Source organism: Priestia sp. SRI_019, assembly GCF_057586255.1.
On record NZ_JBYCZN010000002.1, the window covers coordinates 459,029 to 516,699 of the forward strand.

The 57,671-nt window shown below is 37.3% G+C and carries 59 protein-coding genes and 1 pseudogene; 14 read left to right on the plus strand and 46 right to left on the minus strand.

What is annotated here, in order from left to right; genetic code table 11:
* The first annotated feature begins 3 nt into the window (after nt 1-3).
* Nucleotides 4-675, plus strand: a complete 672-nt coding sequence (locus AC2YJL_RS12645) for an NAD(P)H-dependent oxidoreductase (protein ID WP_013057029.1) — start codon at nt 4-6, stop codon at nt 673-675.
* Between the two features lie 29 nt (nt 676-704).
* Here AC2YJL_RS12645 and AC2YJL_RS12650 read toward each other — a convergent pair whose 3' ends face one another.
* The 14 genes and pseudogenes from AC2YJL_RS12650 to AC2YJL_RS12715 all read right to left on the minus strand — a co-directional run bounded on the left by AC2YJL_RS12650 (nt 705) and on the right by AC2YJL_RS12715 (nt 14,849).
* Nucleotides 705-992 (minus strand): 3-isopropylmalate dehydratase, encoded by a 288-nt coding sequence (locus tag AC2YJL_RS12650; protein WP_195693969.1) that lies wholly within the window; start codon nt 990-992, stop codon nt 705-707.
* Between the two features lie 119 nt (nt 993-1,111).
* Nucleotides 1,112-1,330, minus strand: coding sequence for a spore germination protein (locus AC2YJL_RS12655; RefSeq protein ID WP_230932610.1), 219 nt, complete (start codon nt 1,328-1,330; stop codon nt 1,112-1,114).
* A 163-nt stretch (nt 1,331-1,493) separates the two neighbouring features.
* Entirely contained in the window at nt 1,494-2,162 is a 669-nt protein-coding gene (gene fsa, locus AC2YJL_RS12660; protein ID WP_013057026.1) for a fructose-6-phosphate aldolase, read from the minus strand.
* A 276-nt stretch (nt 2,163-2,438) separates the two neighbouring features.
* Complete coding sequence (locus AC2YJL_RS12665) at nt 2,439-3,179, minus strand: metallophosphoesterase family protein (protein WP_230932609.1); 741 nt, start codon at nt 3,177-3,179, stop codon at nt 2,439-2,441.
* A 307-nt stretch (nt 3,180-3,486) separates the two neighbouring features.
* Nucleotides 3,487-5,085, minus strand: a pseudogene (locus AC2YJL_RS12670) (M4 family metallopeptidase); the annotation flags it as partial.
* Between the two features lie 605 nt (nt 5,086-5,690).
* On the minus strand, nt 5,691-5,822 hold the full coding sequence (locus tag AC2YJL_RS12675; protein WP_016764087.1) for a YjcZ family sporulation protein: 132 nt from the start codon (nt 5,820-5,822) through the stop codon (nt 5,691-5,693).
* Between the two features lie 260 nt (nt 5,823-6,082).
* Nucleotides 6,083-6,295 carry a hypothetical protein gene (locus AC2YJL_RS12680; RefSeq protein WP_013083131.1) on the minus strand — a complete coding sequence of 71 codons (213 nt, stop codon included), beginning with the start codon at nt 6,293-6,295 and terminating at the stop codon, nt 6,083-6,085.
* Nucleotides 6,296-6,384: 89 nt separating this feature from the next.
* Entirely contained in the window at nt 6,385-8,472 is a 2,088-nt protein-coding gene (locus AC2YJL_RS12685) for a PAS domain S-box protein (RefSeq protein WP_230932607.1), read from the minus strand.
* A 135-nt stretch (nt 8,473-8,607) separates the two neighbouring features.
* A complete protein-coding gene (locus tag AC2YJL_RS12690) occupies nt 8,608-8,874 on the minus strand; it encodes a hypothetical protein (protein WP_013083129.1) in 267 nt (88 codons plus the stop codon).
* A 61-nt stretch (nt 8,875-8,935) separates the two neighbouring features.
* The gene (locus AC2YJL_RS12695) at nt 8,936-9,832 is read right to left on the minus strand and encodes a GH25 family lysozyme (RefSeq protein ID WP_230932606.1); all 897 of its coding nucleotides are present in this window, start codon (nt 9,830-9,832) and stop codon (nt 8,936-8,938) included.
* Nucleotides 9,833-9,878: 46 nt separating this feature from the next.
* Complete coding sequence (locus tag AC2YJL_RS12700) at nt 9,879-10,097, minus strand: hypothetical protein (RefSeq protein ID WP_102194846.1); 219 nt, start codon at nt 10,095-10,097, stop codon at nt 9,879-9,881.
* 121 nt (nt 10,098-10,218) lie between these two features.
* Nucleotides 10,219-11,598 carry a class II fumarate hydratase gene (gene fumC / locus AC2YJL_RS12705; RefSeq protein ID WP_251568102.1) on the minus strand — a complete coding sequence of 460 codons (1,380 nt, stop codon included), beginning with the start codon at nt 11,596-11,598 and terminating at the stop codon, nt 10,219-10,221.
* Nucleotides 11,599-11,819: 221 nt separating this feature from the next.
* Nucleotides 11,820-14,171, minus strand: coding sequence for an immune inhibitor A domain-containing protein (locus AC2YJL_RS12710; protein ID WP_230932605.1), 2,352 nt, complete (start codon nt 14,169-14,171; stop codon nt 11,820-11,822).
* Between the two features lie 381 nt (nt 14,172-14,552).
* On the minus strand, nt 14,553-14,849 hold the full coding sequence (locus AC2YJL_RS12715) for a hypothetical protein (RefSeq protein ID WP_013057017.1): 297 nt from the start codon (nt 14,847-14,849) through the stop codon (nt 14,553-14,555).
* A gap of 233 nt (nt 14,850-15,082) precedes the next feature.
* Between AC2YJL_RS12715 and AC2YJL_RS12720 the strand changes: the two genes are divergently transcribed.
* A complete protein-coding gene (locus AC2YJL_RS12720) occupies nt 15,083-15,676 on the plus strand; it encodes an exonuclease domain-containing protein (RefSeq protein WP_251568100.1) in 594 nt (197 codons plus the stop codon).
* Nucleotides 15,677-15,759: 83 nt separating this feature from the next.
* The gene (locus tag AC2YJL_RS12725; RefSeq protein ID WP_285852715.1) at nt 15,760-15,885 is read left to right on the plus strand and encodes a hypothetical protein; all 126 of its coding nucleotides are present in this window, start codon (nt 15,760-15,762) and stop codon (nt 15,883-15,885) included.
* Nucleotides 15,886-15,911: 26 nt separating this feature from the next.
* On the opposite strand, the gene AC2YJL_RS12730 is transcribed toward AC2YJL_RS12725, so the two are convergent.
* The 4 genes from AC2YJL_RS12730 to AC2YJL_RS12745 all read right to left on the minus strand — a co-directional run bounded on the left by AC2YJL_RS12730 (nt 15,912) and on the right by AC2YJL_RS12745 (nt 19,140).
* Nucleotides 15,912-16,079, minus strand: a complete 168-nt coding sequence (locus tag AC2YJL_RS12730; RefSeq protein WP_014460141.1) for a Fur-regulated basic protein FbpA — start codon at nt 16,077-16,079, stop codon at nt 15,912-15,914.
* A gap of 226 nt (nt 16,080-16,305) precedes the next feature.
* Nucleotides 16,306-17,799: a sodium:solute symporter family protein gene (locus AC2YJL_RS12735; RefSeq protein WP_251568098.1), complete on the minus strand. Its 1,494-nt coding sequence runs from the start codon at nt 17,797-17,799 to the stop codon at nt 16,306-16,308.
* Nucleotides 17,799-17,996: a DUF3311 domain-containing protein gene (locus AC2YJL_RS12740; protein ID WP_013083119.1), complete on the minus strand. Its 198-nt coding sequence runs from the start codon at nt 17,994-17,996 to the stop codon at nt 17,799-17,801. Before AC2YJL_RS12740 ends, AC2YJL_RS12735 begins: the two co-directional genes overlap by 1 nt.
* Nucleotides 17,997-18,288: 292 nt before the next feature.
* Entirely contained in the window at nt 18,289-19,140 is an 852-nt protein-coding gene (locus tag AC2YJL_RS12745) for an STAS domain-containing protein (protein ID WP_230932604.1), read from the minus strand.
* A gap of 234 nt (nt 19,141-19,374) precedes the next feature.
* Here AC2YJL_RS12745 and AC2YJL_RS12750 point away from each other — a divergent pair, with 234 nt between their 5' ends.
* Nucleotides 19,375-19,881 carry a PCYCGC motif-containing (lipo)protein gene (locus AC2YJL_RS12750; RefSeq protein ID WP_013083117.1) on the plus strand — a complete coding sequence of 169 codons (507 nt, stop codon included), beginning with the start codon at nt 19,375-19,377 and terminating at the stop codon, nt 19,879-19,881.
* A gap of 150 nt (nt 19,882-20,031) precedes the next feature.
* Here AC2YJL_RS12750 and AC2YJL_RS12755 read toward each other — a convergent pair whose 3' ends face one another.
* Complete coding sequence (locus tag AC2YJL_RS12755) at nt 20,032-21,009, minus strand: ring-cleaving dioxygenase (protein ID WP_195693987.1); 978 nt, start codon at nt 21,007-21,009, stop codon at nt 20,032-20,034.
* A 246-nt stretch (nt 21,010-21,255) separates the two neighbouring features.
* Entirely contained in the window at nt 21,256-21,816 is a 561-nt protein-coding gene (locus AC2YJL_RS12760; protein WP_098249749.1) for a maltose acetyltransferase domain-containing protein, read from the minus strand.
* 235 nt (nt 21,817-22,051) lie between these two features.
* Between AC2YJL_RS12760 and AC2YJL_RS12765 the strand changes: the two genes are divergently transcribed.
* Complete coding sequence (locus AC2YJL_RS12765) at nt 22,052-22,408, plus strand: hypothetical protein (protein ID WP_057243646.1); 357 nt, start codon at nt 22,052-22,054, stop codon at nt 22,406-22,408.
* A 7-nt stretch (nt 22,409-22,415) separates the two neighbouring features.
* Nucleotides 22,416-22,949, plus strand: a complete 534-nt coding sequence (locus tag AC2YJL_RS12770) for a PIN domain-containing protein (RefSeq protein ID WP_251568096.1) — start codon at nt 22,416-22,418, stop codon at nt 22,947-22,949.
* Between the two features lie 369 nt (nt 22,950-23,318).
* Here the strand turns inward: AC2YJL_RS12770 and AC2YJL_RS12775 are convergent, their stop codons facing one another.
* From AC2YJL_RS12775 to AC2YJL_RS12785, 3 genes are all read right to left on the minus strand, one after another.
* The gene (locus tag AC2YJL_RS12775; protein ID WP_195693991.1) at nt 23,319-24,212 is read right to left on the minus strand and encodes a helix-turn-helix domain-containing protein; all 894 of its coding nucleotides are present in this window, start codon (nt 24,210-24,212) and stop codon (nt 23,319-23,321) included.
* A 145-nt stretch (nt 24,213-24,357) separates the two neighbouring features.
* Entirely contained in the window at nt 24,358-25,020 is a 663-nt protein-coding gene (locus AC2YJL_RS12780) for a hypothetical protein (RefSeq protein WP_251568095.1), read from the minus strand.
* Nucleotides 25,021-25,597: 577 nt separating this feature from the next.
* Nucleotides 25,598-26,530, minus strand: coding sequence for an alpha/beta hydrolase (locus AC2YJL_RS12785; RefSeq protein ID WP_251568093.1), 933 nt, complete (start codon nt 26,528-26,530; stop codon nt 25,598-25,600).
* Between the two features lie 200 nt (nt 26,531-26,730).
* On the opposite strand from AC2YJL_RS12785, the gene AC2YJL_RS12790 reads away from it, so the two are divergent.
* Nucleotides 26,731-27,006: a hypothetical protein gene (locus AC2YJL_RS12790; protein WP_251568091.1), complete on the plus strand. Its 276-nt coding sequence runs from the start codon at nt 26,731-26,733 to the stop codon at nt 27,004-27,006.
* Nucleotides 27,007-27,039: 33 nt separating this feature from the next.
* On the opposite strand, the gene AC2YJL_RS12795 is transcribed toward AC2YJL_RS12790, so the two are convergent.
* The 3 genes from AC2YJL_RS12795 to AC2YJL_RS12805 all read right to left on the minus strand — a co-directional run bounded on the left by AC2YJL_RS12795 (nt 27,040) and on the right by AC2YJL_RS12805 (nt 29,267).
* A complete protein-coding gene (locus AC2YJL_RS12795) occupies nt 27,040-27,888 on the minus strand; it encodes a YihY/virulence factor BrkB family protein (RefSeq protein ID WP_230932601.1) in 849 nt (282 codons plus the stop codon).
* A gap of 188 nt (nt 27,889-28,076) precedes the next feature.
* Complete coding sequence (locus AC2YJL_RS12800; RefSeq protein WP_251568090.1) at nt 28,077-28,280, minus strand: alpha/beta-type small acid-soluble spore protein; 204 nt, start codon at nt 28,278-28,280, stop codon at nt 28,077-28,079.
* Between the two features lie 126 nt (nt 28,281-28,406).
* Nucleotides 28,407-29,267: a dimethylarginine dimethylaminohydrolase family protein gene (locus tag AC2YJL_RS12805; RefSeq protein WP_251568089.1), complete on the minus strand. Its 861-nt coding sequence runs from the start codon at nt 29,265-29,267 to the stop codon at nt 28,407-28,409.
* A 207-nt stretch (nt 29,268-29,474) separates the two neighbouring features.
* Here AC2YJL_RS12805 and AC2YJL_RS12810 point away from each other — a divergent pair, with 207 nt between their 5' ends.
* Complete coding sequence (locus AC2YJL_RS12810) at nt 29,475-31,646, plus strand: MMPL family transporter (protein WP_251568088.1); 2,172 nt, start codon at nt 29,475-29,477, stop codon at nt 31,644-31,646.
* 43 nt (nt 31,647-31,689) lie between these two features.
* Here AC2YJL_RS12810 and AC2YJL_RS12815 read toward each other — a convergent pair whose 3' ends face one another.
* Together AC2YJL_RS12815 and AC2YJL_RS12820 are read right to left on the minus strand one after the other, a co-directional pair.
* Nucleotides 31,690-31,989, minus strand: coding sequence for a YxcD family protein (locus tag AC2YJL_RS12815; protein ID WP_013056994.1), 300 nt, complete (start codon nt 31,987-31,989; stop codon nt 31,690-31,692).
* Entirely contained in the window at nt 31,977-32,432 is a 456-nt protein-coding gene (locus tag AC2YJL_RS12820) for a hypothetical protein (protein ID WP_013056993.1), read from the minus strand. The genes AC2YJL_RS12815 and AC2YJL_RS12820 overlap by 13 nt, the downstream gene beginning before the upstream one ends.
* A 564-nt stretch (nt 32,433-32,996) precedes the next feature.
* On the opposite strand from AC2YJL_RS12820, the gene AC2YJL_RS12825 reads away from it, so the two are divergent.
* A complete protein-coding gene (locus AC2YJL_RS12825; protein WP_251568087.1) occupies nt 32,997-33,602 on the plus strand; it encodes an RraA family protein in 606 nt (201 codons plus the stop codon).
* Between the two features lie 22 nt (nt 33,603-33,624).
* Here the strand turns inward: AC2YJL_RS12825 and AC2YJL_RS12830 are convergent, their stop codons facing one another.
* From AC2YJL_RS12830 to proC, 5 genes are all read right to left on the minus strand, one after another.
* Nucleotides 33,625-33,987, minus strand: coding sequence for a VOC family protein (locus AC2YJL_RS12830; RefSeq protein ID WP_028408575.1), 363 nt, complete (start codon nt 33,985-33,987; stop codon nt 33,625-33,627).
* Between the two features lie 38 nt (nt 33,988-34,025).
* Complete coding sequence (locus tag AC2YJL_RS12835; RefSeq protein WP_230932597.1) at nt 34,026-34,223, minus strand: cold-shock protein; 198 nt, start codon at nt 34,221-34,223, stop codon at nt 34,026-34,028.
* A gap of 361 nt (nt 34,224-34,584) precedes the next feature.
* Entirely contained in the window at nt 34,585-35,847 is a 1,263-nt protein-coding gene (locus AC2YJL_RS12840) for a glutamate-5-semialdehyde dehydrogenase (RefSeq protein WP_251568086.1), read from the minus strand.
* Between the two features lie 114 nt (nt 35,848-35,961).
* Complete coding sequence (proB, locus tag AC2YJL_RS12845) at nt 35,962-37,068, minus strand: glutamate 5-kinase (protein ID WP_013056988.1); 1,107 nt, start codon at nt 37,066-37,068, stop codon at nt 35,962-35,964.
* Between the two features lie 87 nt (nt 37,069-37,155).
* On the minus strand, nt 37,156-37,998 hold the full coding sequence (gene proC / locus AC2YJL_RS12850) for a pyrroline-5-carboxylate reductase (RefSeq protein WP_195694012.1): 843 nt from the start codon (nt 37,996-37,998) through the stop codon (nt 37,156-37,158).
* Between the two features lie 451 nt (nt 37,999-38,449).
* Here proC and AC2YJL_RS12855 point away from each other — a divergent pair, with 451 nt between their 5' ends.
* Entirely contained in the window at nt 38,450-42,010 is a 3,561-nt protein-coding gene (locus tag AC2YJL_RS12855; RefSeq protein WP_230932595.1) for a CheR family methyltransferase, read from the plus strand.
* On the opposite strand, the gene AC2YJL_RS12860 is transcribed toward AC2YJL_RS12855, so the two are convergent.
* From AC2YJL_RS12860 to AC2YJL_RS12870, 3 genes are read right to left on the minus strand one after another with little or no spacing between them, the layout of a single operon-like run.
* The gene (locus tag AC2YJL_RS12860) at nt 42,007-42,627 is read right to left on the minus strand and encodes a hypothetical protein (RefSeq protein WP_251568083.1); all 621 of its coding nucleotides are present in this window, start codon (nt 42,625-42,627) and stop codon (nt 42,007-42,009) included. The genes AC2YJL_RS12855 and AC2YJL_RS12860 overlap by 4 nt on opposite strands.
* Nucleotides 42,624-43,331 carry a cobalamin B12-binding domain-containing protein gene (locus AC2YJL_RS12865; RefSeq protein ID WP_338091394.1) on the minus strand — a complete coding sequence of 236 codons (708 nt, stop codon included), beginning with the start codon at nt 43,329-43,331 and terminating at the stop codon, nt 42,624-42,626. The genes AC2YJL_RS12860 and AC2YJL_RS12865 overlap by 4 nt, the downstream gene beginning before the upstream one ends.
* Complete coding sequence (locus tag AC2YJL_RS12870) at nt 43,325-45,859, minus strand: AAA domain-containing protein (protein WP_251568080.1); 2,535 nt, start codon at nt 45,857-45,859, stop codon at nt 43,325-43,327. The genes AC2YJL_RS12865 and AC2YJL_RS12870 overlap by 7 nt, the downstream gene beginning before the upstream one ends.
* 301 nt (nt 45,860-46,160) lie before the next feature.
* Between AC2YJL_RS12870 and AC2YJL_RS12875 the strand changes: the two genes are divergently transcribed.
* On the plus strand, nt 46,161-47,198 hold the full coding sequence (locus AC2YJL_RS12875; protein WP_251568078.1) for a LysM peptidoglycan-binding and 3D domain-containing protein: 1,038 nt from the start codon (nt 46,161-46,163) through the stop codon (nt 47,196-47,198).
* A 20-nt stretch (nt 47,199-47,218) separates the two neighbouring features.
* Here the strand turns inward: AC2YJL_RS12875 and AC2YJL_RS12880 are convergent, their stop codons facing one another.
* The 4 genes from AC2YJL_RS12880 to AC2YJL_RS12895 all read right to left on the minus strand — a co-directional run bounded on the left by AC2YJL_RS12880 (nt 47,219) and on the right by AC2YJL_RS12895 (nt 49,391).
* On the minus strand, nt 47,219-47,695 hold the full coding sequence (locus AC2YJL_RS12880) for a GNAT family N-acetyltransferase (RefSeq protein WP_251568076.1): 477 nt from the start codon (nt 47,693-47,695) through the stop codon (nt 47,219-47,221).
* 2 nt (nt 47,696-47,697) lie between these two features.
* Nucleotides 47,698-47,904: a zinc ribbon domain-containing protein gene (locus AC2YJL_RS12885; protein WP_013056980.1), complete on the minus strand. Its 207-nt coding sequence runs from the start codon at nt 47,902-47,904 to the stop codon at nt 47,698-47,700.
* A 165-nt stretch (nt 47,905-48,069) separates the two neighbouring features.
* The gene (locus AC2YJL_RS12890; protein WP_195694024.1) at nt 48,070-48,891 is read right to left on the minus strand and encodes an MBL fold metallo-hydrolase; all 822 of its coding nucleotides are present in this window, start codon (nt 48,889-48,891) and stop codon (nt 48,070-48,072) included.
* 290 nt (nt 48,892-49,181) lie between these two features.
* Nucleotides 49,182-49,391: a cold-shock protein gene (locus AC2YJL_RS12895; RefSeq protein WP_013056977.1), complete on the minus strand. Its 210-nt coding sequence runs from the start codon at nt 49,389-49,391 to the stop codon at nt 49,182-49,184.
* A gap of 144 nt (nt 49,392-49,535) precedes the next feature.
* On the opposite strand from AC2YJL_RS12895, the gene AC2YJL_RS12900 reads away from it, so the two are divergent.
* A complete protein-coding gene (locus AC2YJL_RS12900; RefSeq protein ID WP_025752335.1) occupies nt 49,536-49,985 on the plus strand; it encodes a MarR family winged helix-turn-helix transcriptional regulator in 450 nt (149 codons plus the stop codon).
* 62 nt (nt 49,986-50,047) lie between these two features.
* On the opposite strand, the gene AC2YJL_RS12905 is transcribed toward AC2YJL_RS12900, so the two are convergent.
* The gene (locus AC2YJL_RS12905; protein ID WP_013056975.1) at nt 50,048-50,467 is read right to left on the minus strand and encodes an organic hydroperoxide resistance protein; all 420 of its coding nucleotides are present in this window, start codon (nt 50,465-50,467) and stop codon (nt 50,048-50,050) included.
* 156 nt (nt 50,468-50,623) lie between these two features.
* Nucleotides 50,624-51,832, minus strand: a complete 1,209-nt coding sequence (locus AC2YJL_RS12910; RefSeq protein ID WP_251568072.1) for a DNA polymerase IV — start codon at nt 51,830-51,832, stop codon at nt 50,624-50,626.
* Between the two features lie 164 nt (nt 51,833-51,996).
* Here AC2YJL_RS12910 and AC2YJL_RS12915 point away from each other — a divergent pair, with 164 nt between their 5' ends.
* Nucleotides 51,997-52,575 (plus strand): DedA family protein, encoded by a 579-nt coding sequence (locus AC2YJL_RS12915; protein WP_195694028.1) that lies wholly within the window; start codon nt 51,997-51,999, stop codon nt 52,573-52,575.
* A gap of 49 nt (nt 52,576-52,624) precedes the next feature.
* On the opposite strand, the gene AC2YJL_RS12920 is transcribed toward AC2YJL_RS12915, so the two are convergent.
* From AC2YJL_RS12920 to AC2YJL_RS12935, 4 genes are read right to left on the minus strand one after another with little or no spacing between them, the layout of a single operon-like run.
* Nucleotides 52,625-53,104, minus strand: a complete 480-nt coding sequence (locus AC2YJL_RS12920; RefSeq protein WP_057243672.1) for an RNA polymerase sigma factor — start codon at nt 53,102-53,104, stop codon at nt 52,625-52,627.
* A 16-nt stretch (nt 53,105-53,120) separates the two neighbouring features.
* Complete coding sequence (locus AC2YJL_RS12925) at nt 53,121-55,130, minus strand: DUF6449 domain-containing protein (RefSeq protein ID WP_251568069.1); 2,010 nt, start codon at nt 55,128-55,130, stop codon at nt 53,121-53,123.
* Complete coding sequence (locus AC2YJL_RS12930) at nt 55,105-56,004, minus strand: ABC transporter ATP-binding protein (RefSeq protein WP_048020984.1); 900 nt, start codon at nt 56,002-56,004, stop codon at nt 55,105-55,107. The genes AC2YJL_RS12925 and AC2YJL_RS12930 overlap by 26 nt, the downstream gene beginning before the upstream one ends.
* Nucleotides 55,997-56,386 carry a GntR family transcriptional regulator gene (locus AC2YJL_RS12935; RefSeq protein WP_013083081.1) on the minus strand — a complete coding sequence of 130 codons (390 nt, stop codon included), beginning with the start codon at nt 56,384-56,386 and terminating at the stop codon, nt 55,997-55,999. Before AC2YJL_RS12935 ends, AC2YJL_RS12930 begins: the two co-directional genes overlap by 8 nt.
* Nucleotides 56,387-56,730: 344 nt before the next feature.
* Here AC2YJL_RS12935 and AC2YJL_RS12940 point away from each other — a divergent pair, with 344 nt between their 5' ends.
* Nucleotides 56,731-57,603: a selenium metabolism-associated LysR family transcriptional regulator gene (locus AC2YJL_RS12940; protein ID WP_028408587.1), complete on the plus strand. Its 873-nt coding sequence runs from the start codon at nt 56,731-56,733 to the stop codon at nt 57,601-57,603.
* Nucleotides 57,604-57,671 lie beyond the last annotated feature (68 nt).

Genomic DNA, 57,671 nt, shown 5'->3' on the forward strand with positions numbered 1-57,671 from the left:
CACATGAACAATACAGATAAAAAGCAAGAAATTTTAGACGCATTTAACTTCCGTCATGCTACAAAAGAGTTTGATCCAACGAAGAAAATTTCCGATGAAGATTTCCAATTCATTTTAGAAACGGGACGCCTATCTCCAAGCTCAGTAGGTTATGAGCCGTGGAAGTTTTTAGTCGTTGAAAATAAAGATTTAAAAGAAAAATTAAAAGCTGTTTCTTGGGGAGCACAAGGCCAAATTCCTACAGCAAGTCATTTTGTTATTATTCTTTCTCGCACAGACGCAAGATATGACTCTGAATATGTATTAGATCTTCAAAAAAACGTCAAAGAAATGCCGGATGATGTATTAGAGACATTAATGCCTCGTTATAAAGATTTCCAAGAAAATGATTTTCACTTGTTCGAAAGCAAGCGAGCACTATTTGATTGGGCTAGCAAACAATCTTATATTGCACTAGCTAATATGATGACATCAGCTGCTCAAATTGGTATTGATTCTTGTCCGATTGAAGGGTTTAACTATGACCAAGTACATGAAATTCTAAAAGAAGAAGGATTACTAGAAGACGGTAAGTTTGATATTTCCGTTATGGTTGCGTTCGGCTACCGAATTCATGAGCCTAAGCGTGGAAAAACAAGAAGAAGTATGGATCAAGTTGTACAGTGGATAAAATAATAACAAAAAAAGAAGGGGTGACATTGCTGTCAGCCCTTCTTTTTTATATCTTTATATGCTGCTATAAAATCAGCAGGATCGGTGTGTATGGTATAAGCGAACATTCCTTGATTTGTATGTAAGTATAAAAAACCACTGTCTTTTGAAACGCATTTGTAAGAGATGTCAAATATGCTGTTAATGTGAAAGCAGTTATTCTCTGTTTGAATATTATCAGGATACAAGCACATGTCTTTTGAATGCTGAATCGTCACCTTTTGTGTTCGTTTTATTTTTCTTTCAACGTATGTATAAGGAATCATAGAAATAATGCTCATAGCACCGCTCAAACCCCTTCCTCATGAATGTTTTTCTTTTAAAAGCCAACACAACTTGTTAACAAAACTCTATCACTTACCAAAAAACAATTCCAGAAATACTCTTTCTGGAATTGTTTTCAAGATTGCTGCTCTTTATTTTCTTCGCCTTTGCAAAAGTCGACATTACTGTTTGTCATAGATGCAATAGCAGGAGAGCCGTTTCCAAACGAAAAACAAGCTCCTACCGATTTTGTATTTGTCGTGTGACTACTTTGTACAACACAGCCTACGCTTACGTTCGAATTGTCTTTTAACCCGTTAGTCACGATATTTTCAATGTTAATAATACAGCCCATTTTAACACCTCTTTCGTTTCTATTAACGTATGTCATCTCTGCATATATGTATAGGATGTTCGCCTATTAATGATAAGTTGTTTGCTACAAAATAGAAAAAAGAATCTCTGTATACCCTTTAAGCAGAGAAGACACTAAAATGATGTCTTCTCCTTAAGTGAATTTAACTTTTTACAGCTTTTTCCCAGTCTGATGCAAATTTTTCAATTCCTTGCTCTGTTAACGGGTGTTTTACCAATTGTTCAATTACGGCATACGGAATGGTAGCAATATGAGCCCCAGCAAGAGCTACTCGTGTGACGTGATCTGGATGTCTGACTGACGCTGCTATAATTTGTGAGTCAATGTGTTGAATTCGAAATAGCTCCGCAATTCGAGATACCAGATAAACACCGTCTTCTGAAATATCGTCTAAGCGTCCTAAAAATGGCGATACGTACGTGGCACCGGCACGAGCTGCTAGAAGCGCTTGATTCACTGTAAAAATTAACGTTACGTTTGTTTTTACGCCTTTTTTAGCTAGATAACGGGTTGCTTCCAATCCAGCAATGGTCATAGGAAGTTTAATCGTTATATTTTTGTCTCCTCCATTAATTTTTATCAGTTCTTCTGCTTGAGCAATCATGTCATCTGCTGTTACTGTGTCGGGCGTGACTTCTGCTGAAACGGATTCTACTTCCGGGACGGTTTTTAAAATTTCTTCGATGCGATCTTCAAACTTTACGCCTTCTTTCGCTACTAGCGAAGGGTTTGTGGTAACACCTGATAATACCCCAATTTTATATGCTTTTTTAATATCTTCCAGGTTAGCTGTATCAATAAAAAATTTCATCATGTATTCCTCCACTCGTTATGGTAAAAACAGCTTTTCAGGGACGTTTTTGCATGACTTTATGTTCAAATAGAATTGCCCTCTTCATATTGTCTTCATAAAATAAAATTTATTTCCTTTTAAATGCTGTATGTTTTTCTCCAAGTTTTCCCTTCCTTAAATTCACCGGAATAACTTTTATTTGCATGTATCATACTAATGGTGTTAAAAAACCCCTCATCTACTCCACTAAAAAACCTTCAGCATTTATGCTGAAGGTTGAGATACATTCTATTCTTAATTTTTTAGTCCTCTATAGCGAGCTGTTTTTAATTCTTGAACGTAGGGTTCAAAGTCCGGCATCTCTAAACCTCTCGCCAATTCGATAGCCTTTTCAATATCGTATGGAATACGTACAAATTGAATAGAAAATGCTGAAGGACTTTCGTCTTGATCCTTTCCTTCTAAAATAAGATAGGAAGCTTGTGGTAAATCAAGCGGGTTTCCTACACTTCCTACATTACATAGCGTTTTCCCTTTAATATGTTGAATAAATGCATTATGTACATCTCCGTAACAGATAACATCCGGCTCTCTTGATCCTTTTATATTTTCCGTATATTCCGTATTAGCAAATAGACTAAGGCGCTTTTCAAGTGAATCCCAGGGTTGAATTCTGTCATAAGGACTTCTAGGTGAAGCGTGAAACATTCTAATTAATTTTCCGCTCATCATAAACTCAACAGAAAAAGGAAGTTCCTTTAAGTATGCTTCTTGGGCTGAACTTAACTGCTTCTGATGCCATTTCAACGCTTCAAATTCCGCAGGCTTTGTAATGAAGTCATCCCAGTTTCCCATTACCGTTACTTCGCACTTTTCTTTTATGATATCAATCGCTTTACTTGAATCCGGTCCTTTTCCTACTAAATCACCTAGACAAATGATGCGATGGATATCTCGCTGTTGTATGTCAGCTAAAACTGCTTCTAATGCAGGAAGATTTCCGTGGATATCTGAAATAACAGCAATTTTATCCATTGATTCCTCCACTCCTTTTTCATATGTATGTATTTAATTCTTTTCTTTATTATAACATTTTATAATAAGACCGTTTACTAAAACGGGTCAGCTTCATTTAACAAATAACGGTATAATTCGAATGGGTATAAAAGGGAGGAATAAGACGTGGATTTTTATAGATCAAGAAGAAATCTGTTTTCCTTATTTATTAACATAAAATAAAGGAGTACTGTAATATATTTATACGAGTACTCCTTTATTGGTAGTAAGGTAGTATAGAGAGTCGTAAGATACCTCATTTATCTTGCGACTTTTGGTTTATAACTTACTGAACACCAACTGCGTCAAATGACTTGCCTACTGAAATTACTTCTTGAGAGCCTGAACCGTATAGATCAGCAGCAGCTTGTACTAAACCTGCACGCGCTTGGCTAAATGTTGTAGACTGAGTGAAGTATAGCGTATTAGCACGGTAATAAATTTTCCCTAGCTTATCGCCGCCGATGCCTGTTACAGTAACCCCGTAATGCGTTCCTCCGTTAGCTAGTAAGTAGGCAGCTTTGTTGATAATACCGCTGTTTGTATGAACTCCGCCGTTGTCACTAGAACCTGTATAGCGCTTTGAATAATGATCCGGATCTCCATATTTTGCTGGGTTGCTCATTGAACGAAGGGCATCACCGCTTGTTCCAGGCGTGTAAATATCTTCTCCAATTTCCCAATCTGGATTTCGGTTGTCATAGTATTCTACCAATGTTCCGAAAATATCGGAAATCGCTTCGTTTAATGCACCTGATTCATATTGATAGATTAAATTAGAACTTCTTTCTGTGACCGCATGCGTCAATTCATGTCCGATAACATCTAACCCTCCTGATAGCGGAACAAAAGTAGTTCCATCTCCATCTCCATATACCATTTGAGAGCCATTCCAAAACGCATTGTTGTAGCCGCTGCTATAATGAACAGTCGATTTTAGCGGAGCTCCTGCATTGTCATAGGAGTTGCGGTTAAATTTGTTTTTATAATAATCATACGTCACACCTGCATAATAGTGAGCATCTACTGCAGCTGCATCGCGGGTTGCATTGTACGTATTATCGGTGTCTGCCCATAGCGCACCTGGAAGAGATGTACGATTTTTTGCATCGTACGTATAGATTGTCGCCCCTCTTGTATTATCTTGTAAGTAGTAAGTAGAACTAGATAACGTTGTCTTTAACGATTTAGTATCTCCAAGCACTCCTTTACCTGAGCCAATAGCATTTGTGCCTGTTACAGGTTTCGCTGCCGGCTTCGCCGCTTGCTTCACATCGGCTTTTGGGCCAGCTACGGAGTCAATTGTATTGTACTTATCTAGCACTTTACCGCTAATAGCATCAACAAAGTAATAATAGTTGCCTGGTTCAGGATTTAAGAAATTTAAATTTACTACATAAGCATACGTTGTGTCTGAACCGTTTTGATAAACATACAGTTCAGATGAAGGGGATTTTTCATACGTCGGTTTAAAGCCTAAGTCTTTTTCAGCTGCTTGAATCGCCTTTTTGCTGTCAACTTGCTTCTGGCCTTTTAGCTTTTCCTTTTTATCTAAATCAGGAGCTACTGTACCTGATACAACTTTTAAGGTTCCATCTTTCGCTACGTGTGCTAATTGAGTAGATCCCCAAACAGGAATATTATTATATACCTGCTGCAAGCGTACAACGGTTGCTTGTTCAACGGGATCTTTCACTACTTCTGTCACTTTAAATGAGTTTTGAGCATTTTCGTTTCCTAATTTATATTTGTCTTTATTTGTATTCATATAATGAAATACGACGTCTTGAGCTTTCTGTGATGATGGGGCTGAAAGCTTTCCAGAAATAAACTCAGGAGATTTAATTTCTTTGTTATACTTTTCGGTTGAAAGTACATTATTTGGCGCGGCACTGCTCGTATGTGCAAAAACAAATGATGAAGAAAGGATACCAACTGATAATAATACTTTTAAAGCCTGTTTTTTCTTTTTCATAGTTTTTTCTCCCTATCCTTAGTAAATTTAATTACCGCAATTTTTCTGTTAATTGTGATAATTAGCAACATTATAGCAACTAAAAATTACTACGTCTATATATTATTTTAATATTCCTATTATTATGAAAATTAAGAATATATCTTTTGCAATAAGTCTTTTTTACCTATTTAAACTATATGAAAATCATTTATGTTGATTTTCAGACAAGTAAAATAATTCTTTTAGTCATCGGATAAAAACTAGCGGTCTATGGAGTGTTATTCAGTCTTATTATCAGTGTTGCGAAGCATTTTACAAAAATTACTTATAAGGAAAATTATAAATTTCAGACCTTTTTTGTGGCTTAAATTTACTCTTCCTCTTCAATTTTTTATTTTTTTAATCTATTAATTAAATTTTTTGTATGTTTTTTATGTACATGCACAACATTATTTTATTATAGTACTGTTCTTCTTATGAACATAAAAAAGCACGAATCTACTAAAACCTTTGTAAATCCGTGCTTTTTCTGTTTATTTCAAGCATGTACAACCAACGATAACTAATAAAACAAATAGTACAACGATTAATGCAAAACCGCCACCGTAACTACCGTAGCCGCCGTAGCCATAACCACCGCCGTAACCCCAGTTGTAAAATCCCATTTCACTTCACCTCCGTAGCCTGTTTACTCTATAGCATATGTACAGGCTAGAAAAAATGCTCGCCCATTTATCGCCCTTTTATGACGATAAAAAAGAGATTGAGACATAACAAAATCACTCCAATCAACCGCTAGAAGCAACCGACTAGATTAAATCCATGTTCACCATAACAATAAAAAAATCCGAACGATGAATCGTTCGGATCTTCCTTCAACTAAAATACTTTTGTCACAGCCTCTTTTAAGATAACAAATATTAACTTATTTACTTTTAGAAGCTTGTTCTTTAAAGCGAAGTATGTAATACGGAACAATACAAATAACCGCCAAAACAAGAGCCGTTAAACTGACTATGCGGGGATTATTAAGCCCAAAAGAATAGTCTCCAAAAGATGCTCCAATCGCAATAATAGCAAAAATAATATACAGAATACGAAATATGTTAATCCACTTTTTCTGTTTAATCGTAACCACTCCTTTGCTTATTTTTCTTCAACATAGAATATTATAACTTTACTAAACAACTTGTTGCAAAATTTCTTCTTCCTTTAACTGATGACCTTTTATTCTAACGGTAAACAAATTTCCACACTCGTCCCTTTGTTTACTTCACTTTCAATACTAAGAGTTCCTTTATGCTGTTGGATAATATTAAAGCAGATCATTAACCCTAACCCGATTCCGTCTTCTTTAATACTGTAAAATGGTTCACCTAAATGTTTGATGCGTTCTTTTGAAATTCCTACACCTTCATCAATAATTTGAATATGAATATGATTGTCGTTCTTTTTTCTCAGCTCAACTTTAATTTCCCCTCCGGAAGGCATTGCTTCAATCGCATTCTTAAGAACATTTATAAATACCTGTTTCATTTGATTGCTTTCACAATATACAAAAGGCATTTCTCCATATGAGTTAAGTTCAATAAAAATGTTTTTCATGGTTGCTTGAGGCTGCAGCAATAAAATCACTTGTTGAATTAACAGCTGCAAATCAATCGACTGAAATGTTACGGCCTGTGGTTTTGCCACAGACATGAATTCATCTGTAATCATTTCAATACGCTCAATTTCAGAGGATATAATGTTCAAATAGGTTAACTCTTCCTTACTCGCTTTTTCAGTTAATAGCTGCATAAACCCTTTAATGGCCGTTAAAGGATTTCTAATTTCATGAGCAATAGCTGTAGCAAGCTGCCCGACCGCTGCTAATTTCTCAGATTTCTGCAGCAGCTCTTCTGTTTTTAAGTACTCTGTTCTGTCTCTTGAAACAATAAGAAGTACTTTTTTGTTTTCTATATTGAACAACTTTCCACTATATTCTAGTTTTTTTATTTCGCCAGACTTAAATGTAAATTGTGATTGCAGCGTAAAAGAAAGATTTCCGCTGCGAATTTCTTCGACTGTTTTTTGAACAATGTCAGAATCCCTAGGTATAATATGGTGGCAAGGCATGGATAAAAGCTCTTCTCTCGTATACCCAAAGCGCTTACATCCAGCTTCATTTACTTCAACAAAACGAGAAGGAAAATGATTCGAACCTATTTCAAGTAAATAAATTGCGTCGTTTGCATATTCAAATAACGTGCGGTACTTTAACTCACTTTCCTTAAGCTTACGATGTAACAAGTCAAGCTCTTGTTTAGCTTTTTTAGCTTCAGATATATCCACACACACTCCAGACAAACCTACCAACTCATCTTTGCCATTAAAAATCGGCGAAATAGTGATGCGAAGGTCTACTAAACTTCCATCTTTACGAGCTCTTACTACTTCTACTCGATTGATTGCCTCTTTTTCAGCAACAGTCTTTTTTATATTCTCATGCACATCCTCACTAAAAGCTCCTGCTATATCGTAATATTTTCTCCCAATGACTTCATGGGATTTCCAGCCATACACTTTTTCATAAGCTTCATTAACTCGCAAGATTCGCCCTTCTAAATCAGTTATAATAACCGCATCCATGTGATGATTAATAAAAGATTCCAGCTGTTCTTTCGTATATTCTAGTTCTTTTTTCATTATCCTGACAAAAAAAGAATCTTCTTCTTCCTTACATGAATCTGATCCAGCATAAGCAGCTTCTTCTGCTACAGCGTAAAATTTACGATAAAACTCTATCGTCGCCACGGCTACTCCCAGTCCGATAATTCCGAACACTAAATATTCTATTTCGCTATAAAACGGCGACTGAATAGGTGTATTCCAGAAGTAATTTGTCAGTAAGACATGAACGATAAAATGAATAAAGAAACAAAGAAGAGATTGTTTTAATAAAGAAAACTGCTTTCTATATCGAATAAGAGGAAGGGAAAACAAAAAGGTAAAGATTAAAATTAAGATAGTCAGTAACCAATGACTTTCTAAATAGATACTGCACGCAGCCATAGTGATACCTGCAACTGCACCGGCTCTGTAACCAAAGTATAGAACGGTTAAAATAAGAGGAAGAAAACGTAAATCATATGTAATCTGTTGATACGTAACGCTATATACCATAAGAATAGCAGAAACAATACTTGCATAAATACCACTCATCCATTTGTATTTATGGGCTAGACGCTGTAACAAAAATATTCGTATCGCAATCATAATACTGACAAAAAACGAAAAAATACATAAGTTAACAAATAGTCCGCTACTAACCACTCCTTCTATTCCTCCTTTACTTGTAAATATGCGTGAAATAATTCCCTTATATAGAGAGTGTAACATGAATAAGCGCTGCTATTTATAAAATTAATAAAAAAACTAGTCTTGCCCGAGGCAAGACTAGTTTTTTTATTATCTATGCTGATCTTGATACATAGGTCCTTCTGAAATCATATTGCTTTCAGAAACGTACGTAGGATCTGAATGCACATCTTTATTTAGGCTAGCATTTACCTGCTGTTTTTTAGATAAACTTGAAAGTTTTACTTTGGCACTTCGAACAAGTCCTTTTACTTTTCGTCGTTTCGCAGCATCGCTTAATATATAAGACGTAATGCCGACTCCTACAGTTGATAGGGTAATACCTGATATCAATGCTTTTTGTTTTCGTTTTCTCATAATAGCTCCTTCCTTGTACCTTTTTGAATCTTACAGTGACTTTTCCCTATCTGGTAATCTCTCAAACCAGATTATTCAGATTATTCACTTCTTTAACAAGACGCGGCAGTGTGTCCGCTCCTGCTATCCCATCTGAAAAAAGGCCATATCGATTCTGAAATTTTTTCACTGCAGCGATTAATTCATCTCCATAGAAACCGTCTGCTCCAAACTTCGGAAGAGAAAAACCTAGCGCAAGTAAGTTTTGCTGAATTTGTTTGACTCCTAACCCTCTATCGCCTTTGGAATAGACAAAGGGCCCTTTTGTATTATTTGTCATAGAGAGATTTGTTGTGACTTCCTTAAAAAATGAGCAGTCCATTTCATTTATATCCACATTTGTAGAAATTCCTTTTACTCTGCCAGAATCCGTATATTGAAACATTGCCCATCGCTGCCACTGACTTAGCTCACCAGGGTGCTGCATACCGCCCTGTCTGTTGGCTGCACTATATCTTGCTACCCACAAAGGATACTTACTTATTTCGTTTGTAAAAAAAGTTTTAGCGAAATGATAATTTGTATATACGATAGGCTTAATCCCTGTTGTTTTGTGAACATGCTCGAGCCAGCTTACGGCAAAGCGAGAAACAAATTCTTTGGATTTTTTCTTGTCTTCTTCTAGATCCAAACACGGCGGAAGGTCTAGTTTCATTTGTCCAAGCTGAGCAATAAAAAAAGCAGCTTCTTTCTCTGGGCTATTTGTACAGTGAGCATAATGATAAAACCCTACTCTCAAACCCGCATTTTTAGCGCCTATATAATTTTCATAAGATCTAGGGTCTACAAAAGTTCCGCCTTCTGTTAACTTTATATACACCCCTTTTACTGAGGTGTTTTTTATTTCTTTCCAATTAATGATTCCTTGATGATGAGAAACGTCGAGAATAATAGGATTATTTGAATGTCGCCTTTGCATAGTTTTCACCTCTTTTGCTAACTTCCTTATGTATACGACGAATCTCTCAAAACCCCTGTTTTTCCGGATCTTGATATTCTTTTATAACGATGTGTAAAACGTTGCTCATTTGAATCGCTAAATAAGCTTCGTGTTTTTTGTCATAATAACGATACCATCCTTGCGTATGAATAATAGATTCCTCAAGCTTTTTTACATTTTCTGATTCAACCAATGTACTGATTGATTTTTCATTTCCAAAATAAAACTTCACTTCGTACGTCACGTGAATCCCTCCTTTATAAAAATGTAAATACCCTAATCGTATGTACTTGAATCTAGTATAAAGTAGTGTAAAATTTCTTTTAATCCGCAGTTTCTTTTTATATGTTTATTTAGAACAATGTTTATTTTAATGGATGAATCATATTAGCTGGATTTACCCATTGCTCAAATTGTTCTTCTGTCAGAAGGCCCGTTTTGAACGCTGCTTCTTTTAATGTCGTTCCTTCCTGATGAGCCAGCTTGGCGATTTTAGCCGCATTTTCATACCCTATGTGCGGATTTAACGCTGTTACAAGCATAAGAGAATTTTCTAGATTATGCTGAATTTTTTCTTTGTTGGGTTCAATTCCTACTGCGCATTTATCGTTAAAAGCCTGCATGGAATCTGTCAGCAATCTGACTGATTGTAAAAAATTATAGATAATAACCGGCTTAAATACATTCAATTCAAAGTTTCCTTGACTAGCCGCAATGCCAATTGTCACGTCATTCCCAAGCACTTGTGCAGAAACCATTGTTAGAGCTTCACTTTGAGTTGGATTTACTTTTCCAGGCATAATAGAACTTCCTGGTTCGTTAGCAGGAATCGTAATTTCGCCTAATCCGCTCCGAGGACCGCTTGCCAACCAGCGTACGTCATTGGCGATTTTCATTAAGTCAGCTGCTAAGGCTTTGAGTGCACCGTGAGCATAAACCACTTGATCGTGACTTGTTAATGCATGAAATTTATTAGCTGCTGAGATAAATGTTTTTCCAAGCGTGCTGCTGATTTCTTTCGCTACTTCATCGCCGAAGTCAGGATGTGCATTTATTCCCGTCCCAACAGCTGTACCGCCAATAGCTAGCTCCTTCATATACTCTACGCTTTGTTTAATCATTTCTTCATTCTTTTCGAGCATATGATGCCATCCGCTAATTTCTTGTCCTAGTGTTAGCGGTGTAGCATCTTGTAAATGGGTTCTTCCTATTTTAATAATATCTTTAAACTGCTCTTGCTTCGCAGCGAACGTTTCTTTTAATGTTTTTAGAGCAGGCAATAATTGATCTTCGACTTCTAGTACAGCTGCAATATGAAGAGCTGTAGGAAAAGTATCGTTAGAGCTTTGTGACATATTGACATCATCATTTGGATGGAGCGTTTCGTCGCCATTTATTAGCTGGTTTCCCCGGTGAGAAATCACTTCATTTACATTCATGTTTGATTGCGTTCCGCTTCCTGTCTGCCATACCACTAAAGGAAAATGTTCATTCCATTTCCCTTCAATAATTTCGTTAGCAGCTTGTACGATGGCTTCCGATTTCCCTGCTGATAGTTTGCCTAGTTTATGATTACTAATAGCCGCACTTTTCTTCAAAACCGCAAAAGCGCGTATTACTTCAATCGGCATTTTTTCAATCCCTATTGGAAAATTTTCTTTACTTCTTTGCGTTTGCGCTCCCCATAGTTTATCTTCTGCCACTTTGATTTCTCCAATTGAATCTCTTTCGATACGATAGCTCATAGTTAGAACTCCTTTTCAATATTTTCTTTACCTATTAGTATTGATTATATGGATGAATTTCATGACATAATAACAATTATTCACTGTTGAAAATTCCCTTTATTTTATTTTTTAAACGGGCTTATCGTTTTTGATTATTTAGCTCATAGTTTATTTTGAATTTATGATACAAAATAAGATCCGAAGAATACGCTCTTCAGATCTTTTTAATACATCCAATTTTACTTATGAATCCATACAGCACCAGCTGAATTGTCTTTCGCTTCACCAATTACGTCTAACTTTAATCCGTTTTGAGGAAGCAAGCGGCCTGCATCTTTAATTCTTTCATCTAAATACGATTTTTTGTCGTTAAAGCTTGTAACGCCATTTGATTCTTTAGATGAAATCGTTCCCCACGTTTTATGAGAATATGACCAAGCAGGTGATTTATCAAATGAGAACGCCGCGTCTGCAATTTGATATCGGCTTGAATTTGCTGTCGTGCTAATCCCATTTACATTAAAGTAAAGAACTTTATGAGCATGGGAATCAACTACGCCAAGGAATCCTTCACCTGGGTGCTGTCCTACCCAGTTATCAAGGTAGCTTTCATCTGCGTACCAAAGCAGCATGCCTGTATTATATTTTGCACCTCGCGCGAATTGAAGTGCTTTATCGCTGCCTGCATAGTTTCTCCACTCAAGGTAATAATAGTTGTCTTTATAGCTGATGCCGTTTGTCTTTTCAAATCCATCTAACGTTACTTTTGGCGCTCCTTCAGCATCGTCCGTAAATACCGTTTTTCCATCTACTACTAAACTGGCATTATCAAGAGCAAATCCTTGAAGGGCAAGTCCACCGTCCGTTACGTATTCAAATTGAAGCTTAATTTTTTTACCTTTAAACTGCGTTAAGTCATAGCTTTTATCTTCCCATTTTCCGCCGGAAGTTTCAGCAGAACCGTCTGCATTGTTCGCTTTATCACCAATTGTATCTAACAGAACTTTTGAGCCGTCAGGAAGAATTGCATTTACATATAAGTAATCGTATTCTGCCTCTACTTCATAGAACGCTTTGTAATTGAATTTAGCTGTTTTTGCTGCTGTTAAATCAAACTCTGGCGTCGTCATTGTCGTATGCAGATCGTCTCCGCGTTTACTGTAGTAGTAGTTGCTTCCAAACTCAGGCTTAATCCCTTGAACAGCTTTTTTAGGTAAATTAATCTTTACAATACCCGGGCGTTTAGATTTTGTCACGCTTTGATCAACCACGCTCACAGAGCCCGATTTTGTAATGTTTTTGCTGTCGATTTGTTTAATATTTGCCCAGTTTCCACCCATATTTGCTTGGAAAAACTCTTTATTTTGCGGGGAGAAACTTGTCGGTTCTGTTCCAGCTACTTCACCAGCCCAGCTCCCTCCGCTCATAATTGACCAAACGCCTACCGGCTCACCTTGACCCGTATACTGTGTATCATACTCATCCGGCAAACCTAAATCATGGCCAAATTCATGAGCAAAAACGCCAACTGCTCCGTCTTCTGGTTCAATTGTATAATCATAAGCAGCCATGTTTGTTCCAGGAACTTTATACACTTGGCCCAAAGTAGAGCGATGAGACCAGATAGCATCGTTTCCTAATTTCCCTCCACCTGCTTCTTGCCCAGTTCCAGCATGAATGACCATTAAGTGGTCCACTATGCCGTCAGGCTCATTGCGGTTGCCGTCTCCATCGATATCATATTGATCGAACTGATCATAATCTGAAAGATTAATTCCGCTTTTTGCTGCTGCAGCAAGCGCTTCTTTTACAAGATTACGAGGCCCTTTAGATCCAGGCGCATTATCGTTTCCTCCCGCTGGATTGTCTGCTCCGTATTCTTTTGCGTTTCCAGGTACAGTTAACCAGTCAGAAACCGTTCCATCTACTGTGTAACTACCTCCAGACTGTTCTTCATAATATTGTTTAAATGTTTTAATTTTCTTACCGTTAAATAACGTAAAGTCTTTCTTTCCAAACATTAATTGCTGATAGTGATTTCGATTAAAATCTTTTGCATACATGTAACCAGGTTCTTGAACGACATTGTTATGCTTAAAGTCTGCGTATTCGACTAAAAGAACAAGAACTTTATCTTTTCTCACTTGTCCGTTATATTTGACCTGAGCTGCAGGTTTAACGTTTACCCCGTTCCCCGAATTGTTTCCTTGAGACTTAATATTAGCAAATTCGCCTCGTTGAAACTTTTCTTTTTGTTTTGTTTGCATTTCTTTCGCTTTCAAATCAATTTTGCTAGCTTTATGTCCCTTCATGCTCTCTTTATGTGCATCTTTTTTGTTTATGTAAGAAGTAACGGCTTTCTTCACTTCTTGCGGTGTTGCACTTTGAGAAATAACTCCTTGGTTTTTCAGTGCGTTAGCCAATCTTTCTTCCGGTACTGTATTCATATCAATTGGTGAACTCGGAAGTTCTTCCGATTGTGCGGTTTTAGCTGAAGCAGTACTTCCATTCATAAGTACTGGCCCGACTCCGCTTAATGTAACAGTTGTGGCAAGAAAAGATGTCCCCAAAATCTTTTTCCAGCTTTTCAAGTAAACCCCTCCATTTTAGAATTTTCAAACTATTAGCAAGATTTATTTTATATTCTAAAACTAGGAAGGTCAACTACATTTTACTATATTATTAAAATTTTTTGATTCTAGTAGATAATGTAAAATAGTTTTATAGTATGTAACTAGTTTTCTTTGCCTGACAATTAAAATGTCTGATAAACCCTTCTTACGTATGCAAATTCCATGCCAAATCGATAACCAAAACTAAAAATATATGAAGCGTATTTTTTTAGGAAATTAGAACCATCTTTTTCGTATTACTATTATATAAAAACAAAAAATTCCCCATTATGGATATAGAAAGATAAAAAAATCACTTCTCAATAGACGAGAAGTGATAATTTCTGTATGCAAGTAAATTTAAGAATGTTCTTTTTGACGCTGCAGCAAGATATGATAGAGCGACATGCTCCAAATAGACATATTGCGCGCTGCGATTTCATAAGGTTTTTCATCAATTTTAAACAAGAAATCCCCTTCATAACTCACGGATTTCCCTTGCTTTTCTAGCTCTTGTTTAACAGCTTCAATCCATTCTACTGCATTCGTATAATGTTTGTTCAAACGAACTTTAATAGTTTGATTCCTGTAATGAATAAAAGATGTAATTCCCCAAAAAATTAAGACAAGAAAAAGTACCATATACAGCAATTGCATGATAGCGATCCCCTTCTTCCTTCATTTCATTATTTTCAATGAAGACTTAATTTAGATGAGTAAATATTACTATTCTCCTTTGCTATCGTCATCTCCTTTAAAAAAGTAAATTCCTTTTCCACGTGGGCGTATAAAATAAATCCATGTACGTGCTCCCTCATCTTTTTTACTAACGTTTTTTGTTAAAAAATGATAAGCTAATAGAATGATAAATAGAAAGGGAGGGCGACGAGTTGTCAACTGAACAAGTGAAATTAGCAGCCGTTTTAGATGTTGAAACAACGGGATTAAGTGCGCAAACATGCGATATTATCGAACTAGCAATTGCTGTTGTTTCTTATGATTCTTTTACCGGAGAAATAATCGACATTGTAGAAGAATATGAAGAATTTAATATGCCTTCAACTCCCATTTTCCCGTATATTACAAACTTAACGGGAATTACAAATGAGATGGTCAAAAATAAAACGTTAGACGATAAAAAAGTGGAATCGCTGTTAACTAGCGTTTCGGCTATCATCGCTCATAATGCTTCTTTCGATCGCAGTTTTCTTTTAAAACGGTATCCATCTTTATTTAACCAAAAATGGCACTGCTCTATGCGTGCTGTCAAATGGAAAGAGTACGGCTTTCCTAATAAAAAACTAACAACGCTTCTTGATCATCATAATATCGAGAGAGAGCACGCTCACAGAGCTATGGATGACGTGAAAGGAACCATTGACTTGCTAAGACAGCAAAATCCTAGCGGAGATCCCTATTTTTCTGAAGTATTAAAAAAAGCAATGAGCAAACCTAAAAAAACAGCGGCTTCCACTCGTTTTTAACTAACCAAAAAAAGCGCAGAAGCTGCGCTTTTTTTGGTTTTATTCGCATATTTCTTAAGTGTTGAGTTATATGTTTGAGGAGTATGATTGGAAACAGCGAGGCTGTAAATGCACCGGAAGAAAAAGAAAAGTCCCTGCTTTCAAGCAAAAAAGCCGCGGAGGAACAAATTGAACAGCTGGTGTTTACACATATATACGAAATCAGCTGAATTTCTAATAATCTGGAAGATTTTAATTATACTTCTCTTACCTTTTGGTTTTGAAGATCGTGATGCGTTTGTTCTAGTTCACTTAAATTCAATTCGTACAAATGTCTCCCGTCTTCTGCTTTAAAGTAACCCGATTCAATAATTTGATTCATTAAAAGATCTTTCTTTTGCTCAAATGCTTTTTCAGATGTCATGTTATCATCTCCTTTTTTAGGTGAATATCTTTCATAGAAAAGACGTACACCGCTTGTGGCATACGTCTTGTTGCTTTTCACACTCGTTACCTATGTTTAAAAACAACGCAATCGTTACATTTTATCGAGAAGGCTGCTTATGTCTTGCAGCCATATTGAACATTTTGGTGATACACTACTTTTATACCCTTCATGATGTTCTTAAAACGCAATTGGAAAAAGATTTTCACAAAATTTGTTTGCCATCTACTGCCCCGCTTTCAAAATGCGGCTGTGCGGCGATTTTTTTCGTTGCTAAACTGACCACCATTAATACAACTAAATTAATAAATAAAGAAATAACGCCGACATTTGTATCTTTAATGATTTGTGGCAACGCAGGAAACAACGTGCCAAGCGTTGTTTCCGTAATCGTTATATACATCACAGACGCAATGCCGGCAACAATACCTGCACATGCCCCGTATTTAGTCACGATATTGTTTTTCATTAAACTAAAAATAAAAGCAGGAAACAGCTGCGTCACAATGCTGTAGCCCATTAGTAAAAGCGTTACAATCGTATTCCCTCCATGAAGTGTAAAATAGACTGAAACAAGCGCAATGACCGGTACAAAGCATTTAGCCAGTATCGAAATTTGTTTGCCCGTCGCTGAAGGAACAAGAACGCCATAAACGTTTTTAGACAGTGACGTAGAAGCTGCCATCAAAAGCATCGATCCAGGCACAAGTGCTGTTAATAAACCAGCTGCGCCAATAAAGCCGACAATCCACGGATCAAATGTTTGAATGGAAAGACGAAGCAGTGACAAGTCTGCTTCTGCGCCTTGTAGTCCAGGTACCTGCATAAGAGCAGTAAACCCTACAAAAAAGACAAAAAGCAGCATTAACGTATAAATAGGACTTATAATAGAATTCTTTCGAAATACATTCTCGTTTTCAGCTGAATACGTTGCATTAAACGTATGCGGCCACATGTAAAATCCTAATACGGTCAGCATGACTGTAGAAATAAACCACGAAATACTTAGACCTGTCTTGGGAAGAGTAAGAAACGTTGGATTTGCTTGATGCACAGCCTCAAACATCGGCTGTAAGCCTCCGTAGTAATGAAACGGCATATATATTCCTAAAAATAAGACGACAATAAAAATCATGATATCTTTGACAATAGCCGTCCACGCGGAACCATGTATGCCTGATATCATTAAGTAAACCGTTAATGATATGGCACCAATCCAAATGGCTGCGGTTGAAGAGATAGAGCCATAAGAAGCTTCAGATACAATAATACCTAAGCCTTTGAACTGTAAAATAATATAAGGAACAATTGCCAGCACCCCTGCACATGAAACAACGATGCCTAGAAACGGGCTGTTGTATTTTGAAACAAAAAAATCCGGCTGAGACATGAGCTTATGCTGCTTCGCATACCGCCATATTTGCGGGCCGATCCAATACCCTAGCACGTACGCTAAAGAAATATAAGCTAAAATATAAAACGCTGGCCCTCCTTTTCCATATGCCCAAGCGCTTCCACCTAGAAACGTAAAAGTAGTATAGATTTCACCCGCCATCAAAAAGAAGACAAAAACAGTTCCAAAACCTCTGCCGCCTACGCTCCACTGTTCTAAATCCATTTTTTTGCCCTGCGTAGCTCGAATTCCAAGATAAATAGCTAAAAGTAAAAAACCAAAAATAATAATCAGAGCGGTATTCATTATTTATCTCCTCCTTTAACAGCAGGATCAAGCTTGTACACAATACCCATAATAAAAGACGTAAGGATTACCCACATAACAATCCAAAAGAGAAAAAAAGGCATCCCTAAAATAAACGGCGTTACTTTGTTAACAAAAGGCAATAAACCTAATATTCCTACAAACGGAAGCAGGCAAAGAAGATAAATTATTTTCATAGAGCTCCTCCTTAATCACACGGCTTATCAGTACTTATCTAAGACTTTAACTATCTCATTATGTACTTCTCTTATTCTTCTCTTTGCACCTCCATTCTTGAGCTAAACGAGACGTTTGGCATAGAAAACCGCCGTTTATTTGTTCCTTAGTATCTTCCATTTGTCACCATGTGAAAAGGAGTTTGTAAGGCATGCTTACAAGATTTTGAATGCAGAAGAATGTAGACAAACAAAAAGAAACGAAACTGAGAGCAAAAGTTTCAGTTCCGTTTCTTTTTAGCATTTCTATACTTTATTCTTCTTTTTTCTTTACACCAAGCGAAGAAAGAGCTTGGTGTAAATGTCCAAACGTTTCAATTTTATTAAAACTAATTCCTACATTAACAGCCGTCTGAGCCATGTCAGGACTCACTCCTGACATAATCGCATGGATGCCTAGCAGCTGCAAAATGTTAATCAAATCAAAAAATTTGTGAGCAACATACGTATCTACATAATTTACACCGGATAAGTCAATGACTAGATGTCTTATATGTTTTTCTGCACATCTTTTTGGAACAACCTCGATAATAGAATCACCTTTGATTTCATCAATAAGCCCTACTAAAGGCAAGACCGCGATGTGATCTACAAGTGGAATGACAGGAAAACTCGTTTCGTCAATTAGCTCTTGCTGAAGACTTATTTTTTGCCTTGTGATTTTATAGTACTGTTCGGAAAATTCATTAATGAGTTTATCAAATGTTGTATGATAAACTTCGCTCCAAGAGAGTATATCTTCTTTTGTGATAGATGAATGTATCAGACTATATGTTTTGACATACGTCCAAATAATTTTTCTTGTTTTGCTTAGCGCTTCTACTACCTCGTAAATCGGCGTATCAAATTTAATTCTGCTGTTTACTACTTCCGTCGTCCATTTCACCATACGTTGTTTGAAAATCTCTTGATCGTCAAGAAAGCCGCTCGCAATTGTTTCGATCGTATAAAGATGCTGCTCGCGCAGCTTTTTCTCAACTGAAGCGTCTGCGTCCTTTGAGTAAATCGATCCTTTAATATTACTTCTTTGGCGCAGCCATTCTTCACTGATAGAGGCTGAATTCTCTAAAATATATTCAAAAAGACGTTGATTTTGTTCACTCACTACTGTTTAACCTCCGTTCACTTTCTCCTTCTGTCCAATTACTTACAAAACGCACCTTATGATAAATTCATGCTTCATATTTTTTCCTCGTCCATCTCTATCATACACGATAACCGCTCTGCATACTTATAGAGAATTAGATATAAACAAGCAGGTATTGGATTATCTACATAGATAAACTGCCGTGTATGATGCAACTATCATTTATTTTCACATGAAAGGATGTTAATTGTATTGAAAAAATCAATTATTTTGTTGGGGATTCTCGCTACAAGTATTGGATTATCCGCTTGTTCAAACAATACAACAACTTCTTCTGCCACAAACTCTTCTGCACATTCAGGTCATGAACATCACAAAGCTGCAGTTGCTGATATTCGCGAAGAGACTCCAGGAGCAGATGTTTTGCCACAGTTTTTGAAGAACCAGCCTAAAGATATGAAACTAGTTTATCTATCCGTTGCTAAAAATCGTGAACTACTTGAAAAAATCCCTTGCTACTGCGGATGTGGCATGGAAGCAAATCACAAAAACAGCTATGACTGCTTTATTTTTAAAAACAAAAGAAATGGAGCAGTTGTCTGGGATGATCATGGAACAAAATGCGGATTGTGTATAGAAATTGCAGCTAAAGCTATGCTCGACTATAACCGAGGCAAATCAATAAAAGATATTCGCAAAGACATCGATGAAAAATATAAAGAAGGCTATGCACAACCCACTCCTACTCCTTCCTTGTAAGACATTGGCAGTTTTTAAGCAAACATTCGCGATAGGTATATATAAAAGTAGAAGGTACCAAAAACACGTTCTTTTTTAGCGTTTTGAAAGCTGATTCATCTTTGAAACAGCAAAAAACACTCAAATAGCTATTTGAGTGTTTTTTGTGTACTATTCTTTCACAAACTCTTTTGTACTTCTTACTGTATCAATCGGACGCACGAGCTTCTCAATTTCTGCACGTTTTGGCTCTAAAAAAGGAGGAAGTGATAATTTTTCTCCGAGCGTTTCGTAAGGTTCATCTCCCATAAATCCTGGTCCATCTGTCGCAAATTCAAATAAAATTTGCGGAGCCACTCTTGCATACAACGACTCAAAGAAGTGACGATTCACATAACCAGACGTATGGAAACCGAAGCTTGACATTCGATTAATCCACTCTTCAAGAGCCTGTCTATTTTCTACGCGAAAAGCAACGTGATGAACAGTTCCAAAACCTTGCTGAGCCTGCGGAAGTTTTTCATTGTGTTCTACTACTACTTGCGCACCGTTTCCTCCTTCTCCTACTTCGAATAGGTGAAGATCTCCTTCTTGACCAATCTCTTTAAATAAAAGGACTTTTTCCATCATTTCTTTAAAGTAATTAAACTCGGCAATACGAATAAAGATAGGACCAAGTCCCGTAATAGCGTATTGAAGAGGGACAGGGCCTTTTTGCCAAGGAGTGCCTGATTCAACTCCTTGATTTCCTTCATCGGAAATTAACTGATACTGCTGATCATCAAAATCAACAAACGAAAGCGTCTTTTTCCCAAATAGCTCTTGAATCCCCGTATGATTTACTTCTAAGCGTTCAAAGCGCTTTACCCAATAGTCTAAAGCCGCATCATTTGGAACGCGGAAAGATGTTTTCGAAATTTCATTTGTTCCGTGAAAACCTTTTGGAATACCTGGAAAATCAAAAAAAGTCATGTCCGTTCCGGCGCTGCCTTTATCATCTGCAAAAAACAAATGGTACGTTTGAATATCATCTTGATTGACCGTTTTTTTAACTAAGCGCATGCCTAACACATAGGTGAAAAATTCATAATTCTTTTCTGCACTGCTTGTAATGGCCGTTACGTGGTGTATTCCTTTTAAGTGATTCATTCTACATTCCTCCGGATAAATCGTCTAGTTTATCATTTATTATTTATCTTTAATTTGAATATCTTTAATTAAAGATAATATACCATGATTAATTTTCCTTTGTCAATAAAGTATGGATGATCTCGGAAGGAAATATATATATTTTTACATTTAACCAAAACATTATAAATGAGGACGAGCCAAATCGGCAATAAAACATCATATAAACAAAGAGCTTTTACAATTCAAGAGCTCTTTGTTTATTCTTTAATTTTCAATATGCTTGATTATAACTGCAGGATTGCCTCCCACTACCACGTTATCAGGAACATTTTTTGTCACAACGGCACCCGAAGCAATTACGGCATTGTTGCCTATTTTCACTCCAGGATTAATAACGGCTCTTCCCCCAATCCAGACGTTATTTCCTATTTCTACGCGTTTGCCAAACTCAGCTCCTGAAATTCTTTCAAGAGCATGCAAAGGATGAGTTGCTGTATAGATATGTACACCTGGTGCAAGAAAACAATTATCTCCTATTCTTATTTCACATACATCTAAAAGTACGCAATCAAAGTTAGCATAAAAATTTTCTCCAACATGAATGTTAGAACCGTAGTCACAGCGGAAAGTAGGCTCTATGCAAAGAGAATTTCCCGTAGATCCAAACAGTTCTTTTAATAAGTTTGTACGTCTTTCTTCTTCCCTTTCTGTTGTTTGGTTATAAAGCCTTGTTAATCTTCGAGCGTTTTCACGTTCTTTTATTAATTGCGGATCAGCAGAAAGATATAATTCTCCATCCAGCATTTTTTGTTTTTCTGTTTTCATTTTGCATCCCCTTTTTTGTAGTTCCTTCTCTAACCGATACTGATTTATTCTCTTACACGATATCATGTTTTTAAACCTTTGTCCGGTATTCGCTGAGATTATCACCCACCAGGCAAACATTAGTTAATTTAATAACTCCCGGAAGCTAATTTTTCAATGTTTTTATATAAAAGGAATAGTAAGAGAAAACTTCATCACATATACTATATAAATTTATATAAAAGGCAGGGATATCATGAAAGCACAGCGCTTAGTAGATGACCAAAAAGGAACATACAGCAAGGAAGTTCAAAAGCACTTCAACCTAAAAATAAATGGAAAAATTTATACACAACCCTCGCCGCAATCACCTTCCTCACCCCCTATGCAGAAGAAAAATCTTAAATACAAACCTCAAAATAAAGTTCTACGCACGTACGATAAAAAAGATAAAACATTAAATGACACACAAGAAAAGCTCATAAAATCTGCAAAAACTAGATTAACTAAATATGAAAAGCTTCTATTAAGCAATCAGCTTTCAGAATCTGCCGCTCTTTACTCACCTTTTGGGTTAGAAGAGCTGGTACGAATGGCTAGTAGAGAGGAGTGAACGATTTGTGTTGGATGAAAAAGTAATTATTGATACAAACATTTGGGCTTCACATGCGCTTAATTATCCAGAAGTTGTGGAATATATTAATGAACTTATTTCAAATAAAGCGGAATTTTTAATGCCTACCGTTGTAGAAATGGAACTTCTGTCGCATTGGGAAGTAGAAACAAACCCTCAAGTCAAAGCAGTAAAAAATCATTATATTTACGATATGACAGATAAGATTGTGGACGTTACAAGTGAAATTGCACAGCTAGCAGCTCAAATTCGTAGAAAAGCTAAAATAGAATCCAATAAAAAAATTAAAGGACCAGATGCGATGATTGCCGCATCTGCTTTTATACATAATGCAAAACTGATTTCCAACAATAATAAAGATTTTGCTTGGATGACACTTAATTTCAGCTACCGAGGTCAACCATTATCTTATGTAAACCCTATTAAAGATACGATTGCTTACGCTTCTTTTATTAAAAGCTTTGAACATCCCACCCTTCCCGATGCTGATAACTTACAAGAAAACGAGAAGGAAAGCTAATTTGTTTTTATTTTTAAAATACTCCTTGTCTCCCGCCTTTTTCAAATTAAAAGTTTGATGAGTACATACTCCAATTCTTTCTGTAATGAATACAGTAAAAAGCATAAAAACTTAGGCGGTGAAAAGAGTGAATTATCAATATTACCCGGAACAACCTTTAGAAAAGTATCAATATGGCTATGATTATTATTCAAATCCCCAAGAAGCTGACGAAAGATTCCCTTATGGTTATTATCCATATCCTCGCCCTCGGCCATTTTATCCTTACCCTTATCCTCGTCCTATTTATTACCACCCCCCTTACTTTTACCCTCGCCCTCGGCCATTTTACCCACACCCAGTGTATTGGAGATAAAAAAAGAAGAGCGATCAGCTCTTCTTTTTTGTTTCTTGATATTTAGACATCTCTTCTTGAATAATGGTCACAAACGCTTCATTTTGCTCAATTTTAAAAACGGTAATAGCTTTTTCTAGGTAGGCTATTCCTTCTTTAAGCTCATCAAGCTGACAGAGTGCTTCTCCAATTTGATAGTGCAGTTCTCCTAATAAATAAAGCGTCTCATGCTGAATACACAGCTCTAGTCCTGCTTGTGCATATTTAACCGACTTTTCATAACGTTCCATTTGCAAAAGCGCACGCGATAATCCATATAAAATTCGAATTTTAACAAGAGGATCTTTTAACTTAGGAAGCAAAGCAATATGCTGCAATCCTTCCATAAACGTACTGAACGCTTTTTTTAAATGACCTTCTTCTTCATAAATAATGGCAATACTATTTAAAATAGCAATCTCTTTTTCTGAATAAAACTGTTCACTCGTACGCGTGAACGCAATAGCTTTTTCCAATTTACGAAGCGCTTGTTCAAATTTATTTCCAATATAATAATCACATATGGCTTCGTGCCATAGGAAAAATTGTGCATGAAAAGGATCTTGAAACATAGGATTATCTTTTTCTTTGTTCACCATATGTAACACGGTTTCATAATCGCGTTTTCGTATATAATGCCTAATGGTCGATTTAATTTCTTTTGAATAATCGTTGGGCGTTAGCTCTCCTGCTTCAAAGAAATAATTCATCGGAACCCCTAAGCGTTTCGATAAATGATAGAGAACTTCACTGCTTGCATGAATTTCACCTTGTTCAAATCGATGTAGCTCTTCTTCAGTACAAATTCCTTCTGATAACTCGACAGTTGTCATTTCCGCAATCTTTCGCAGATCTTGAATCAGCTGACCTACTTGTTTTTTATCATTCAAAAAATCACCTTACTTAATGTCGTCAATAAACTCTGTGAAAACAACGTTCCATTATGTTTTTATAAGTCTATTGTACCATTTAGGTAGTTTTTTTATCAATAGTATTAAGAAAAATATCCCAAGCAAAATTCTTCTAGTTATAGTATTATTTCAAACAATCTCCCGCTTCTTCTTTTGAAATATATCCTTCTTGCACTCCATATAACACTTGATCACATCGCCATAAAGTAGAACTATATCCATCGTTTTCTTCCATCTCTTGATTAATTTGTTGCTTTGTTTCGTCTGTGAAACTGTCTTCTTGTTGTTGACGAACCTCTTCTTCGTATTGATCTGGAGCAGAAATATCTTCATTTACTTCAGGTTCTTCATATTGATCAGCATGAGATAATTCTTCATCATTTGTTGGCTGCTGTTGATTTTGTGCTACTTGAGCTTGTTGCTTCTTTTGTTCTTCTGCTTGTTGCGCTGCGATACGCTGTTGTTCAGCAATCTTTTGTTGTCTTTGTTGCTCAGCTACTTCCGCTTGTCGTTTAGCTTCCGCTTCCTCTCTTGCCTTTTGCTCTGCTAATTCTTTAGCTTTTTTTTCTTTTTCAACTTTTACACTATACGCACGTAAATCTTTCTGTTCGTTTTGAATTTGCTGAGACTCGGACTTTTTATCTAAATCTTTGCCTTCAGACTTCTTTTTAGGTTCTTCAGCTACACTTTTCTTCTCTAGTAAATCATTTTCCTTCTCATCACTGTCACAAGCACCCATAGTCAAACTCAATGACAACAAAGCAGTACCAATTAGCAACTTTTTCACAGAATTCTCCCCTTTTGTTTAATTGAAGCCACAACCAGTAGTACCTTAAATTTCTTTTTATATAGTGTTACTTTAAACTGATAAACTAAGTTGGCTGATTACTTTTTCTACGTTCATAATTAGTTGGTCGGGTCTGCAACTATTGTTCATTACGCTATGGCATATTTCAGGAAGCTCAAGCTTAGCCCCTACAATTGCTCTGTCACAGTACTCAGCCCTTCAACGAGTAAATAATATCATGAAATAGGTTATTTTTGTTATTTTTTCAATTATATTTCTTTTTTATTTTCCAATAAATTTCCGTTAAAATCGCTAATATTGCCCATATCTTCTTCTCTATAATCCATTATCGTACTTTCCATAACCTCAAGAATTTCTTTTCTTCTTTTTCAGTTTGTTCTAGCATGGATAAAGTACTTAAGTTAGCTGACGTTTTGAATGTTAAAATGGATGAATTATACGAGAAAATTGAAAAGTAAAAAAGCCCAATCCAATTAAGGAAAGAACTTTTTAACTTTTACTATATTTTTAGTATTTTTTTAATTAGATATTTTATGACACTATATATCTTTGCGCCTTAAATAGAATCAAATACTTGACGCAGTTGAGCTGCGCTTTTATTGATCGCCTGCTGAGCGAGCGGGACAAATTCATGAAACCCTAAAAACCCGTGAATCATTGTTTCGTAATTTTCATAGGTGACAGGGACACCGTGATTTTTTAATGCGTCTGCGTAGTCTTTTCCGCTATCTCTTAGAGGATCATACTGTGCTGTAATGATGGTAGCGCTTGGTAGACTCGATAAATCTTCTAGTAATACCGGAGCGTTATAGGGATGCCGTTCTTCTTCTTTATTATTTAAGTACTGAAGGCGAAACCAATCCATAAGATCTTTTGAAAGAAGATATCCTTCGGCGTTTTCTTTCATAGAGGCAGGGTGCTGATTTTTAAATCCTACAGACGGATAAATAAGCAGCTGATGAACAATGGATGGACCTTGTCTTTGTTTTGCTAAAATGCTTACAACCGCAGCAAGGTTACCACCGGCACTGTCGCCCCCGACGGCAATTTTGTTTGAATCGATATTTAATTGAGACGCGTGAGCTGAAATCCACTCCAAGGCGTCATAGGCATCGTTTATTGCAGCCGGAAATTTACTTTCAGGAGCAAGACGGTAATCAACAGACACTACAATACAGTTTGTTTCATTTGCATACGACCTGCATATGGAGTCATGAGTATCCAGGCTTCCTAATACCCAGCCTCCTCCGTGATAATAAACAAGAGCGGGAAATGGCCCTGTTCCTTCAGGTTCATACACTCGTAGAGTGAGCGTACGTTCATTTAATTGGATTTCTTCATTATATACTTTTTTAACTGCTTCTTTAGAAGGAGTTAAAGACATCTTTTCCATTTCCCTCAGCTGCGGGGGTGTAACGTCCTCTAAAGAAGGACGGGGCATTTCATTATATTGATTTAGAAATATTTGAATATGCGGATCTAACGGCATTCTTCTTCTCTCTCCTTTCAAGGTAACTCTATATGTAATGATGAATGAAATTTCAGAAAAAATCCAATATATTGTCTTCTCGGCAGGCTTTTGTTTGTTTTGATTAAAAATGGGTATAACAATTAAATAAAGAGGATGATATTCGTATATATTTTATTCTCACCTATATAAATATAAATACGTACAAAGGAGGCACACCGATGATTATTGTTTATATAAGCTTAGCTGTTGTTTTGGCATCACTTGCGTACCTTATTTACGCAGGCGTATCATTTAATAAAAAAATCAAGCCAACTGTGAACTCTGTAAATGCCACTTCTCAACATCTTCAAAACGAAACTGATCATATCAAAGAAAAAACAAATCATTTAAAAGTAACACAAGCAGCGATTAAAACCGATGTACAGTACAAAAAAGATTCGGTCAAATATACAGCCAAGTCATTTAAACAGCTTGTGAATAGCTTTAAACGTTAAAAAAGGAAACCTCTATAAAGGTTTCCTTTTTTATTACATCGCCTGAGACGTATCTTTAGGAGGCGCAGCCGTTTTGTTTCGGTGATAAATAGCGTTAATCTCTCCTCCAATAACGAGAATTAACCCCGTTAAAAATAGCCAAAGCATCAGAACAATCACGCCTCCTAAGCTTCCATAAGTAGCAGAATAATTACCAAAGTTGCTTACGTAAAATGAGAACCCTAAAGATGTCAGCTGCCATAACAGCGTAGCAGCGAGCGCTCCGGGCCATACATGAGCAAAAGGAAACGTTTTGTTTGGCGCTAATCTGTATAATACGGATAAAACAAGTACCATAATGCCGACACCGATAATCCAGCGCAGAATATTTAAAACCACTGTTGTACCGGAAGGAAGAGAAAACCATTCGCTTACCCAATTTAACAAAACCCCTCCGAACACTGGCAAAAGAAGCGATACAATAATTGTTACAATTAATCCAATTGTTAAAAGAATGGACAGACCTCTTACTTTAATAAACGAGCGCTGTTCTTTCACATCGTAGGCTTGGTTCATTGCACGGATAAAGGCGTTCATCCCGTTTGAAGCAGACCAAATAGTTCCTAAAATCCCTACAGTCAGTAGCCCGCCGTTTGGTTGGCTTACAAATTGAGCTACGTTATCTTTAAAGATTGCAGCCGTTTCTCCCGGCATAACGCTTTGAAGGACATCGATTGCCTCTTCCGGTTTAATAGATAGATACGGAACAATGGATATCAGTAAAATAAGCATAGGGAATAATGATAGCATATAATAATAGGCTTGCTCAGCCGCTAGTCCCGTTGCTTGGTCTTCTTGAATTTCTTTACCAAGACTTTTTCCAAATGATAATAGCTTTTTCATGATAAACCTCTACTTTCTCTTTTTTTGTCCTTTTCCCATTTTATGCACTTTTCAACCTTGAAAGTGGAGAATTTTAAGCGAAATCTCAAATCAAACGACCAAGAGAAAGTAAAATGATGTTTCCTACACAAAAAAGTTCCAGCTCAAAAGAGCCAGAACTTTTCATCAGCGTGTTTATGTAGAGCAGACTAGCGAATGTGTCCTTGTGCACCACTTAATTGCTGTTGCGCCATTGCAACAAGGTGCTTCGTCATTTCTCCACCAACAGAACCATTTGCACGAGCCGTTTGCTCAGCGCCAAGCTGAACGTTAAGTCTTCCCGCAATTTCCGTTTTTAACTGATCAAGAAGCTGGTCAGCACCTTGAACTAAAATAGGATTACGATTTGCCATGTTTATCACTCCTTTCCTGCAACAGCTTATATAGGTTAATGTTCCTTTCACTTGAAATTTTATACAACATCCTTCAAAAAAAGATCCCTGGCTAGCGCCGAGATCTTTTTTTCTTTTCAAGCTTTTTTACACTCGTTCAAGAGGCATTGTGCAGCAGCGGAAAGAACCGCCGGACTTAATAATTTCAGATATATCAACTTCAATCACTTTATAGCCTCGTTTCCTTAACTCTTCATTCACTTCTGTATTCATTGGCAGGCTGATCACCCGCTGATTACCGATGGATAATACATTGGTTCCCATCGTAAACTGCTCTTCTTTTGTTACTTCAATTAAGTCATATTTCATGCGAAGTAAATTTAATTCTTTCTCATGTAAAGCTGGTGAAAATACGAGCGCTTCTGTGGGTGATAAAATATTTAACACACAATCAAGATGAAGATAAGACCGATCAATAGGAATCGCAACAACCTCATACGCTGGAAGCAGCTCTTGGATATGCTCCACGCCTTCTTTACTTGTACGGTCGCTGAGCGCAATAAAAATAGCTTGTCCATCAATCAGCACATCTCCACCTTCAATGGGATGGTCCGGTACCTGATGGAAAGGAATACCTTGCTGCTGCAGCCACTCTGCTAGCACTTGTTCTTCTCCACTTCGAATCTCGCTTCCCATTTTCGTGACAATAACGGTATCTCCCAGCGTATAGCCAATATCCCGCGTAAATACTTGTTCTGGAAACGGCTCTTGAGCAGATAGCCCGATGACTTCCACTCCTTCTTTTTGAAGGCATTCGACAAATTGACGGTGCTGCTTTGAAGCCAAGCTCTCATCAATGTTTTCGTCCGCATAATGCTTTTGTGTTTCATTAATAATTTCTTCAATTTTCATATATGTAGGTGGGCAAACAATCACACGTTTTAATGTATCATACTCATTTTTACACCCATAACTATTCGTCATTTTAGCTGGCTGTTTCATTTGCATCTTTTTAAATCCCCCTTCGTGCATTTATGTACAGTGTTCCCTAAATCTCCTGAAACATAAACACGATTTTACTGAGGAAACACCTCTGTGCATCTATCTAAAAAGCTTTTTCAAGCAAGAAAAACAAAAAAACACAATACTTCTTCTAATTACAATAACTGTTAGTATAAAATAGTCTAGTAACTGTACAAAAAATGGGAGGTTAATATGAATAAAGTAGCGAACGCATTATATGCGGGCAGAAAATTTTTATTAATACTGTGGATCATTCTAATTGTCGGATTTGGCTTTTATGCGGCTAAGCTTCCTTCTGTGCTGGGAGGAAACGGATTTGAAATGAACGGAATGTATAAAGATACCGAGCAGCTTTTAGTTGATAAATTTGATGTTAGCGAAGCTCAGATCATCGTTTTATTTGAAAAAAAAGACGGAGTTTCTGACTCGAAATTCCAGCAAACAATCGCTCAGTATATGCAAAAAGCAGAGGACAAATCAGACGCGTCGAAAGTTGACATACCAACGGCTTCTAACAAGATGATAAAAGGAAGCACAGCGTATGGAATTATCCACTTTAATCACGATGATGGAACGATGGACAAACGAGTGGAAAAGATCAGAACTCTTTCAGCTGAAGAAAAAGAAATGAGTGTAAAATTAACCGGTGGTCCTATTATTGAAAAAGATATGAATACAGCAAGCCAAGCAGATTTAGCAAAAGCAGAAGCCATCGGTATTCCTGTTGCTTTAGTTGTGCTTCTTCTAGCTTTTGGCGGCGTGGTAGCCGCTGCAATCCCTCTTATGATAGGAATTGTAACCGTCGTTACCACCATGGGTGTTGTCTATTTCTTTCATCCGTACACAGAGCTGTCCATCTTTATTTTAAATGTGATTCCAATGATTGGATTAGCTCTTAGTATTGACTTTGCCCTTTTATTTATTAATCGCTTTAAAGAAGAAATTCAAACAAAATCGGTAGAACAAGCAATCAAAATTACCATTCAAACAGCGGGACGCTCGGTCATCTTCTCAGGATTATGCGTATTTATTGGATTAGCGGGAATGCTGTTTATTCAAGTGGATATTTTTCAAAACGTCGCTCTTGGAGGAATGGCTGTTGTTTTTATTGCTGTGTTTTCAGCTCTTACGCTCCTTCCTTCCATACTGGCTATATTAGGTACACGCATTAATCGTTTACGCATCTTAAAAGTCAGTGAACAAGGCGGTCAGTCTAGGTGGCGTTCATTCGCTACATTGGTCATGAAAAAGCCTGTAACTATGACAATTGTTTCTCTTATCATTCTGTTAGTAGCACTTATTCCCGTTCGAGACATGCATCTAGAAATACCGTCTTCAGAAGCGCTGCCAACAAAATACGAGTCTCGTCAAGCTTTTGACACGTATAACGATACGTTTATAAATAAAAACACGGCAGACGTTTATTTTGTGCTAGAAGCTAAGCAAGATATGCTGAATGAAAAGCCTTTAACAAATGCCTTTACTTTTATAAAACAATTAAAAGAAGATTCGTTAGTTAAGCAAGTCGATTCTATTTCTACCGCTTTAAACGTAAAATCGAGTGATCAGCTTCAAGCTATGCTGGAAAACCCGCAGATAAGTGCGCAGGCAAAGCCAGCTGTAGATTCGTTCATTAACGGACATTATATGCTTATAAAAGCTACGCTAGATACAGACCAAAATTCAGATGAAGCAAAAGATTTTGTTCGAAAATGGAAAGACAAGCGTTCACTTTTCACCGTTCATATTGGCGGCTATCCAAAATTTGAACAAGAAATATTCGATGAAATTTATGAAAAAGCTCCATATGGTTTGGCTCTTGTTTTATTTTCAACGTATGTCATTTTAATGATTGCTTTTCGTTCTGTCCTCATTCCTTTAAAGGCTATCATTATGAATATTTTAAGCTTAACAGCTACGTTTGGTTTACTTGTATGGCTGTTTCAAAATGGACATTTAGGTCTTACCGAGTCTAATATTGCTTTAGTGCTGCCAGTCTTTGTTTTCGGCCTTGTATTTGGGCTCAGCATGGATTACGAAGTCTTTTTAATTTCGCGCATTCACGAAGTGTATCATCAAACCCGTGATAATAATGTGGCAACGGTAGAAGGATTAGCTTCCACTAGTAAAATCATCACAAGCGCTGCTTTAATCATGATTGTGATTACAGGGGCCTTCGCTTTTACAGATGTAACGCCTGTTAAACAAATGGGTGTAGGAATTGCTTTAGCTATATTTATCGATGCAACGATTGTCAGAATGCTTCTTGTCCCTTCTCTAATGAAATTGCTTGGAGATGCCAACTGGTGGTTTTTCACTAAAAAACGCGATAAGTCCAGTTCCAACGAACAGTTAAAATCATAATAAAAAAACCCGCTCACTTGAGCGGGTTTTGCATTGAAGTTCTTTATCGACTTAATTTTGCAAAAGCGATAATGCCTTCTTCATCGTCTAATTCCAGTTCTAGTCCTGCTGCGTATGGGTCTACGTTCATTTCCGTATCCAGCCAAAAGCGCAGCGCTTCAATAATGTTCAAAGTAATATGAACCTGCTTACGATCATGCACGTATGACTCTGCTGAAAAACCGTAGTCATCATCATACATTAGCTCAATCTCTACTTCTTGAGGCTGAACTTGTTTCTTTTCTGCGATATACAAACACATCGCATTGATAATATCTTGTTCAGAAATTTTTATTGTCTCCAAGATTTCACTTCCTCATTTTTACGCTTGTTGCTACGTACGCTTTGGAATAACTTTACTACAAGAAGAATTAAAGCTACAATCACAAGCATATTTACCATAAAGCCTAAAATTGGGCCTAATGGTCCTAAGCTAGATAGTAAGCTTCCAAATAATAAGCCCGCAATTCCTCCCATTAAAAGACCTTTCATTAAGCCGCCGCGCTTTGAGCTAGCCGCTGTACTTTTAGATGATGAGTTTTTAGACGTATTGTTTTGCTTAACTGAATTACTATTATTGTTTTTAAATAAGCTTGATTGGTTATTGCTTCCGCTGTCAAAAGAGCGCTTTCCTGACTTATACCCTTTTGCGCTTGCTACGTTTGAACCGTCATGAATAAGTGATCCACCGACTGGTGAAAACACAACCGCTAATGCGATAAATGCGGCCAATAATTTTTTTACCATTGTTTTCCCTCCACTAAATGACTAACGTCACATATGTTTTTTCATATATGATTTCCATATATGTTCCTACGTTTCATCATACCAAAAGGTTTCACTTTTTTATATAAAAATGCATCAAGCTCCATCAAATGTTCACAGGATTAAACATTTGCACGTATTTCTTGTGTATATAAGACTATTCAAGTATAAACCAGAGACCTTCATAAAACTAACAAAGGTCCTTCATCTTCATTAAATACAGCTTATTTTACACTTTGCCAAAAATATTATCTAAAGTAACTTTTGTAGAGTTCTTTGGTTTTTCCAATTCTTTAATAATGTCTTTATAGGCTATAGGCTACCTTCGCCTTTATTACTAATTAAAGGATATACGCGCTTATATGACGAATACCATACGAGAAACAGCGCCTATTAAAAATTGGCTCTGAAAACTTCTAATGCTGTACATTTGCAGTTAATTAATGGTCAATGCTTCATCACGTTATCTACTTGCCCTTTCATAAATAAGAGCTTTCTCTTATATGAATATGTATAGATAGACTAAAGTTAAAAAGGAGAGATACGATGTTGAATGAACAGCTCCCATTATCAACAGCAAATTTATCAGATGCAATGGAAGGTGCAAACCACTTAGACTTTTCCATTAAGCCATTGCAGCGTCATTACAAACTATTTGGGCCGGCTCTTACCGTAGATACGCCTGCTGGCAATAATTACTCAGTGCTTGAAGCGATTCGACTAGCGGAGCCCGGAAGCGTGCTCGTCATTGATGGAAAAAGCTACTGCAACCGTGCCTTAGCAGGAGATTTCGTAGTAGCCATGGCGAAGCTTGTTGGAATAAGAGGTATTGTACTAGATGGTGTTATACGAGATCAGGAAGATATTGAAAAGCTCAATTTCCCCGTATTTTGCAAGGGCTCTACGATCGCAGCAAGCAGCAAAAAAGAAAAAGGAAAGGTAAACGAGATCATTTCCTGCGGAGGCGTGAAGATCCGTCCTGGGGATTTTATTGCAGGTGACGACGGTGGAGTCATTGTCATTCCTAAGGATGAAGCCGAAGAAGTATTAGCAAAAGCACGAGAAAAGTGGCAAAAAGATAAAGACAGAGAAAATGAAGTATTAATTAGCAAAGAAACGGTATATATGTATTTAGATAACGCCCTAAAATAAAAAACCTCCGCTTGGAGGTCTTTTATTTGTCATATTGTAAAAATTCTAATCGATTTCCGAACGGGTCATGGACAAAAAAACGCTCTCTCCCTGCAATAGGCTCTTCTTCAGAAAGAACACACCCTGAATTTGCCAACTTACGTCTAAGCGTCTTGATATCTTCCACGACAAAAGCTGGATGCGCTTTTTTAGCAGGTATGTAGTCATCTTGAATACTGATATGCACTTCTTGAGTCCCACATTGAAACCATATACCGCCTCTGTGCCTTAAATTTTCCGGCTTAAGAACAGTTTTCATTCCTAAAAGATTTTCATAAAAATTTCTTGCTTCTTGCTCGCATCCTTCTGGACCAAGAAGCTGAACATGATCAATTCCCAGAAACATCCACAAACCCCTTTCAAAAAACGTCTTCCTAAAAGTTATTAATCAATGACTCTAGGATTATGAATAACCTGCAGTTCTTTTACAGCTTGCTTCATGTCGCTTTTGCAAATTGGACAAGTTGGCTGATCTCCGCTTTTAAAGTTATCTCGAACCCAACAATTACACGTATCTGATGTACATTCCCAAACTTTTGTTTCTTCAATAACAGCCGGCTCTAAATTTTTACGATTATACATACACATCGTCTCCTTTAAACAGTACTTTTTAAGTGGATAATAAATGAAGATTAACTTAGCGTGTAAATGTGGTAAATGGTGCAAGATAAAGTGATACTATACATCCGTAAATCAATCTTTGAGGAATACATACGGCGTCTTGAAAGACTAAAATAAAAATGAAGTTATAACAAAGCAGATAGCAGTTGCTTTTCTTAAAACAACGGGATAGTCTGAAAAGAACAAAAATGAAGATCACAAAAATTATATATTTTACTATTATAACAGAGTTTATAATTTTTTACAAATCAGCTTCCATTTACTTGTCTTTTCAAAAAAAAAAAAAAAAAGCGAGCACATGATTAGGCTCGCTTTTCATTTCTTATCGAGTTTGTCCGTTTCCACTCATAATATATTTAATTGTCGTAAGCGCAGGAAGTCCCATTGGACCGCGTGCATGAAGCTTTTGAGTTGAAATCCCAATTTCAGCTCCAAATCCTAAAGCTCCTCCGTCAGTAAAACGCGTAGATGCATTATGATACAGTGCCGCTGCATCCACTAAAGACATGAAGCGTGAAACGGCTTGTTCATCTTCTGAAATAATGGCTTCAGAGTGTTTTGTTCCATATGTTTCGATATGGTCAATCGCTTCATCCACACTCTCTACTACTTTCATCGCGATCGCTAAGCGCAAATACTCTTCAGCCCAGTCTTTTTCAGCCGCTGTTTTTGCTCCAGGAATTTCACCTACTGTCGCTTTGTCACCATATACTTCAATATTGTGATCATTGAATGCTTGAATCAATTCATCTTTATGAGAATCGAGCCAGTTTTTGTGTACAAGAACCGTTTCTGCTGCGTTACACACCGCTGGTCGATCTGTTTTTGCATTAATCAAAATCGGAATGGCCTTCTTAACGTCAGCTTGTTCATCGATATAAATATGGCAGTTTCCCACTCCCGTTTCTAACACAGGAACCGTTGCGTTATTGACGACCGCTTGAATCAACGAAGCCCCTCCGCGCGGAATTAGCACGTCAATATGCTCTTTCATTGTAAATAATTCTTGCGTAGCCGCACGATCTGTACTTGAAATAAACTGTACCGCTTCTTTAGGAATGGGCGTTTCATTAAGAGCTTTATGAATAATGTCCACAATAGCTTGGTTAGATGAAATAGCTGAAGAGCCGCCTTTTAACACAATGGCATTTCCAGATTTCAACGCTAGCCCTGTTGCATCTACCGTTACGTTTGGACGTGCTTCATAAATCATTCCGATAACGCCAAGAGGCACGCGTACTTGCTTTACATCTAGACCGTTATCCAATGTCCAGTTTGATAAAACATCTCCTGTTGGATCATCTAACTCAGCAACTTCACTAAGGCCGTTTGCAAATTCTTTTACACGTTCCGCTGAAAGAGCAAGGCGATCCATCAGCGCTTCGTCAAACCCTTTTTCTTTCCCGTTTTTTAAGTCTACTTCATTTGCTTTTAAAATATACTCCGTGTTGTTTTCAAGTGTAGAGGCAATCGTTAACAACGCATCGTTTTTTTGCTCTGTTGTTAGTAAACTTAATTGTTTAGCTGCTTTTTTTGCTGAAATAGCTTGTTCTTCTACTGAATACTTTTCATTTGTTTGTAACACCAAATCACTCCTGGATTCGTTTTAGTTTTGTTTGATTTTAAAGTGTGAGGCATAAGAGGTAAATGCAATCATGCAAAGAAAAGGAAGGGCTCCTTTTCTTTACAGCATGTTTGCTTACAAACCGACCGGTACTGGAATTTCTAAGTGACACACTAGACCTTCGCTGTCTACAATCGGTTGATCAATTGGCTCATTCAGTGCAAGTTCATCAGATGAATAATTTGTCACGCCAAGAGCCAGCTCATTTTCGTCTTTATCTAGAATACGTACAACTGCTCGTTCACTAAAGTGGCCTTTAATATATTTAACATGCTCGCGAAGTAAAGGCTCTTTATCTTCAATAATTGCACGTTTCGCGGCATCTTCGACTACTATTTCCCCTTCAGGACCAGAGTTAAACGCAATCCATTGCTTTTTCTGATTAAGGTTCGCAGAATCATCTTCAGATTCAAAGTACGTTCCTGTTGCATCGCCGTCAACCGCTTGTGTTAAAATGTTTGGCACGCCAGCTCTTCCTAAAAATGCTGGAATTCCTGACGCCATAGCGATTTTGAACGCGTCAATTTTCGAGCGCATACCGCCTGTTCCAACTGAACTTCCTGAATCTCCTGCAGATTCTTCGATTTCTTGCGTGATTTCCCCTACGTGAGGAACTAATTTTGCATTTGGATCCTGGCGAGGGTCCGCGCTGTATAAGCCATCGATATCCGATAAAATAATAAGCAGGTCGGAATCCACTAGTCCAGCAACTTTAGCTGAAAGTGTATCATTATCGCCAAATTTTAATCGATTGATGGTTACCGTGTCGTTTTCATTGACAATTGGCACAATGCCGCGTTCTAACAGCACGTTAATTGTATTTCGGGCATTGTTGTAACGATTTTCGTCTGAAAAATCGTCTCTTGTAATTAAGATTTGAGAAGCAACGTACCCATGCGATAGAAACAGTTCTGAATAAGCCTCCATTAACAGTCCTTGACCGATTGAGGCAGCTGCTTGTTTTTCAGGCAAAGAGCTAGGTCGCTCTAAGCAGCCAAGCTTGCGGTATCCTGCAGCTACAGCTCCTGATGAAACCAACAGCACTTCATGACCGCTGTCTTTTAAGTCTACGACTTGATCCACAAGGCGCTCCAGCTTCCGTCTGCTGATTTCGCCGTGTGAACTTGTTAATGAACTACTTCCAATTTTAATTACAACCCGCTTCTTATTGTCGGGACTCATCAAATCACTCCTAGTGTGTTCTGTATGTTTTCTTGTTTATGATTATTTTTTTGTGGTGAGGAATTCACGAAGAAGATAAGTGACGCATTAATTAGTACTTGCCACTTTTTGTAGTTGAGCACTCATTTCTTTTGAACGCTTTGATGCTCCTTTGACTGCTTGCATCATTGCTTCTCCGCCGCCGTGTTTAGCTAAGGCGTCTAAACCAGCTGCTGTTGTACCGTTTGGAGACGTCACATTTTCACGAAGCTCCGTCGGCGTTTCATCTCTTTCCATCATCATTCTTGCTGCACCGTAAATGGTTTGGGCGCCAATTTCACGTGCTAGCTCAGGATCGAGACCTTCTTCTTTAGCTGCTTTTTCGATATGCTCCATAAGGAAATAAAAATAAGCGGGTCCACTTCCGGCAATTCCTGTGAAAATGTCCATTTGAGGCTCATCAATCACGTATACCTTTCCGATTGCAGAAAGCAGCTCTTTTGCTGTTAGCACAGCGTCCATTGCAGCATATTGACCTGGAGATATAGCCGTTGCTGATTGCTGAATCATACTTGATGTATTCGGCATCACTCGAATGACCTGCTGTTCATCATGCAATAACTCTTCCATGTAAGAAGACGAAATCCCTGCAAGAACAGATAGGACAAGCTGGTCTTTGTTGATTTGAGGCTTTAATTCGTTTAATGCCTCTTCAGCGCCTTTTGGCTTCATCGCTAGAATAAAAACGTCAATGTCATCTGTTTTCAGCTCGCTGCGCTTTACTGCTGTGATACCATATCTCTTTTCAAGTTCGTGCAGTCGCGCATCATTACTTCGGTTTGTTACGATAATATTTTCAGCAGGTAATTTCTTTGCATTGACCATACCAGAAATCATCGCTTCTGCCATTGATCCAGCACCTAAAAAAGCAACTTTTTGTTTTTGATCCATCAAATCTCCCCTGTCATTTGTTCGTATTTTTGTTCTCGTTTCTTTCAACGGTTCCTATAGTAACACGCTGAAAAAGAGTGTCAAGTTAAATTTAACCGTTTTTTTCCTCCTTGAGCGTATAACCTTATGCATATGTAAGCGTAAACAAAACTTTTTTAAATATTTTTTTCTGTAAAAAAAACCGATTTTTTTTATAAAAATGCGTTTATATAAAGAAAATCGGGGCATACTATATAGTTTGGGCTTTAAATTTTTTTTACAAAAAATAGAGGAATTTTGAAAACGTTATTTGAACAATATAATAGGTTTGCTAAAATGAACCTATGTACCAGCATCTTGGTTTTTTTTGAAAAATTTACTTTTGATGTAAACCACGCTGTGCTGTCGACATTAAAATAAACAAAACGACATACAATCTAGGAAGTGTCGAAACATTATTGGAGGTTCTATTATGAAGAACAACTCGTTTTCTACAGTTCCATCGTCTTCAGAAGGAATAGAGAAACAGGATTTACACGTTGTGGGAATTGGCGCTTCTGCCGGAGGGTTAGAAGCTATTGAGCAGTTTTTCGCTAATATGCCTTCACCAAATGGAATGGCGTTTATTATTGTGCAGCACCTTTCCTCTAAATATAAAAGTTTTATGCCAGAACTTTTAGCAAAAAAAACAGGAATGAATATCAAACTGACACAAGACGGGATGACTTTACAAGAAGACACAATTTATTTAAATCCTCCCCATCATTATGTGACCGTTGCGGATCATACTCTTCGCCTTCGTCCCTATGAAGAAAATGATCAAGTAAAGTATCCCATTGACGCCTTTTTTCATTCTTTGGCTGCTTCAAAAAAACACCGGTGCACAGCCATTATTTTATCGGGAAAAGGAAATGATGGAACAGGAGGAGCAAAAACAATACGAGAGTATGGCGGAACTGTACTTGTACAAGATGAAAGCACAGCAAAGTACAGAGATATGCCCCTAAGCGCTATTGATGCACACCTTGCTGATTATATTCTTTCTCCTGCTGATATGCCTGACCTTGTGCAAACGCATGTCAGCCAAACTGAATTTACATATAATGAAGAAACGTTGCAATATATTTATTCATTAATAAAGAAGAAAACAGGCATCGACTTCTCTATGTACAAAAAAAACACGGTGCTGCGACGACTTGAAAAGAGAATGGCTTTACTCGATCCGCCCTCTCAAACGATGGAAGAATACCGGGACTATTTATGTAAAGAAGCCGAAGAAATCGTCGAACTGCAGCGAGACTTGCTGATTGGAGTGACACAATTTCTTAGAGATAAAGAAGCATTCTCTATTATTGAAGAACAGGTCATCCCTCAATTAGTTGAAAGAAAGATTCATAGTCAAGAAGATGAAATCCGCATCTGGGTAGCAGGTTGTTCTACTGGTCAAGAAGCATATACATTAGCTATTTTGCTTCATGACTATTTATCAACAATCAACCGTTATTTCGATGTCCGAATCTTTGCTACGGACATCGATCGTCATGCAATCAAAAGAGCTAGTCAAGGTATTTATGAAGAAGCGGAAGTTCATTCCTTCTCAGCAGCTCAGATTAACGAATATTTTGAGCAAACAAAACACGGTGGTTATCAAGTTAAAAAAACAATTCGTAAAATGATTGTTTTTGCCCCGCATAATATAGGAAAAGACTCGCCTTTTGTAAACGTTGATTTAATTAGCTGCCGAAATATGATGATTTACTTCCAAGCTGAACTGCAGCAGCGCATTCTGTCTCTTTTTCATTTTTCTTTGACAGAAGAAGGCGTACTTTTTTTAGGTCCTAGTGAAACAACGGGAAATTTGTCTGATTTGTTCCGCCCTATCAACAGTAAGTGGAAAATATTTAAGCGTTCGGGACAGCCCAGCCGACAAATTACGGGAGCTTTTAATCTTTCGAAATCCAGCTTGCATGAAGGTGATTTTTCTAGCGTGCCGCTGCCAAGTCAACTTTATAAGCCTCTTCCTTCACTTAAATTAGATGAGATGTATCAGTCAATGATTGATCACTTTATGAGCCCTTGTCTCGTATTAAATGAATACAACGAAGTAATATTTTGTTCAAAAGAAGCGACTCAGCTTATTAACGTTCCTGTAGGGAAAATTAATTATACAATTTTCAAAATGGTTCCAGTTCACGTCTCTTTAGCCATTGGAGCAGCTATTAAACGCGTAAAAGAGCAAGGTATGAGCGTATGCTGTCAGCACATTGAATTTGTCATAAACAACGTGCAGCGTCGTTTTAATATTACGATATCTGCCCTTCCAACAAATCACTCTCTTTACTTACTTATGTTTGATGAACAGACAGATGGTGCCATTATTGATAAGGAAGAGCCCATGTTCCTTAATCAAACAAGCTCGATTAGTGAGCTTGTAGTAGATTTAGAGCAAGAGCTTCATTACACGCAGCAGCATTTGCAAACGACGATTGAAGAGCTAGAAACAGCAAATGAGGAGCTAAAGTCTACAAACGAAGAACTGATTGCTTCTAACGAAGAGCTGCAGTCTACAAATGAAGAGTTGCAGTCGGTGAATGAAGAATTAATCAGTGTTAACAACCAGTACGAGCGTAAGATTGAAGAATTAACGGACTTAAATAACGATATTGATAATTTATTAATCAGTACAACTATTGCTACTATCTTTTTAGACGAGCAGCTGAATATTAAATTATTTACGCCGGAAACGAAAACAGTGATCAACGTTCTTCATCAAGATATTGGAAGACCTTTCTTTCATATTTCGCATAACTTTAGATATGACCATCTAATCGAGGATGCAATGCACGTTTTAAGAACAAATAACACCCTTCAAAAAGAAATTCAAAGCTATGATAACCAATGGTACAGCATGAAAATGATGCCTTATCGTACAAATGAGAATTTAATTAACGGTGTAGTTATTACGTTTATTAATATTACAGAAATTAAACGATCAAATGAAGAATTGGCTATTACATCATTTGCAGTCGCTCACAGTCCTACGGGCATTTTCATTACCGATCATCAAGGTAAAATTAAGTACATTAATCAAAAATTCATGGAGCAAAAGCATGCGCCGCAGGAAGTATTTGGGCTACACCTCTATGACTTATATACAAAAAAACTGGGGGTTAAAAGATTCCCTAAGATTTGGAATGAAGTATACAGAGGAGAAAAATGGAACGGAGAAATCTCCTACGTTCAAGAAGACGGAGAAACCGTTTGGGAACAGTTAGCCTTAATGCCTGTTAAAAATGATCAGGATGAAATCATCCATTACATTGGGTTAAGCGAAGACATTTCACAGCGCAAACAGTCGGAAATGATGCTCAAAAATTCAGAGATGCTGTCAGCACTTGGACAGCTGGCTGCTGGCATTGCCCATGAAATACGAAATCCTCTTACATCATTAAAGGGCTTTTTACAGCTTATGATGCAAGAAGAAACGTATAAAAAAGAATATATGGATGTCATGATGTCCGAGTTTAACCGCTTAGAACTGATCATTAGCGAACTGCTCATTCTAGCCAAACCCGAAGTCGTAAAATATGAAAATAAACAGATAAATTTAATTCTTCAAGACGTATGTACGCTGCTGCATACACAGGCCATTCTTAAAAACATTACTATTTCAACAGATTTTGAAGAAAAATTACCTGTTATTCATTGTATTGAAAAAGATATGAAACAAGTATTTATCAACATGGTGAAAAATTCTATTGAAGCGATGGATGACCCCGGATCTATTCTGGTGGTATCTAAATTTGATCCAGATACAAATCAAGTAGTCGTCCAAGTGATAGATGAAGGAAAAGGCATGCCGAAAGATCGATTAACACGAATTAGCGAGCCTTTCTATACAACAAAAGAAAAAGGAACAGGATTAGGATTGATGGTGAGTCACAAAATCATTAGTAATCATAAAGGAAGCATTTCGTATGATAGTGAAGAAGGGAAAGGAACAACGGTAGAAATCCGATTGCCGCTTTCTTAATGTACTTTGTTCTTCTGCCTTAAACATTCAAGCTCCTGATTAATTACATCTTGAATGTCAAACAAATGTGTAGAGACCAATTCAATATATTCTCCTTTTCCTGCTTCAATCACGTCGGAGCGGATAATACTTAGGAGGTCTTGAATGGTTAGCACATTTGTTTTCATTTCTCGAAAATGACGCTGAAGATTAACTAGCTGCATTTTTTTCACCGTTTCTACATCTGTTTCCCTGACTGAAAAATCTGGGTTCACTTGTGGTGAGTCTTGCAGAAGCATAGAGCGAAACTGTTGAAGAGTTGATTGAACACTCATCATATGCTCATGAATAGGATAGCAGAAAACAGCGTGCAGCGAATGATAGGCTTCAGGCTTAAAATGAAAATCAAAAAGAGCAACCGGGTTAGAAAACGTGCGCATATTTACTTCGATTTGCACTTCCTCCTTTCCCTGGAGTGCTCTTTTTACTTTTTCTTGGCTGTCTTCATCAACTAGATCTAAAAAGTTCTGAACAGGCGGGAAATTTTTCGTGACGCTTGGTGTAAATTCAATTATTTCGTTGTCTTTATTGAGTAAAAACATTGGAACCGGAATGTGTTGAATCGGCAAACTGATCATATTTCTTCCCCCATTGCTAACATTTTATCTTGCGTCGAACTTTCTTTATTGTTGATTAGAAGCCAGTCTTTAAAAGCTTGAATATGATTAATGAATATGGTTCTTGAAGATCCTGAAGCCGACAAATCGTGCTTGTTGAGAAGCCTGCTGCCTACTAATACTAGAGGACTTTGCGGCATGTTTTCAATCTCAGCAATGTATTTTTGTAAATCAGGCAGCAAATGCACTTGGGAGACAGACAAGCACACTACATCAGGGTCCCATCTTTCAATGCTTTTTAGAGCAAACGGCAGCGGCAAGTTTGCTCCTAAGTTTTTAACTTCCCATCCCTGTTCTCTCATAAGTCCTGCAATCATTTTAATACCTAAGTAATGCTCTTCTCCTTCAATGCAAAAAAGAAGTGCTCGATGGCGCTGAATCAACTGATGCTGTAATAGCTGAAAGCGAGTTAACACATAGTCACAGGTTGCAGTAGCCAAATGCTCGTCCGCGACTGAAATTTTATTTTCTTGCCACCTTTTCCCTATCTCATACATCGCTTCTGTCAGAAACGTGTATACGTCAGTTGAAGAATGGCCTTCTTCTATATATAGAGCAATGAGCAGCCAGCTTTTTTGAACGTCCCCTTCTAGCAAACAATCAGCTAAAGCCGCTACATTACGAGAGTAAACGATAAGATCACGCCCTTTTCTTAAAGTTACAATAAATCTCTAGGCAAAACTTCCTTTTTGCACGATGGACAACATGCGTAGACGCCTTTATTTTCATCATAATCTACGTTCATCGGCTGCTTGCATGCTTTACATACAGCATGTACGTAGTTTAAATATTTTTCCACTAATAAACGTGTTGCCCCACTTGTTTTCCCGCAATAATAGCAAATAAACCTTACTTTTCCTTTTTTTGTTATCTCTACTTCTCGCATATGCTGACAAGATTCACAGCGATCCCAGCTGAAAAGGTAATTGCTCAAAGAATATTGTGGTTTATTTGTTTCTATATACATTTTCGTTTCTTGATTTCTTGTTTTATCTTCGGTAAAGTCAATCGACCGAATAAGCTGTTTAGCGCCTAGCTTTGACTCAATTCTAGCAGCCATAAACGCTTCATTCTTTCCGCCATAAGGCATATTAATCCATATAGTGGATTCATCGATGATAAGCAGTGACATCGGAACAGCAGATGAAATGACATGCGCGCCGTCAATTCGAACTTCTGTTGGTTCACGAGTAAGAACGGTCAGTTCACCTTTAAACGAATTTAACACATCCCGTATTTCTTGAGGGATAAGGGATGCATAAGGAATGCACAATAAAACCTGCTGCCGAGCTTGATATAAGTCTTTTTTTAACTGATTGCTGTTCGATGGATGGTACCAAATCAATTTAGGATGCTGAATGACTTCTTTTAAAAATTGCTGAGGCTGGTATACTTTTTGATTTTCGTTAAAGTGATTGACCAACTTCCATAACGCTCGCTCTTTTGGTACGCGCTGCTGGGCAAACGACTCGTCTGAAAGCATAATAAATTTTCCTTTTGAACGCGTCACCGCTACATTTACCAATCGGTCGCTATTTTCATTTGTTAAAAGTAACCCTGGTTTTGACTGCGGCTTTGTATCGACCGTATCAAAAATCATGATATCTCGTTCCGCGCCTTGAAACTTGTGTACGGTTGCTGCAATTATACCGCTAGCTGGTTCAATATCTTGAAGAAATGCATTGATCAATTTAGCTTGAGACTTATAAGGAGTCACATAGCCAAGAGTAGCCGAAGAAGCTTTGCCTGCCCGCAGCATCAAACTTACCGCCAACACAGCCGTTATCACATTGTAACGTGAGCCGGAAGCAGCATCTCGCATAGCGGAAGAATGCAAATGACCAATGTTAAGCATAAGCGCTGCTTCATGAGCAAACGGCCGGCTGCTTGCTACTACTTCTCGACTTGTTGTGACAGATGGATGATCTGCTACTCGATTGCTGTAAATATAGCGATTTGTAAAAGCTGAGATATCTTTATGCATTCTTCTTTGCTTCGTCAACATAAAAAGATGCGGGTGTATCTCACCGCTTTCTACTTGCTCTACAAGACCCGTCTGCTCAAATAAATCTCGCTGCAGCCACTTCTTCACTTCAGCATGAGAAGATTGAGATACCGGAGGAAGCTGTTTAAAATCGCCGCATACGACAATTCGTTTTCCTAACGCAGCTGCAAAAGCAATTTGCGGTGCATATGCCATGCTAATTTCGTCTACCACAACCATATCAAATTCACTTTGATAAAGTAATCGGTCAATAGCCGCTTTTGATAAAGTAGTGCCTACAATATACGCTTGATCAAAAACATTTTTCTCCGCTTCAATCCACTTGTTACGAAGGGCGTTTAGCTTTTTGTTAACTTGCTGAAGCTGGTGTGCTCTATTGGGATACCTGCTTAAGTAAACTCGTTCCTCTTGTAAATCACGCATCTCCTGAGCTAAGTACGGATCATCTTCTCCAATGACTTCTTCTACTTTTATATTTTCTAAGCCGCTGCTTTTTGTTGCTCCGTATCGAATGAGTTTTCCTTTTTTCCAAGCTTCTTTCTTTTTTAACTGACGCGCAGTTTCTTGCAGCAAACCGTCCACCGCTGCATTACTGTGAGATAATAAAAGGATCCGCTTTGATTTCCGGTAGTAGCTTGCCGCGATTTTGGACAGCGTATATGTTTTTCCTGTTCCAGGAGGCCCCCAAATATACGTAGTACGGTTATAACGGGCTCGCAGCAACACTTCATGAAGAGCGTTCTTAGACGTATATTCTTTATGACGAACAGGACTATCACCTCTCATAAGACGTTTGATTCTCACTATTTTTTGCTTGTAATCTTTCGCTTCTGTGAGTCTATCAATAAGAGCCTGCAATAATTCCCATGGTTCGTTATATATATCGAGTTCGTCTACTTCTTGTCCAATAAACGCATCTATTTTAAGATACAAATCAAACCCTTCTGTTCCGATCACTTCTCCTTTGCTTTCTTTATGCTGGTGGACAAGGCGTACCTGAGCTCCATCAAAAAGGTATAAATCGGCTGTGCGTTCAAACCGGTAAAGATACGCATCCTCCTGCTGCCCTAAGTATTCTCCTTTTCCTACCGTATACTTTTCTCCGCCGTGTTTCTTCATATAATTAATCTCAATTGAAAGTGCGCGCACCCATGCTTTTAAATATGAAGAGATAGAGCGTTTTTCCATAGATGTCTAACTCCCTTTTTATCCGTTCATTTCTAACTTGTCTATTCTATCATGTCATTTGAATATAGCATAGCTTCTTTCTTTTTCATTTTTATCAAAGCAGAACACCTTTTTTACTATTCTATCTCTACAGACAAATTAAGACTTTTTTCATCAAAATTGTAAAAAAACCGCGTTTTTTCTATAACTTTAGACGTGTTGTTACAAACTTGTAATATAAAACCTACCATTTTGTCATGAGTTTGTTACATATTGCTGATAGAATAAGAGTCAACTATTGGAAATAAAGGAGAATTATTAGATGAAAAAACACATTTTTACATTAGGGGCCACAGCTTTAGTATCAATTGGAATTGCAGACGCAGCATCGGCTGACACAGACACGCATAAAGTAAAAGCTGGAGAAACGTTATTCAGCATCTCACAGCAGCATAATGTAACAGTTGAAGACTTAAAAAAGTGGAATGGTCTTTCTTCGACATTAATTTATGCAAACCAAACATTACAAATTGGATCTACATCTACTGACTCTTCATCTAGTTCAACTCCAACTACAACATCTTCAAATCATACATATACAGTAAAATCAGGCGACACGCTTTATCGTATCGCTAAAAACAACGGTACTTCTGTACAGCAGCTAAAAGAGTGGAATAACTTATCTAGTCATTTAATTTATGTGAATCAAGTATTAAAAATAAGCGGAACAGGAACGGTTTCATCATCACCTTCAGCACCTGTACAAGAAAAAACAAACGAAACGCAGGCATCTCCGGCTCCTAGCAACAGTAAAAGTTACAAAGTTCAGCCTGGAGATACAATGTGGAGCGTAGCACAGCGACACGGCATTTCAATTTCTCAATTAAAACAGTGGAATAACTTATCGTCTAATACGATTTACATTAATCAAGTGCTACAAGTAGGCGGACAAGCTGCAGCTCAGGCAAAACCATCGACGCCAGCGACTACTGCTCCTTCAACACCGTCAACTTCAGCACCGTCGACTTCAACGCCGGCACCTGCTCCAGTGCAAGAAAGCAAGTCGGTTTCGAAAGAGATTACGGTTGAAGCAACAGCTTATACTGCTTACTGTGCAGGGTGCAGCGGAATTACTGCTACAGGCATCGACCTAAGGTCAAATCCTAATCGAAAAGTAATTGCAGTTGATCCTCGCGTGATTCCATTAGGTTCTCGCGTATACGTAGAAGGTTACGGAGAAGCAATTGCTGGAGATACTGGCGGTGCGATTAAAGGTACTCGCGTTGATTTATTTATGGCATCTCAAAGCTCAGCTTTAAATTGGGGACGCAAAACGGTAAAACTTCAAATTTTAGATTAATCACTAAAAGCAGAAGCGTGTTAGTCGCCTCTGCTTTTTAATTTTTTTTCAAACATAATCATATCGATAGCTTGCAAGCCATTCTCGTAAATTGGTGGAACGTACTGCAAAAAGAAATTCTTTTTGACACCCCTTTGATAAAAGCCTGCCTTTTTATAAAACGCTATGTTTTCAAGGCTGGAGTCCGCTGTTCCTACAATCATTTTAGAATAATGGTTACCTTCATACAATGCTTCTAACTTTTTAATAACTTTGCTGCCGATTCCTTTTCCTCTGTATGCTTCTTTTAAACCGATATTCTTTACTTCTACTGCCGATTCCTCTTCATCGATGAGGCACTGCACAACTCCTATCTCCTTCTTTTCATACACAATGGTAAATAAGGAACCTTCATTTATATACGACTTCACCACTTTTTCGTCTTCATCCCCTATTAATAGCAGGTTCAAATAGGAAGCGCGCCGGTCTTTATGAATTTCAATAAGGTCGATACTCATTTTCATCCTCCAAAAAATAAGTCAATAATATTGCTGCCTCTTGAAGATGATTTATTATATAGCTCTGAATATCCGCAGTTCGTGCAATATACCACTGTAAAGTGATTGTGCTGAACGTCTAAGTATCTAGACAGTCCCGTTCCCGTTGTAGCAATTTCTTTTGTTTGTGCTTCTGTATGTCCGCATTTTACACACCCGTTTTTCCCCATTGTCATACTCCTTTACAAATAAAATAACTTCTTATTTATGTAAACGGATATAAAAAGAAAAAGTTTCATTAAATTGATAAATAAAGGAAAGTAAGAAACCGCATCTCCAACAGAAGATGCGGTTTCTTACTTTTAATATCGACGGGATGACTGTACACTCGATTTCTATAACAGCAATTCTCTTTTCATAATTTCAACGTTTTTTTGATGACATTGTGCGGTGAAGTCAGAGGGAAACGCCAGTTTATCATTTAGCTTATCGAGCGCTTCTTTACTGTCTTCTTTCACTGCAGCGTGCAGTTCATCTAAATAAGAGCTGGCCATCTCCACTCGTCTTTGAATTTCAGCTCGGTGATGTGTCGTTTTCCCATGCCCTGGAACTAGCGTCAGATTTTGGTGCTTAGCTAAAATGTGTCGCGCAGTAGCAAGCGTGTCGCGGTAATCGTTTACACTTTCATATATGTACGGATATTCAAAATCTGATAAATAATCACCCGCGATCCATATCGAATCATCGACAATCATAAATAAGCCATCGTTCGTATGACCTTTTGCAAAATAACAGGTAATGGATGTTTCACCTAAAGTAATGTGCTGTTCATTGTCGGTTACCACAATATCCAGCTCCGGGAATATAATATCATGAGATCTTTTTATATAATAGTCATGATCAAACTGCTTAATCATTTGAACTTTTTCTTCTTTGTCCGGATGATGTTCTAAAAATTTGCTGCCGATAAAGGTGGCATTTAATTCTAAGAAAGCGCCATATCCAATGACGTGATCAAAATCTCCGTGAGTAAAAAACACATACAGTTTGCGATGGTTTAAGATCTCTTGAACATGCTGTTTAATTTCATTAATTTCGTGAGGAAGCCATGTTGGATCAACAACAATAACACAGTCTTTTGTTTCAATCACTGCAGATGTTGTTTGAAACAGCGCGCTTTCAAAAACCGTCATTTGCTCCGTTTTATATTGAATCATGAGAACAGCTCCTTATTTTTTCTATCACCTTTATTATAGCGGAAATAGAAAGATAAGGGCGCGTATGACGGTTTATAAAACGAAACTATGCAAGATGTGATAAAATGCGGAACCAGCCAAACAATGAAATCCAAATAGGAATACTAAATAAGGTTCCCCAAAATAAACCTTTCAAAAAGTTCCCTTGATTCATTCTGATATTCCTCACCTTCATCGTATGTTGGTTTTTAGTCTAGCGCAGCTTAATGAAATTTTAGTGAAAAATAAAAAAAGAAGCAGTTGCTTCTTTTTTATTTATTATAAAATTGGTGATCGTACTTAATTTTCGGCAGCTCGCGTACTTCCTGCGACATTTCCGTTCCGCACATCGGACAGTTATAATCAACCGTAACAAAATCTTCTCTCATCCACCCATTACATGATTCGGATTGACACGCATATACAGTCGTATCCATCATTTGATCTACTTCTTCTTCTACGGCTTTTTTTGCAAAATACATGTGCACAGCTCCCTTTTTTTCTTAGTATATGTAAAATTCCCATTTTTTATTTACAGCTTGATTACTTTTTCATTCGGCGTTATTGGACACCACTATTTAATTGTGTATAATTAAATAAAAAGCAATAGACTGGAGGCAACATGAATGGAACAACTTTATAAGCAGCTGCAGCTAGAAAATCAGCTTTGTTTTTCAATTTACGCCACGTCTCGAGAAATTACAAAGGTGTACAAGCCGCTGCTCGATAAATTAGGAGTAACCTATCCGCAGTATTTAGCCCTTCTTGTTTTATGGGAACATGAAACACTCAGCGTAAAAAAAATGGGCGAACTTCTGTATTTGGATTCAGGCACCCTTACTCCTATGCTAAAAAGAATGCAGGATCAAGAATTAGTGATTCGTCAGCGTTCTCATGAAGATGAACGCGTTGTTTTTATTAGTTTAACCGAAAAAGGAAAAAACTTACGTGATAAAGCTTGTCATATTCCAGAAGAAGTTTTTAGTATGACGAATAAGTCACAAGGAGAATTAGAAAAGCTAAAAGAAACGCTGCAGGAGTTATTGCAATCACTGCATACGTACAATCAAAAATAGACCATATAAAATTGCACATAAAAAAACGCCTGGATTTAAGAGAAATCCAGGCGTTTTTTTATTTACTCAGCCGTTGTATTTAACGTTACGTTAACATTTCCACGCGTTGCTTTAGAATACGGGCAGAATTGATGTGCATCTTCTACTAGCTTCTCAGCTACTTCTTGTGAAACGCCTTTAATATGAGCGTTTAACACCACGCCAATTTTAAAGCCATCATCAGTGTGGTCTTTTAGTAGACTTACCTCTGCAGTAATAGACGAATCAATGTCTTTTTTTTGTTTCTTTGCGATTAAATTTAAAGCACCGTCAAAACAAGCAGAATATCCTGCTGCAAACAGCTGCTCGGGATTTGTTCCTTCTTCTTTGTTATTTGGAGAAGGATTTACAAGGGTTAAATCAATAATACCATCATCTGATTTAACTCGACCATCTCGGCCTCCAACCGCTGTTGCTTTAGATGTAAATAGTACGTCTGACATAAGATCACCTCATAGATTATTTTATGTAATTTCATTGCAGACAATCAAAAAAGTCGCAATCAAATTCATTTTGTAATCACTTTGATTACCGTGATAGTAATGTACTTCCCCTTCTATAATGAGTGTAAACCTATTATTTTATACAAAAAAAGAGAGTTACCTCTCTTCTTTTCCTCTTTGTTTTTTTAAACCGCTTTGAATAATGTTATCTCCATATTTTTCACGCAAACTTTCGACCGCTTTGTATAAAGGCTCTTTTTTTGCTTGCTCTCCATATGTAAACAAATCTAACTGTTCTTCTTCCTGAAGATGGTGGCTCACTTGAAGAGCAGCTACGCCTAATAAACGAATCGGTTCTCCGTTCCAATGCCTTTGAAATAATACCGCACTGTAATGAAAAAGATCGCTTGGCTCGCTAATTGCTTTTGAAATGGTTTGGCTTCGAGTAATGGTTTTAAAATCACTGTATCGTATCGTTAACTGAATCGTTTTGCTTACAACTTTTTTCGCTTTCATGCGAGAGCTTACAGAATGCGATAGTTTATTTAAAATAGGAAGAACTTCATGTTCATCTACTGCATTTTGAGACAGCGTCGTAGAGTTTCCAATAGATTTAAACTGTGATTGGCGATCAGGGTTCACCTGTCGATCATCTTGGCCCCATGCTCGTTCTTTCATCACTTCTCCTTTTACTCCGAGAGTTTGTTTAAGAAGACCAGAAGCGGCATTTGCTAGATCACCGATCGTCACGATCTTAATCGCATTTAGCTTCTCAGCTGTTTTTTTACCGATTCCGTGCATTTCCTCCACCGCTTTTGGCCAAAGAACGGTTTGGACATCTCTTTTTCGAAGGACGGTAATCCCTAAAGGTTTTTGCATATCACTTGCCGTTTTGGCTAAAAATTTATTCGGTGCGATTCCAATTGACACAGGAATTTGCAGCGTCTGTATTAAATGCTGCTGAATTGACTTTGCTATATCAAGAGGAGAACCTAATTCAGCACAGTTTGTAATATCCAAATAGCCTTCATCAATGGAAGCAGGCTCTAAAAGAGGTGAAATGGTTACTAAATAATCAAACATGTTTTTGGACACTTGGCGATATAATGGAAAATTAGGTTTTATAACAACCAGCTCAGGGCATTTTCTTTTCGCTTCCCAAAGAGGCATTGGCGCATATACTCCGCGTTTACGAGCAATATAGTTACAGGTTACAACAATTCCTCTTCGTTCCTTTGGATTGCCAGCAATAGCAAGAGGCTTATCTTTGAGCGTATGATCATGTGCGGTTTCAACAGATGCATAAAAAGCATTGGCATCAATATGAAGAATAACTTTGCCGTTTTTAGGGTACATCATTTTCATACTATCACCTCTTTCTGTATAATTAATCCCTGAAAGAAGAACGTACATTCTTATTTATTATAACTCTTTTTTTCTAAGTTGTGCGTACCTATACTTTATTTTTATTTTGAGCGAACACTGTGTGTCACTCTCTCGTATTCTAATGAAGAAAGGAGGAAGAAAACGTGATTGATCAGCTTATCGGAGCCATTAACCAATTAGGCTACGGATATTTCTTTTTTATCATTTTAGTCGGAGCCAACCTTACTCCTATTCCTGACCCGGTCTATATTATGCTTGCGGGCAGTCAGGCTACCTCTCCGTCCGTTCAGTACATTCCAGCTTTTATACTTACCTACAGCGGCATGATGATTAGTTTATATCTTAAGTTTTTGGTAGCCAGTCTTTTTTCAGCTCAGGCGCTTGCGGTATTAAAACGCCCGCGATGGGAAAAAAATGTGATGAAAGTCGAGCGCACGATTCAAGAATATGGATCTCATGCCATCATCGCAAGCTACTTTTTACCAGGCATGCGACATGTGATGCCTTTTTTTCTCGGAGCAAGCGGAATGAAGCATCGGCATTATATTAAAGTCTCATTTTCTTTCGGTTTTATTTGGACGCTTGCTTTATTTATTTTCGGTTCCTTTTTTAATACGACATCTTCTTATACGGACGTGATTGAGATCACTTTAGCTTTTTGTGCGATCAGTTTGATTATCTATGCCGTCCAAAGAAGAAAAATACGAAAAAAACAGCAGTAGTTTGTGTAAAAAAGTTCTTTTTTCACAAACTGCTGCTGTTTCATTTATATTAAATGACTTCATTATATCCCTTTACAAAGTATTTGCGCGCGCGGTAAAGAGCTGATTTTAACGTAGTCATCTGCATATTTAATAACTCCGCAATTTCTTCATATTTAAATCCAAATCCATATTTTAATAGAAGCAAATTGCGATACTTAGGATTCAATTTATTTAAAATCGCCTGACATTCAGCCGCTTCTTCCTTTCTAAGCACCTGCTGAATAGGGGTATACATAACGGGCTCTTCTTTGTAAGAAGACGTATAGCGGTCTTTCACTATTTTACGCCTTCCTAAATCACACCGTTTATTTAATGCGACGCGAAACATCCAAGCTTTTATTTTTTCAGGATCGACCATTTCTTGTTTTTCTAAATATTTTAATGCTACTTCTTGCGTAATATCTTCGGCGTCTTGTCTATTCACGCCATTTTTCAATAAATAAGCCAGCACCTGATTTAAATAATCTTGCAATTCCTCGCCGCACATAATAAGTTCTCCCTTGTTATTTTAGTTTTTCTCTTAGTTCGATTGGCAGTTCATTTTCATTCAACATATAAATCTGAGGAGTATCTACTTGGTCTTTGTAATAAAAAGAAACAAGATAATCTCCTGTATCTCGTAAATTAGCACGTTGAAGAAGCGTTTCTACCTGCTGATTGTTTTTTACTTTAATTGATTTTTCATCCTTCGTTAGAGATGTAAACTCTTCTTCAAGACGATAATCGTTTTTAAGATGAGAAGAATTTTTAAACACTTCGGTTTTTTCTACGTCCTTTGGCATCAGGCGAGCACGTTCATATAAATGCTCTTTCTTCAGCCATGCTTCTACTTCGCTATAAGACTTATCCCAAGAAGCAGTTTGTACGTACTGTCCTTTTCCATCCATAAACTCAATTGAAGCCCAGCTTTCTTTTGTGCTGTACATTTCATCAAACGTTTCGTTCATCATCGACTGTTTGACTACGTGTATAAGTTCTTGCACTTTATCTGGATTTGTAATATTGATTGAATTTGACTTTCCTGGAACAGAAAAACTCACGCTTTTAATTTTATCCGTGTTTTTTGTTCGTAAAAGCGGATGGAAATTTTCTTTGTATTCTTTTGTTTCTGCAATTTCTTTATAAAAAGCTTTATAGTCTGAAAATGGAATAAAGTATTCTCGAACCATTTGTTTTCCATTTTTTAATTTATAAGCAAATACAGCCATTTTCCCGTTTCTGCTTTCTATTTCACTTTGTTTATCAGGATCCAGCTTCTTATCTTTAGATGCTGTAATTTGTTTTTGCAGGTGACGAACGCTCTGAATTGTTTCTTTACTTGTATAGTAATATGGAGCTTCATAATAGCCATTCATTCCATTTGCATAGTTTTCAGGTTTATCAGTCAATGGATATATATCTTCATCGAAATATACACTTTCAATCTCTGAAGCTGCTGGCACTTTAGTAGAATAGCCAAACACATCTAGATGAATGATAAAGCCCACAATAGCTGCAGCTATAACAAACCCTAGATATCCTTTCCATTTCGTAAAGATGCGCCACGTTTTATTTAAAATAATTTGAGCAACTGTATAGCCTATTAATGAACCAATAATATAGCCCACGACCATCCATGAAAATTCACCTTTCATGCTAATAAAGTAAAATCCGCCTAACATGAGTGAACAAGCGGTTACTCCGTATACGAATACCGGTTTTAACCAGCTAACTGAAATGGTTTGCGTAGCAGCTTCTACTTTTCTTTTTTGATAGGTGATTAAAGCAATGATGTAAAATAAGACAATGAGTCCAATATAGACAAATGCACTAGTAGAAAAGCTTTTATGGGCTACCATTTGCGCTACGTGTGAAAACGGAACAAGGCTGTCAACATTTTCACTCATGTAATAGTCATACGCATAGCCGTACCAGTAAAACTTTACATTGGATATAGCTAAATAAGAGATTCCTCCGGGTAGAAGAAATAGAACGTATAAAAAGATTCCTTGGAGGACAGACATGCCGGTGAACATTCCCGCTAAAACAGTTCCAGTCAGCACAAATAAGTTAATTAAAATACTGTAACCGACCCAGCTTAGAACATCTTTTGTTGTATAAACATTCTCAACGGTTAAAACTCCTTTAACAGCAAAAGTAACGACTCCCGTAATTAAAATAGGAACAACTAAAACCAACGCGCCCAGGAGCATATTTTGATGAAACAGCGTAGAACGCTTAATTGGTAAACTATGAATATAGTCAGCCGCAATCTTCGTTTGTATATATCTAAATAGGAAAATACCAAGTAATACTGGTACAACAAACATAAACACAAATTCCAGCCCATCCAATACGTTAAATAACGTATCTGGTTTCTCTATATAAGGCTCTACCTTGCCTGTGAAAGTGAAAATCAGTTGTAAAGGTAAAGCAAACAGCAGTACTAGCAAGTATACAAGCCCAATCCATCCCACGTTTCTCATGGATTGAATCCACATGCCGCGGTTAAACGATGATGTTTTCGATTGCATAACCCACATCCCCCATTTCATAAATAAAGATTTCTTCCAGCGTAAGTGGCAAGATGTCAAAAATTAAAGGCTTATACGATCGAACTTTGTTGACTAAGTGATTTTCTTTTCCTCGAACAATACAAAGCAAGACGCTTCCTCGTTTTTCTTGATATAAAATGTCTAGCGTGTCATAAAGCGCTAGCGGCACATCTCCTTCAAATGCAACTTGAATTTTGTGCACGTCTGATTTTAAATCATCCAGCTCTTTTTCAATTAATAATTGACCATGATGCAAGATGCCTACATGATCACACAGATCTTCCACTTCTCGCAGGTTATGTGACGAAATTAAAATCGTCATTTCCCGTTCTGCCACGTCTTGAACAAGAAGGTTTTTAATTTTTTGACGCATTACCGCATCTAAACCGTCGAGCGGCTCATCTAAGATAAGTACATCAGGCATAGCAGACAGCGCTAACCAAAAGCCTACTTGACGCTGCATTCCCTTAGACATTCTGTGTACCTTTTTATGTAATTGAATTGGGAAAGCTTCTTTTAATTTTTGAAACCGCTCTTCGTTCCAAGTCGGATAGACGCTTCTATAAAAAGACGCTAATTGCTTAATCGTTGTTTGAGGAAAAAAATAAAGAGAATCTGGCATAAAAATAAGACGTTCTTTTAAGCCAACGTTTTCAAATACTTCCTCGCCGTCTATGGCGATTTTCCCGTGATCCTGCTTGTAAATACCTGCGATGATTTTTAATAGCGTTGTTTTCCCTGCCCCGTTCGAGCCAAGCAGTCCGTAAATAGATCCTTTTTTTATAGAAAGCGTGACGTCTCTTAGAGCTTCCATTTCTTCAAACTCTTTTTTTATCGCCTTCAGTTCAATCACTATCGCTTCCTCCTTTTACTGCTTTTTCAGCCTGTGAAATAAGTGATAGAATTTCATCTTTATCCATCCCTAAATACATAGCTTCTGCCAACAGCTTTACTAATTCTTCTTTCATCTTTTTCACCTTCTCGTTATTTAGTGTATCAACTTGAGGCGTTACAAAACTTCCTTTGCCTGGAACTGAATAAATATAATTCTGATGTTCTAGTTCACGATACGCTTTTTGAATTGTATTTGGATTAATCGTTAATTCTTTTGCTAACAGCCGAACAGATGGAAGCTTTTGATCGGCCTTAAAGACTTCATGAATAATAAGCTCTTTCAATTTATCTACTAATTGCTCGTATATCGGCTTGCGACTACGAATATCTAAATCGAACATAGTCTGCCTCCCTTCATCTACCCAAAATCATGATGTGTGTACTAGGTGTATTAACTGTATTACTTATCGTATTACAGTTAATATTATAGTATGTTTTTTGGAAAAAACAAGTACTTTTTTTACTTTTGTTACAAATAGATGACAAAAAAGTGTTTAATAGCTTTATAGATGAAATGCAAATAACTGTAAACAAATTGCGCGGGCTGCCTTCGTTAGAAGCCAAAGTACTCCTTTAAATCAGCACCTCATTTTGTTTTTCTTACCCAGGTGCCTCTAGTTATTACCATAATAATGTTTTATAATGTTTATAATTAATTTTTTTAATATAAAAGGAGCCATACTCTATGTACTATGATGCGTTAAAGACGTTTGTTTCTGTTGTAGAAGAGCAAAGCTTTACAAAAGCTGCGGAAAAATTAATGATTTCACAGCCAAGCGTAAGCGTACACATCAAAAATCTTGAAAAAGAATTTCAAACTTCCCTGTTCCTGCGTTCACCTAAAATGTTAAAAATCACACCCAGCGGCGAAATTTTATACGATCGTGCTAAACAAATGATTCAAATATATGAGCATACGAAACGAGATATTTATGAACACCATCACCGTGTTAAAGGAATGCTAACGATTGGCGCCAGTTTTACGATTGGCGAATATATTCTTCCTTCATTTTTAGCAAAGCTTCGTGAACAATATCCTGATATTGATGTAGAAGTGACTATCGGTAATACAAAGGAAATCGCTCAGCTTGTTCGTCATTTCAAAGTAGATGTAGGACTTATTGAAGGACACACGGAAGAGTCCGACTTACATATTCAGTCCTTTATGGACGATGAGCTTGCCATCGTTGCGTCAGTGGATCACCCTTTGGCTCAGCTTAAAAAAGTAGAAATTGATGATTTACAAAATCAGCGGTGGGTAGCGCGTGAAAAAGGCTCTGGAACAAGAGAATATTTAGATCACGTTCTAATGTCCAACGGTTTAAAAATGAAAAGCATGCTAACGATCAGCAGCAATCAAGGAATTAAAGAAGCCATTGTTCATAATTTAGGAATGTCTGTGCTGTCACTTTGCGCTATTAAAGAAGATGTAGCACAAAAGCACCTATCGATTCTCAACGTTAACACCGCTCCTTTTAAGCGCCGTTTTTCTTATATCTATCCTGCTAACAGCGCTCATAAAAAAGTAGCCGAGCTTTTTATTCAGCTTTTAAACTAAGAAAAGAAATTAAGACATAACTAAATTACTTCAATCTAAAGACTAAAGTACCTAGTATAAATTACTTG

Excerpts from the sequence above, each read along its gene's own strand:
- AC2YJL_RS12645 (WP_013057029.1), top strand. The coding sequence starts at position 4 with ATGAACAATACAGATAAAAAGCAAGAAATTTTAGACGCATTTAACTTC.
- AC2YJL_RS12650 (WP_195693969.1), bottom strand. The coding sequence starts at position 992 with ATGAGCATTATTTCTATGATTCCTTATACATACGTTGAAAGAAAAATA.
- AC2YJL_RS12655 (WP_230932610.1), bottom strand. The coding sequence starts at position 1,330 with ATGGGCTGTATTATTAACATTGAAAATATCGTGACTAACGGGTTAAAA.
- fsa (WP_013057026.1), bottom strand. The coding sequence starts at position 2,162 with ATGAAATTTTTTATTGATACAGCTAACCTGGAAGATATTAAAAAAGCA.
- AC2YJL_RS12665 (WP_230932609.1), bottom strand. The coding sequence starts at position 3,179 with ATGGATAAAATTGCTGTTATTTCAGATATCCACGGAAATCTTCCTGCA.
- AC2YJL_RS12675 (WP_016764087.1), bottom strand. The coding sequence starts at position 5,822 with ATGGGATTTTACAACTGGGGTTACGGCGGTGGTTATGGCTACGGCGGC.
- AC2YJL_RS12690 (WP_013083129.1), bottom strand. The coding sequence starts at position 8,874 with ATGAGAAAACGAAAACAAAAAGCATTGATATCAGGTATTACCCTATCA.
- AC2YJL_RS12695 (WP_230932606.1), bottom strand. The coding sequence starts at position 9,832 with ATGCAAAGGCGACATTCAAATAATCCTATTATTCTCGACGTTTCTCAT.
- fumC (WP_251568102.1), bottom strand. The coding sequence starts at position 11,598 with ATGAGCTATCGTATCGAAAGAGATTCAATTGGAGAAATCAAAGTGGCA.
- AC2YJL_RS12715 (WP_013057017.1), bottom strand. The coding sequence starts at position 14,849 with ATGCAATTGCTGTATATGGTACTTTTTCTTGTCTTAATTTTTTGGGGA.
- AC2YJL_RS12725 (WP_285852715.1), top strand. The coding sequence starts at position 15,760 with ATGATTGGAAACAGCGAGGCTGTAAATGCACCGGAAGAAAAAGAAAAG.
- AC2YJL_RS12730 (WP_014460141.1), bottom strand. The coding sequence starts at position 16,079 with ATGACATCTGAAAAAGCATTTGAGCAAAAGAAAGATCTTTTAATGAAT.
- AC2YJL_RS12735 (WP_251568098.1), bottom strand. The coding sequence starts at position 17,799 with ATGAATACCGCTCTGATTATTATTTTTGGTTTTTTACTTTTAGCTATT.
- AC2YJL_RS12740 (WP_013083119.1), bottom strand. The coding sequence starts at position 17,996 with ATGAAAATAATTTATCTTCTTTGCCTGCTTCCGTTTGTAGGAATATTA.
- AC2YJL_RS12755 (WP_195693987.1), bottom strand. The coding sequence starts at position 21,009 with ATGAATCACTTAAAAGGAATACACCACGTAACGGCCATTACAAGCAGT.
- AC2YJL_RS12760 (WP_098249749.1), bottom strand. The coding sequence starts at position 21,816 with ATGAAAACAGAAAAACAAAAAATGCTGGATGGAGAATTATATCTTTCT.
- AC2YJL_RS12765 (WP_057243646.1), top strand. The coding sequence starts at position 22,052 with ATGAAAGCACAGCGCTTAGTAGATGACCAAAAAGGAACATACAGCAAG.
- AC2YJL_RS12785 (WP_251568093.1), bottom strand. The coding sequence starts at position 26,530 with ATGCCGTTAGATCCGCATATTCAAATATTTCTAAATCAATATAATGAA.
- AC2YJL_RS12790 (WP_251568091.1), top strand. The coding sequence starts at position 26,731 with ATGATTATTGTTTATATAAGCTTAGCTGTTGTTTTGGCATCACTTGCG.
- AC2YJL_RS12795 (WP_230932601.1), bottom strand. The coding sequence starts at position 27,888 with ATGAAAAAGCTATTATCATTTGGAAAAAGTCTTGGTAAAGAAATTCAA.
- AC2YJL_RS12800 (WP_251568090.1), bottom strand. The coding sequence starts at position 28,280 with ATGGCAAATCGTAATCCTATTTTAGTTCAAGGTGCTGACCAGCTTCTT.
- AC2YJL_RS12805 (WP_251568089.1), bottom strand. The coding sequence starts at position 29,267 with ATGCAAATGAAACAGCCAGCTAAAATGACGAATAGTTATGGGTGTAAA.
- AC2YJL_RS12810 (WP_251568088.1), top strand. The coding sequence starts at position 29,475 with ATGAATAAAGTAGCGAACGCATTATATGCGGGCAGAAAATTTTTATTA.
- AC2YJL_RS12820 (WP_013056993.1), bottom strand. The coding sequence starts at position 32,432 with ATGGTAAAAAAATTATTGGCCGCATTTATCGCATTAGCGGTTGTGTTT.
- AC2YJL_RS12825 (WP_251568087.1), top strand. The coding sequence starts at position 32,997 with ATGTTGAATGAACAGCTCCCATTATCAACAGCAAATTTATCAGATGCA.
- AC2YJL_RS12830 (WP_028408575.1), bottom strand. The coding sequence starts at position 33,987 with ATGTTTCTGGGAATTGATCATGTTCAGCTTCTTGGTCCAGAAGGATGC.
- AC2YJL_RS12835 (WP_230932597.1), bottom strand. The coding sequence starts at position 34,223 with ATGTATAATCGTAAAAATTTAGAGCCGGCTGTTATTGAAGAAACAAAA.
- proB (WP_013056988.1), bottom strand. The coding sequence starts at position 37,068 with ATGAGTCCCGACAATAAGAAGCGGGTTGTAATTAAAATTGGAAGTAGT.
- proC (WP_195694012.1), bottom strand. The coding sequence starts at position 37,998 with ATGGATCAAAAACAAAAAGTTGCTTTTTTAGGTGCTGGATCAATGGCA.
- AC2YJL_RS12855 (WP_230932595.1), top strand. The coding sequence starts at position 38,450 with ATGAAGAACAACTCGTTTTCTACAGTTCCATCGTCTTCAGAAGGAATA.
- AC2YJL_RS12860 (WP_251568083.1), bottom strand. The coding sequence starts at position 42,627 with ATGATCAGTTTGCCGATTCAACACATTCCGGTTCCAATGTTTTTACTC.
- AC2YJL_RS12870 (WP_251568080.1), bottom strand. The coding sequence starts at position 45,859 with ATGGAAAAACGCTCTATCTCTTCATATTTAAAAGCATGGGTGCGCGCA.
- AC2YJL_RS12875 (WP_251568078.1), top strand. The coding sequence starts at position 46,161 with ATGAAAAAACACATTTTTACATTAGGGGCCACAGCTTTAGTATCAATT.
- AC2YJL_RS12880 (WP_251568076.1), bottom strand. The coding sequence starts at position 47,695 with ATGAGTATCGACCTTATTGAAATTCATAAAGACCGGCGCGCTTCCTAT.
- AC2YJL_RS12885 (WP_013056980.1), bottom strand. The coding sequence starts at position 47,904 with ATGGGGAAAAACGGGTGTGTAAAATGCGGACATACAGAAGCACAAACA.
- AC2YJL_RS12890 (WP_195694024.1), bottom strand. The coding sequence starts at position 48,891 with ATGATTCAATATAAAACGGAGCAAATGACGGTTTTTGAAAGCGCGCTG.
- AC2YJL_RS12895 (WP_013056977.1), bottom strand. The coding sequence starts at position 49,391 with ATGTATTTTGCAAAAAAAGCCGTAGAAGAAGAAGTAGATCAAATGATG.
- AC2YJL_RS12900 (WP_025752335.1), top strand. The coding sequence starts at position 49,536 with ATGGAACAACTTTATAAGCAGCTGCAGCTAGAAAATCAGCTTTGTTTT.
- AC2YJL_RS12905 (WP_013056975.1), bottom strand. The coding sequence starts at position 50,467 with ATGTCAGACGTACTATTTACATCTAAAGCAACAGCGGTTGGAGGCCGA.
- AC2YJL_RS12910 (WP_251568072.1), bottom strand. The coding sequence starts at position 51,832 with ATGAAAATGATGTACCCTAAAAACGGCAAAGTTATTCTTCATATTGAT.
- AC2YJL_RS12920 (WP_057243672.1), bottom strand. The coding sequence starts at position 53,104 with ATGTGCGGCGAGGAATTGCAAGATTATTTAAATCAGGTGCTGGCTTAT.
- AC2YJL_RS12925 (WP_251568069.1), bottom strand. The coding sequence starts at position 55,130 with ATGCAATCGAAAACATCATCGTTTAACCGCGGCATGTGGATTCAATCC.
- AC2YJL_RS12935 (WP_013083081.1), bottom strand. The coding sequence starts at position 56,386 with ATGTTCGATTTAGATATTCGTAGTCGCAAGCCGATATACGAGCAATTA.
- AC2YJL_RS12940 (WP_028408587.1), top strand. The coding sequence starts at position 56,731 with ATGTACTATGATGCGTTAAAGACGTTTGTTTCTGTTGTAGAAGAGCAA.